The sequence below is a fragment of the Methanococcoides methylutens genome, from assembly GCF_000765475.1.
Lineage (GTDB): Archaea > Halobacteriota > Methanosarcinia > Methanosarcinales > Methanosarcinaceae > Methanococcoides > Methanococcoides methylutens.
The window spans coordinates 807,403-865,073 of the sequence record NZ_JRHO01000014.1; the positions used below are offsets into that span (position 1 = coordinate 807,403).

55 protein-coding genes (2 of these 55 only partly in view) are annotated in these 57,671 nt (G+C 41.3%); 21 read left to right on the plus strand and 34 right to left on the minus strand.

Annotated features, from left to right (window positions below):
- Both LI82_RS12605 and LI82_RS11165 read right to left on the minus strand, forming a co-directional pair.
- Positions 1-83, minus strand: partial view of a sensor histidine kinase gene (locus tag LI82_RS12605; RefSeq protein WP_052402912.1) — the 5' end (the start) only. Its footprint begins 1,393 nt before the window's first position; only the first 83 of its 1,476 coding nucleotides appear in the window; it begins with the start codon at positions 81-83; the stop codon falls past the left edge of the window.
- 63 nt (positions 84-146) lie between these two features.
- A complete protein-coding gene (locus LI82_RS11165; RefSeq protein ID WP_048195787.1) occupies positions 147-905 on the minus strand; it encodes a PAS domain S-box protein in 759 nt (252 codons plus the stop codon).
- A gap of 126 nt (positions 906-1,031) precedes the next feature.
- Here LI82_RS11165 and LI82_RS11170 point away from each other — a divergent pair, with 126 nt between their 5' ends.
- Positions 1,032-1,655 carry an LbetaH domain-containing protein gene (locus LI82_RS11170; RefSeq protein WP_048195789.1) on the plus strand — a complete coding sequence of 208 codons (624 nt, stop codon included), beginning with the start codon at positions 1,032-1,034 and terminating at the stop codon, positions 1,653-1,655.
- Between the two features lie 8 nt (positions 1,656-1,663).
- On the opposite strand, the gene LI82_RS11175 is transcribed toward LI82_RS11170, so the two are convergent.
- From LI82_RS11175 to LI82_RS11215, 9 genes are all read right to left on the minus strand, one after another.
- Positions 1,664-2,095, minus strand: a complete 432-nt coding sequence (locus LI82_RS11175) for a rhodanese-like domain-containing protein (RefSeq protein WP_135607260.1) — start codon at positions 2,093-2,095, stop codon at positions 1,664-1,666.
- A gap of 2 nt (positions 2,096-2,097) precedes the next feature.
- Positions 2,098-2,340, minus strand: coding sequence for a DUF2769 domain-containing protein (locus tag LI82_RS11180; protein ID WP_048195791.1), 243 nt, complete (start codon positions 2,338-2,340; stop codon positions 2,098-2,100).
- Positions 2,341-2,382: 42 nt separating this feature from the next.
- Positions 2,383-3,069 carry a fibrillarin-like rRNA/tRNA 2'-O-methyltransferase gene (locus tag LI82_RS11185; RefSeq protein WP_048195793.1) on the minus strand — a complete coding sequence of 229 codons (687 nt, stop codon included), beginning with the start codon at positions 3,067-3,069 and terminating at the stop codon, positions 2,383-2,385.
- Positions 3,070-4,098: an NOP5/NOP56 family protein gene (locus LI82_RS11190; RefSeq protein ID WP_048195794.1), complete on the minus strand. Its 1,029-nt coding sequence runs from the start codon at positions 4,096-4,098 to the stop codon at positions 3,070-3,072.
- A 1-nt stretch (position 4,099) separates the two neighbouring features.
- Complete coding sequence (locus tag LI82_RS11195) at positions 4,100-5,059, minus strand: beta-ribofuranosylaminobenzene 5'-phosphate synthase (RefSeq protein ID WP_048195796.1); 960 nt, start codon at positions 5,057-5,059, stop codon at positions 4,100-4,102.
- A 24-nt stretch (positions 5,060-5,083) separates the two neighbouring features.
- Positions 5,084-5,782, minus strand: a complete 699-nt coding sequence (locus LI82_RS12610) for a DUF2953 domain-containing protein (protein WP_052402915.1) — start codon at positions 5,780-5,782, stop codon at positions 5,084-5,086.
- A gap of 41 nt (positions 5,783-5,823) precedes the next feature.
- Entirely contained in the window at positions 5,824-6,228 is a 405-nt protein-coding gene (locus LI82_RS11205; protein WP_048196307.1) for a GerW family sporulation protein, read from the minus strand.
- A 128-nt stretch (positions 6,229-6,356) separates the two neighbouring features.
- Complete coding sequence (locus tag LI82_RS11210; protein ID WP_048195797.1) at positions 6,357-8,537, minus strand: ATP-dependent DNA helicase; 2,181 nt, start codon at positions 8,535-8,537, stop codon at positions 6,357-6,359.
- 45 nt (positions 8,538-8,582) lie between these two features.
- Positions 8,583-9,215, minus strand: a complete 633-nt coding sequence (locus tag LI82_RS11215; protein ID WP_052402917.1) for a type IV pilin N-terminal domain-containing protein — start codon at positions 9,213-9,215, stop codon at positions 8,583-8,585.
- Positions 9,216-9,518: 303 nt separating this feature from the next.
- On the opposite strand from LI82_RS11215, the gene LI82_RS11220 reads away from it, so the two are divergent.
- From LI82_RS11220 to flaJ, 8 genes are all read left to right on the plus strand, one after another.
- On the plus strand, positions 9,519-9,695 hold the full coding sequence (locus tag LI82_RS11220) for a 4Fe-4S binding protein (protein ID WP_048195799.1): 177 nt from the start codon (positions 9,519-9,521) through the stop codon (positions 9,693-9,695).
- A 297-nt stretch (positions 9,696-9,992) separates the two neighbouring features.
- A complete protein-coding gene (gene pyrH / locus LI82_RS11225) occupies positions 9,993-10,697 on the plus strand; it encodes a UMP kinase (RefSeq protein ID WP_048195800.1) in 705 nt (234 codons plus the stop codon).
- A gap of 197 nt (positions 10,698-10,894) precedes the next feature.
- Positions 10,895-12,208 carry a FlaD/FlaE family flagellar protein gene (locus LI82_RS11230; RefSeq protein ID WP_048195802.1) on the plus strand — a complete coding sequence of 438 codons (1,314 nt, stop codon included), beginning with the start codon at positions 10,895-10,897 and terminating at the stop codon, positions 12,206-12,208.
- Complete coding sequence (locus LI82_RS11235; protein ID WP_048195803.1) at positions 12,198-12,638, plus strand: hypothetical protein; 441 nt, start codon at positions 12,198-12,200, stop codon at positions 12,636-12,638. Before LI82_RS11230 ends, LI82_RS11235 begins: the two co-directional genes overlap by 11 nt.
- A 44-nt stretch (positions 12,639-12,682) precedes the next feature.
- Complete coding sequence (locus LI82_RS11240; protein ID WP_048195805.1) at positions 12,683-13,186, plus strand: flagellin; 504 nt, start codon at positions 12,683-12,685, stop codon at positions 13,184-13,186.
- 10 nt (positions 13,187-13,196) lie between these two features.
- The gene (locus LI82_RS11245) at positions 13,197-13,892 is read left to right on the plus strand and encodes an ATPase domain-containing protein (RefSeq protein WP_048195806.1); all 696 of its coding nucleotides are present in this window, start codon (positions 13,197-13,199) and stop codon (positions 13,890-13,892) included.
- A 23-nt stretch (positions 13,893-13,915) separates the two neighbouring features.
- Positions 13,916-15,568: a type II/IV secretion system ATPase subunit gene (locus tag LI82_RS11250; protein WP_048195808.1), complete on the plus strand. Its 1,653-nt coding sequence runs from the start codon at positions 13,916-13,918 to the stop codon at positions 15,566-15,568.
- 10 nt (positions 15,569-15,578) lie between these two features.
- A complete protein-coding gene (gene flaJ, locus LI82_RS11255; RefSeq protein WP_048195810.1) occupies positions 15,579-17,234 on the plus strand; it encodes an archaellar assembly protein FlaJ in 1,656 nt (551 codons plus the stop codon).
- Between the two features lie 130 nt (positions 17,235-17,364).
- Here flaJ and LI82_RS11260 read toward each other — a convergent pair whose 3' ends face one another.
- The 6 genes from LI82_RS11260 to LI82_RS11285 all read right to left on the minus strand — a co-directional run bounded on the left by LI82_RS11260 (position 17,365) and on the right by LI82_RS11285 (position 24,595).
- A complete protein-coding gene (locus tag LI82_RS11260; protein ID WP_048196310.1) occupies positions 17,365-18,366 on the minus strand; it encodes an isocitrate/isopropylmalate family dehydrogenase in 1,002 nt (333 codons plus the stop codon).
- A 15-nt stretch (positions 18,367-18,381) separates the two neighbouring features.
- Entirely contained in the window at positions 18,382-19,242 is an 861-nt protein-coding gene (locus LI82_RS11265) for a DUF7714 family protein (protein WP_048195812.1), read from the minus strand.
- Between the two features lie 8 nt (positions 19,243-19,250).
- Complete coding sequence (locus LI82_RS11270) at positions 19,251-19,742, minus strand: LeuD/DmdB family oxidoreductase small subunit (protein ID WP_048195814.1); 492 nt, start codon at positions 19,740-19,742, stop codon at positions 19,251-19,253.
- A gap of 89 nt (positions 19,743-19,831) precedes the next feature.
- A complete protein-coding gene (gene galU, locus LI82_RS11275; protein ID WP_048195816.1) occupies positions 19,832-20,698 on the minus strand; it encodes a UTP--glucose-1-phosphate uridylyltransferase GalU in 867 nt (288 codons plus the stop codon).
- 133 nt (positions 20,699-20,831) lie between these two features.
- A complete protein-coding gene (locus tag LI82_RS11280; RefSeq protein WP_048195817.1) occupies positions 20,832-23,294 on the minus strand; it encodes an oligosaccharyl transferase, archaeosortase A system-associated in 2,463 nt (820 codons plus the stop codon).
- 146 nt (positions 23,295-23,440) lie between these two features.
- A complete protein-coding gene (locus LI82_RS11285) occupies positions 23,441-24,595 on the minus strand; it encodes a glycosyltransferase (RefSeq protein ID WP_048195818.1) in 1,155 nt (384 codons plus the stop codon).
- A gap of 64 nt (positions 24,596-24,659) precedes the next feature.
- Between LI82_RS11285 and LI82_RS11290 the strand changes: the two genes are divergently transcribed.
- Both LI82_RS11290 and LI82_RS12615 read left to right on the plus strand, forming a co-directional pair.
- Positions 24,660-25,736, plus strand: coding sequence for a glycosyltransferase family 4 protein (locus LI82_RS11290; RefSeq protein WP_048195819.1), 1,077 nt, complete (start codon positions 24,660-24,662; stop codon positions 25,734-25,736).
- A 74-nt stretch (positions 25,737-25,810) separates the two neighbouring features.
- Positions 25,811-26,944 (plus strand): glycosyltransferase family 4 protein, encoded by a 1,134-nt coding sequence (locus LI82_RS12615; RefSeq protein ID WP_052402919.1) that lies wholly within the window; start codon positions 25,811-25,813, stop codon positions 26,942-26,944.
- Between the two features lie 119 nt (positions 26,945-27,063).
- Here the strand turns inward: LI82_RS12615 and LI82_RS11300 are convergent, their stop codons facing one another.
- Positions 27,064-28,464, minus strand: a complete 1,401-nt coding sequence (locus LI82_RS11300) for a hypothetical protein (RefSeq protein WP_048196313.1) — start codon at positions 28,462-28,464, stop codon at positions 27,064-27,066.
- Positions 28,465-28,742: 278 nt separating this feature from the next.
- Between LI82_RS11300 and LI82_RS11305 the strand changes: the two genes are divergently transcribed.
- From LI82_RS11305 to LI82_RS11315, 3 genes are read left to right on the plus strand one after another with little or no spacing between them, the layout of a single operon-like run.
- Positions 28,743-30,425, plus strand: coding sequence for a cytidylyltransferase domain-containing protein (locus LI82_RS11305; protein ID WP_048195820.1), 1,683 nt, complete (start codon positions 28,743-28,745; stop codon positions 30,423-30,425).
- Positions 30,406-31,482: an N-acetylneuraminate synthase family protein gene (locus LI82_RS11310; RefSeq protein WP_167879782.1), complete on the plus strand. Its 1,077-nt coding sequence runs from the start codon at positions 30,406-30,408 to the stop codon at positions 31,480-31,482. Before LI82_RS11305 ends, LI82_RS11310 begins: the two co-directional genes overlap by 20 nt.
- A gap of 25 nt (positions 31,483-31,507) precedes the next feature.
- Positions 31,508-32,632: a polysaccharide pyruvyl transferase family protein gene (locus tag LI82_RS11315; protein ID WP_048195822.1), complete on the plus strand. Its 1,125-nt coding sequence runs from the start codon at positions 31,508-31,510 to the stop codon at positions 32,630-32,632.
- On the opposite strand, the gene LI82_RS11320 is transcribed toward LI82_RS11315, so the two are convergent.
- From LI82_RS11320 to LI82_RS11380, 11 genes are all read right to left on the minus strand, one after another.
- The gene (locus LI82_RS11320; protein WP_048195824.1) at positions 32,633-34,078 is read right to left on the minus strand and encodes a lipopolysaccharide biosynthesis protein; all 1,446 of its coding nucleotides are present in this window, start codon (positions 34,076-34,078) and stop codon (positions 32,633-32,635) included. It lies immediately after the preceding gene.
- A gap of 132 nt (positions 34,079-34,210) precedes the next feature.
- Positions 34,211-36,154, minus strand: coding sequence for a DUF6044 family protein (locus LI82_RS12620; RefSeq protein ID WP_052402924.1), 1,944 nt, complete (start codon positions 36,152-36,154; stop codon positions 34,211-34,213).
- Between the two features lie 597 nt (positions 36,155-36,751).
- Positions 36,752-38,011 (minus strand): flippase, encoded by a 1,260-nt coding sequence (locus LI82_RS11340; RefSeq protein WP_048195828.1) that lies wholly within the window; start codon positions 38,009-38,011, stop codon positions 36,752-36,754.
- A 3-nt stretch (positions 38,012-38,014) separates the two neighbouring features.
- A complete protein-coding gene (locus LI82_RS11345; protein ID WP_048195830.1) occupies positions 38,015-38,842 on the minus strand; it encodes a nitroreductase family protein in 828 nt (275 codons plus the stop codon).
- Positions 38,839-40,008 carry a polysaccharide pyruvyl transferase family protein gene (locus LI82_RS11350; RefSeq protein ID WP_048195832.1) on the minus strand — a complete coding sequence of 390 codons (1,170 nt, stop codon included), beginning with the start codon at positions 40,006-40,008 and terminating at the stop codon, positions 38,839-38,841. Before LI82_RS11350 ends, LI82_RS11345 begins: the two co-directional genes overlap by 4 nt.
- A 153-nt stretch (positions 40,009-40,161) precedes the next feature.
- Positions 40,162-41,286 (minus strand): glycosyltransferase family 4 protein, encoded by a 1,125-nt coding sequence (locus tag LI82_RS11355; RefSeq protein WP_048195835.1) that lies wholly within the window; start codon positions 41,284-41,286, stop codon positions 40,162-40,164.
- A gap of 28 nt (positions 41,287-41,314) precedes the next feature.
- Positions 41,315-42,481: a glycosyltransferase family 4 protein gene (locus LI82_RS11360; RefSeq protein ID WP_048195837.1), complete on the minus strand. Its 1,167-nt coding sequence runs from the start codon at positions 42,479-42,481 to the stop codon at positions 41,315-41,317.
- Positions 42,482-42,489: 8 nt separating this feature from the next.
- On the minus strand, positions 42,490-43,449 hold the full coding sequence (locus LI82_RS11365; RefSeq protein WP_048195839.1) for a glycosyltransferase family 2 protein: 960 nt from the start codon (positions 43,447-43,449) through the stop codon (positions 42,490-42,492).
- A 52-nt stretch (positions 43,450-43,501) separates the two neighbouring features.
- Positions 43,502-44,437 (minus strand): SDR family oxidoreductase, encoded by a 936-nt coding sequence (locus LI82_RS11370; protein WP_048195841.1) that lies wholly within the window; start codon positions 44,435-44,437, stop codon positions 43,502-43,504.
- 143 nt (positions 44,438-44,580) lie between these two features.
- On the minus strand, positions 44,581-45,948 hold the full coding sequence (locus tag LI82_RS11375; RefSeq protein ID WP_048195843.1) for a mannose-1-phosphate guanylyltransferase/mannose-6-phosphate isomerase: 1,368 nt from the start codon (positions 45,946-45,948) through the stop codon (positions 44,581-44,583).
- Positions 45,949-46,177: 229 nt separating this feature from the next.
- Complete coding sequence (locus LI82_RS11380; RefSeq protein ID WP_048195845.1) at positions 46,178-46,573, minus strand: hypothetical protein; 396 nt, start codon at positions 46,571-46,573, stop codon at positions 46,178-46,180.
- Positions 46,574-46,736: 163 nt separating this feature from the next.
- Between LI82_RS11380 and LI82_RS11385 the strand changes: the two genes are divergently transcribed.
- From LI82_RS11385 to LI82_RS11405, 5 genes are all read left to right on the plus strand, one after another.
- Positions 46,737-47,912 carry a M24 family metallopeptidase gene (locus LI82_RS11385; RefSeq protein ID WP_048195847.1) on the plus strand — a complete coding sequence of 392 codons (1,176 nt, stop codon included), beginning with the start codon at positions 46,737-46,739 and terminating at the stop codon, positions 47,910-47,912.
- Positions 47,913-47,954: 42 nt separating this feature from the next.
- Entirely contained in the window at positions 47,955-48,848 is an 894-nt protein-coding gene (map, locus tag LI82_RS11390; protein ID WP_048195848.1) for a type II methionyl aminopeptidase, read from the plus strand.
- A gap of 12 nt (positions 48,849-48,860) precedes the next feature.
- On the plus strand, positions 48,861-49,511 hold the full coding sequence (locus LI82_RS11395; RefSeq protein ID WP_048195849.1) for a hypothetical protein: 651 nt from the start codon (positions 48,861-48,863) through the stop codon (positions 49,509-49,511).
- Positions 49,512-49,583: 72 nt separating this feature from the next.
- The gene (locus tag LI82_RS11400; protein ID WP_048195850.1) at positions 49,584-49,871 is read left to right on the plus strand and encodes a YunC family protein; all 288 of its coding nucleotides are present in this window, start codon (positions 49,584-49,586) and stop codon (positions 49,869-49,871) included.
- Between the two features lie 18 nt (positions 49,872-49,889).
- A complete protein-coding gene (locus LI82_RS11405) occupies positions 49,890-50,930 on the plus strand; it encodes a TRM11 family SAM-dependent methyltransferase (RefSeq protein WP_048195851.1) in 1,041 nt (346 codons plus the stop codon).
- A 79-nt stretch (positions 50,931-51,009) separates the two neighbouring features.
- On the opposite strand, the gene LI82_RS11410 is transcribed toward LI82_RS11405, so the two are convergent.
- Positions 51,010-51,579, minus strand: a complete 570-nt coding sequence (locus tag LI82_RS11410) for a M48 family metallopeptidase (protein WP_048195853.1) — start codon at positions 51,577-51,579, stop codon at positions 51,010-51,012.
- Positions 51,576-52,403, minus strand: coding sequence for a tRNA pseudouridine(38-40) synthase TruA (gene truA / locus LI82_RS11415; RefSeq protein ID WP_048195857.1), 828 nt, complete (start codon positions 52,401-52,403; stop codon positions 51,576-51,578). The genes LI82_RS11410 and truA overlap by 4 nt, the downstream gene beginning before the upstream one ends.
- Positions 52,404-52,594: 191 nt before the next feature.
- On the opposite strand from truA, the gene LI82_RS11420 reads away from it, so the two are divergent.
- Positions 52,595-53,665, plus strand: coding sequence for a formate--phosphoribosylaminoimidazolecarboxamide ligase (locus LI82_RS11420; protein ID WP_048195858.1), 1,071 nt, complete (start codon positions 52,595-52,597; stop codon positions 53,663-53,665).
- A 428-nt stretch (positions 53,666-54,093) separates the two neighbouring features.
- Here the strand turns inward: LI82_RS11420 and LI82_RS11425 are convergent, their stop codons facing one another.
- The 3 genes from LI82_RS11425 to LI82_RS12625 all read right to left on the minus strand — a co-directional run bounded on the left by LI82_RS11425 (position 54,094) and on the right by LI82_RS12625 (position 56,904).
- Positions 54,094-55,578 carry a carbon starvation CstA family protein gene (locus LI82_RS11425; RefSeq protein WP_236622740.1) on the minus strand — a complete coding sequence of 495 codons (1,485 nt, stop codon included), beginning with the start codon at positions 55,576-55,578 and terminating at the stop codon, positions 54,094-54,096.
- A 154-nt stretch (positions 55,579-55,732) separates the two neighbouring features.
- On the minus strand, positions 55,733-56,221 hold the full coding sequence (locus LI82_RS11430; protein ID WP_135607259.1) for a hypothetical protein: 489 nt from the start codon (positions 56,219-56,221) through the stop codon (positions 55,733-55,735).
- A 62-nt stretch (positions 56,222-56,283) separates the two neighbouring features.
- On the minus strand, positions 56,284-56,904 hold the full coding sequence (locus LI82_RS12625) for a diacylglycerol/polyprenol kinase family protein (RefSeq protein ID WP_052402926.1): 621 nt from the start codon (positions 56,902-56,904) through the stop codon (positions 56,284-56,286).
- A gap of 49 nt (positions 56,905-56,953) precedes the next feature.
- Between LI82_RS12625 and LI82_RS11440 the strand changes: the two genes are divergently transcribed.
- On the plus strand, positions 56,954-57,671 hold the 5' portion of the coding sequence (locus LI82_RS11440) for an ATP-binding protein (RefSeq protein ID WP_048195862.1). It continues 566 nt past the right edge of the window; only the first 718 of its 1,284 coding nucleotides appear in the window; it begins with the start codon at positions 56,954-56,956; the stop codon falls past the right edge of the window.

The following is a 57,671-nucleotide window of genomic DNA, read 5'->3' on the forward strand; positions in this document are numbered from 1 at the left end:
TCTGCACGTTCCCGATCGGAGATATCCCTGCATATGCTAAAATAGGCATCTTTTCCATTCCATTTGCCAGGAGTTACTTTCACTTCAACCGGAATGGAAAACCTGTCTTTTGTGAGTATGGGAATTGAAAAGGAAGCATGGTTTTTCTAATGCACTTCCTCAATGGCCTTTATGACCTCACCGTGATATTTTTTGGAATGCAAACCCATAGGACCTAATTTGCAGAACTCTTCCAGCGTATAGCCCAGCCTATCAAGGGTCTTTTTGTTGGCATCGATGATATTACCCTCTATATCTAGCACAAAAAAAAGGTCTTCAATACTTTCGAACAGGGTCTGCAGATCCTTTTGCCTTTTTTCCAGTTTCATTTCGGACCGGATCCTTGCGATGAAACCACCTATCTGTACAGCAATGGCCTCCAGAGAATCCTTGATTTCAGAAGGTAGTATATCATGGCTATGTGAAGCAACGTTCAAACTGGCCACCACTTTACCACCGTATGTTATCGGAAGAATCCCACACCCAAGCATACCTTTTGTGAACGGATCAGAAGGGATCTTATCCGTAAACTCAAAACAAGCCCCATACAAAGGCAAACCTTTTTCGAGGACAGCATGCTGAGGAGAATCTGACCCATAATGGGAATTTCTGCGAATGAATTCCTCTGAAAGGTTCTTCTGCATTACAAGATAGATCTCATCAGTATCCTCATCGACAAAATATATGCCACCACAATCAATAACCCCTATGTTAAGGGTCGTTTCAAGCAAAAGTTCAAGGTTTGTGAGCAGATTGCTACTGGAACACAAGGCAATGCCTATATCTCGCTGGATACGCAGCAACCTATCCGACACAGGAGCATTTACATCAACCCCTTTTACAGGTTCATTTTCAGATTCGTACATGCTAACTCCCAAAAGAAAAACGCAGATATTGAATATTAAGTTACTTGACTGCTTATAAATAAACCTTGATTTCTCCCGAGGGAAATGAATTATTAATAGAAAACCATTATAATTCTCCGTGATACTATGCCAGAAAACGTTGAAGCAAATCCGATAACTTCATGGAATCCGCAAAGCAAGCATCCGAATATCTCTGAAACAGCATACATACACCCACAGGCAATGGTCATCGGGGCAGTTTCCATCGGTGAAAAAGTGATGGTTGCGCCCTACGCATCTGTAAGGGGAGATGAGGGACTGGACATCAGGATCGATGATCACAGTAATGTCCAGGACGCAGTTGTCCTTCACGGTCGTCAGACCATTGACCAGAATGGCAACCCGATAAAGGAGAACCAGGTGGAAGTCGACGGGGAGAACTATTCTATCTACATAGGAAAGCGTGTATCCCTTGCCCACCAGGCACAGGTTCACGGACCAGCTGTTGTTTTCGACGGTGTGTTCATAGGTATGCAGACATTTGTCTTTAAGGCAACAATTGGAAAGAACTCAGTACTTGAACCAAAGGCCTGCGTGATCGGCGCGAATGTCCCGGAGAACAGATACGTCCCTGCAGGAGTTACCATCACATCCCAGGAAGATGCAGACAAACTGCCTGAAATATACGAAGGATACACATTCAAGAACACCAACCGGGAGGTTGTCGAAGTAAACGTAGAGCTGGCAGATGGATACAACCAGAGGAAATAAAATAAGGATCAGGACCCGCTCACGTACGGGTAACCCTCTGCTTTCCATTTGTTGATACCACCCAGCATGTTGTAAACATCGGCATATCCGGCATCAACAAGAATGTTGCTTGCTGTGACACTTCTCGCACCCGTCCGACAGTAGACCAGTATCGTTTCATCCCTTGAGACCTCGTCCAGCCGTGAGCCAAGTTCGTTAACATTAATGTTCACAGCACCTTCGATGTGCTCAGTTTCGAACTCATTGACAGTACGGACATCCAGCAGGAAAACTTCCCCGGAATCTATCATTTTTTTTGCTTCCTGTACCGATACATCCGTGTATCCTGCGGTTCTATCGACCTCGACCACCTGATCTGATGTAGCCGGTTTAGCACAACCTAAAATGAAACAGGAAATTACCAGAATTGCAAGAACCAGTACAATTTTCTCAGAGATCATATTCATTCATCCTCCATTCTGCAAAAATATTCGCCTTCAAGAGCGAACTGGCCATAAACATAGCATTCTTTACAGAGACAGCCCGCTTTTTCAGGAACAGGTAACTTGTTACCCCTTGCACAGAACATATACCCTTCTCCAGGGGATGATGGACAATGTTTACAATTGCAGGCTTTGGAATGATGAAATGAAGGGCATATCCCAAAGTATTTCCCGCCGATCTTTTCTCCTTCAATATCAGACATAATTGATTCCCATAAAATATAGGGAATAACTTCCCTTTATCTTTATCTGAGAACCATTTGTGCGATCAGACCGAGGTGGTCCTCATGGAAAGGTGCAAGATCCTGCTTTTTTATGATCTGGAACTTAGTATCAAATTCCTTTTCAAGCTTCTTTACTTCTTCTTTGAACACCTTTGCGGGATTGGCAACAGTATCAATACTCCTCGCCTTGATAGACAGGAGAAGGTGACCCTCATTCTTCAGAAATTGTCCGCAGTTCACTGACGCGATCTGTGCCTGGTTGGGCTGTGCCACATCCTGGAAGACCACGTCGACCTGTTCAACGATATGTGCATAGGAAGCAGGATGATTAGCATCTGCAAGGATCGGGATTATGTTCGGCCTTGTATCGCATAGCTGTATCAGTTCCCTCATGGTGCGAGGGGAGAATTCCACAGCATAAACCAGACCATCGGTGACAATATCAGAAACGTGGCTCACAGTGGTTCCGGAGGCTGCACCCAGATACAGGACATGGGAATCCCTTTTGATGGGAATGGTCATCTTCTTGAGAACCATGGCAGCAAGCTTGCTCCTGCGTGCATCCCAGATGCGGTACTCGTCCCCTTCCGCCTCTACGAGTCTTTCACCGTAGACAGCTGAACCGGGTACTGCATTCTTTGTACCGATGAACCTCTTGCCACTCTTCTGTACTTCGAAAATACCATCTGAAAGTTCTTTTGCAGCCATTTAACGCCTGCCCCCTGAATTCATGTTCCCTTTAGCCTTACCCCGACCTTTCCCGGAAGGTTTCTCCCTTGCAGGAGGCTTTGGATTGGAACTTTTTATTGAGTTTACCTTCTTCTCAAGACCGACCTTTATAGCAGGACTCAGTTCTCCTGAATACACATCTGTGCGGCAGGCAAGACTGATCTTTGCAGCCAGTGCACGTGCGATCTTACCCCTCTGCCACCAGGGAGAGTTCTTGATGAGTGGATGATTGAATATCAGGCCATGCTTCGGCGAAGGAGCACGGGACCTGAGATGCTTGAAAAGTGCCCGGCTGGCACCCATTACCTGGACCGTGCTGGAGGGGAGTTGTGAGAGTCTCTCAAGACCGCCTGTCATACTGATCAGGCGTGCGCCGATGAGAGGACCTGCAATATTGGTAAGGTTGGGAGCGATCTCTTCCATGTTCCGGAGAATGCTTTCCTCGATACTGTGCCGGTTATCATACATATCACATATGTTCGAAGCGAACTGCTTCACAAGTTCCTCATCAGCAGGAGGAAGTTCGGCACCCATGGAGGATGAAGCCTTTTCGAACATCGCGTCATCAACAGGTATGTTGGAACGTGCACCATGCTCTTTTACGAATCTTGCAAGCTGCTCTGAACTGAATCCCAGTTCCGGGAAATGCAATCCATACCACTCAGACAGGCGCTCGGACAGTGCATTTGCTGCATCATCAATGTCACCCAGTGCTTCAACTGCCTGAATGATACGCATGTCCGGTGTGTTGGTGCGGGAAATACGTAATTTTCCTGCACGTATGCTCACATCGCGAAGCAGGGAATCGTATTCCCGATCATCTTCCACAAAATAGAAGGAGATCGCCGGAGCGCGGATGTCGAACCCTGCTTCGGGGGGGTGTGCACCTGCAACATTCCGTTGAAGCAGACCTTCTGCAAGCTCCTCGACGTCCTTATTGAAAAGTTCGCAATCAACAACAACATTATCCTCAAGGGTTAGGACCCCATACCATGTAATGATCTTCAAATCAATCCTTCCATATTTTTGCACCGGAGTTGTTCGCACGTGTCAGGACAACGTTGCCGCCAACGGTATCATCAAGGAAAAGCTGTGCTTCCTTTCTTATCTGTTCAGCCATACGTCTGTGGTCCACAATACCAAATACCACAGGTCCAAAAGAGCTCATTCCTGCACCTGCTGCCCCAAGGTCCTGCATGAACTCGATAAGGTCCCGCACAGCCGGTGACTGCAAAGCAACCTCTCGTTTCTTGAAACCAACTGACTGCAAATGGTTCAGGGCCATTCCGAAGTTTTCAATATCGCCCTCTATGATAGAAGGCATCATCTGCATCAGCACAACATGACTGACTTCCTGTACTTCCTGAAGAGGAATAGGACACTCTTTTTTGAATATATCCACTTCCTGGGCATCATGTGCCCCTTTGGAATCCGGAAGTGCCAGTATGATGTCCCACTCTGGAAAGTCATGCCTGAAGATCACCGGAGCTGGATCCGCCCTGCTGGCAGATGAAGGGGAAAATGACCCCTTATCACTGAACTTATGCCCGCAATCAACAAGGAAACCGCCATTTTCAAAAGAAGCAACACCTATACCGGAAGTACCACCCCTGCCAACCCTGATGGCAAGTTCGTTGACGCTCAACCCAAGATCGTAAAGTTCGTTAACTGCCGCTGCAGCGCTCAGGGCTATCTGGGTACCTGACCCCAGACCAACATGAGGAGGCATATCTTCTTCCACATGAACCTTTACGCCTTCACCTTCGGGAAGTAAAGCTTCCACAGCAGCATGCACCCGGTCTGAAAGGCTTGATCCACCTGTAATTTCGATCCCATCATGCTTTTCAGCACTCAGTGTGATATTAGGCGAATCAAGGGTTATCCCCACACCGCCATCCACCCTTCCGAGCTCTGCATTCATGTCTATTAAAGACAGATGCAACCTGGATGGAGATCTTATTTTTATCATGCTCGTTTATCAGCGTTCATAATATTAAACACTAACACCCGAACGGGAAGAGCGTTTGTTTTTCACAAACCACCACCCTACCCCCAATACTTTCCTGCTGAACATGAACCTCAGCAGAGGGGGAATAAAAGACCCGATGCGGAACCGGATATCGCCTGACATGTTCACATCTAACCCCTCTTCGGCAAACAGAGGATCAACAGAATAATGGAATTTCCTGCAACCACTGTGAACCACAGATGCCAGGGTGTGAAGATATCCGCAAAGCATCCCTGTATCTGCCGGGTCAGGAAGACCGTAGTCCAGGTCACAGGACAACTCACGAATATGTATGGCTGAAAGGATCCCTTTCAACAGGCTAAAGACAGGATCGCGGATACCATAGACCATACGTCCTTGTGTGTAATAATCATCAAAGGACTCCCGCATGCCAGATCCTTCCTCGAGATCGTTTTCCCCCTTGCCTTCCACTTTGCGTTTTATCCATTCCAGGGTGCCACCTTCATCGGCCTTACCCGAAGGCTTTTCTTTGTTGTCAGGTTCCTTTTCCAGAGTATTCTTCTTCGAGAAATGCGTCGAAAGGATTGTCCACTTCACATATGCCCTGCTATGAACGCCATTCAGATCGGCCCTTACATTGAAAACAACGTCTATCGGAGCTAACAGGACAAGCCCCAGTAAAAGAATAATGCAAAGGCTAAGCGAGTAGATGAGAAGTGACATGTTCAACCGCTTACGATGTTGTCAAAAGAAGTGATAGCGGATTATTCGCCATCATCCTCGGGCACATCGCCCTCAGGTTCTTTTCCTTCACTCTTTTTCATCTTCCCTTTTGCAGATTTAATCTTCTCGAACACTTCCGGGACGGCTTCGATCAGTTTCCCGAAATCGCTCTTTCCGGAAAGGGTCATCAGGCGAACACCTTCTTCCTCGATCACGAGGAAAGCAACAGGCTCGATCTTAGCACCGCCACCGCCACCACCGCCGAATCCGGTTTCAGTTTCACCTTTGGTGCCTTCTCCGCCACCGCTGCCAAAACCAAAGGAAACCTTGGTAACAGGGATGATGGTCTTGCCCCCGGCAACTACTGGTTCTCCGATCACTGTCTTTGCACTGACCATCCGCTCAAGCTCGGTGGTCACTTCTTTTATAACATCTTCGACTCCCATATCGATAACCTCCCAATTATCCGGAAGCTGGATCACAACACCCGGATATGTGCTATATAAAAGAAATTATGGTGGACAACAGTATAAATGTATCCCCACAGGAATACATTTTAAAATTTAAAATGCCGTTACTGCCCCTCGTTGTCCATGAAGAAGTTCATCAGCGAATACTTCACTTTCTCAGGGTCCACATCCACGAACTCTTTACTTTCTGCAGGCGGGAACACATCGAAGACAGCAAACTTGCCGAACCTCTGCTTTGAATCGGTCAGGAACCTGCCATCAAGAAGTATGCGTGCACCGTAATCCTCAGGGGAACGGACAACCCTGCCCATGGCCTGCCGGATCTTGCGTATCGTTGGAACTTGTATGGCATATTCCCATCCTGCACCGTAACCAAAGACATGATCATATGCTGATTCCACTGCATTCATCCTGTCATTGAGGGCCGGATAACCCACCCCTACGATAATAACGGTGCGACCCCTGCCATCACGGTAATCTATACCCTCACTCAGGGTTCCCCAGAGATAGGACATCAGTACGGCCTTGCCACCGGACTCACCTATAGTAAAGAATTCCTGCCTGACTTCCTGGGAAGACACACCGACCTCATCAAGGAAGATAGGGACATCTATTCTGGGTTCAACTTTTGAATAGAACCTCTTTGCCTCAAAGGAGCTCTGGAAAAAGATGATAACATTCCCCTTTGAATGCTCAATTGAATCCAGGAGGACCTGTTCCAGCAACCCGACCGTATGCGGATCATCCCGGTTCTTGGCAAAGAGAGGAGGAATGGACACTGCAATTGAAAGGCGTTTTTCTTCCGGGAAGGAGGTGCCGAAGGATATCTCGCAGGTTTCCCGTGTGATCCCAAGTGTCTTCTTCACCATCTCGAACGGATGAAGTGTCGCTGACATCAGTACACCTGAGAACAGGGAATTGAAGAGCGGTTCTGTAACGTTTTTAGGGATACATGTGAACAGTTCCACGCGACCGTAGATCTCATCGTTCATATCCCTGCGGACATTTAGTATAGGATAATAGTTAGGATTATGGGACAGCTCCAGGTAAGCTGAAAGGAAATCTGCAACATACCGAATGTGGGAGCGCTTCATAACACCAGTTAAACCTTTCTTATACTGGTCACGGTAGGTCTCATCGAGTTTTGCCCCGATCTCGCTTGCCTCTGAGAGAAGTATCTGGATCTCATCCTTGTCACCAAAATCCTCCTTTGCGTTGCGAAGGAACCTTGCACGTACTATGTCGTTGCGGTCATAGGGATCACTGATACGCATATCATACCAGTTCTTCCTGACACGTTCGCGCTCACCGAACTTGAACCTGGAATTGTAGGTTTCGGTAATAACATCCTGGAAGACCTTGAACAGGTTATGGATATTGTCATCTGCCAGAAGGTCGATGTTGGCCTCAAGTTCTGCCCTTGCTTTTTCGATGGAATGCTCGGTCAGGGAGATAGATGAATGGGAACGTGCTGCCGATTCAATGTTATGCGCTTCATCAAAGATAGCGATGACATCCTGGGGTTCCTTTTCAAGCCAGCCCAGTACCGTTGAGAAGATATCCGCATTCAGCACATGATGATAATTGCATATCAGAAGATCCGCATGCTTGAGCTCACGTTTTAGCAGCTCATATCCACACATACCATTTTGAAGAGCATGGTCATTGACCTCTTCAGGAGTGCGTACTTCTTTAAAGAGCCAGTCACGGAACTTTTCACTATCGGACCTAAGCACCTCATAAAGGTCATTGCAGGACCGATCACGCAGGCCTTTGGCCTTCTCTTCCAGGGCATCGAGCTCCTTTGCAAGTTCATCGCGAAGTGCTACAAAGGCCTGGTCATGGGATTTCTTGTAACTTTCTCTTGCGGACCTGAGCTCCTGCCGCTTAAGATGCATTTCCCGCTCGGCTTCCATAAGCTCAAAGGTGTTCTCCCTTTTGACAGAGCACTCCTCATAATCCGCTTCATGGGGACACATTGTGGTCTTCCCTTTCACAATAGCAACCTTGACATCATGCATCTTCTTGATGTCCCGGGCTTCATTGATGAACTGGACCATCTGCTGATGTACATTCGTAGCTATAATGACAGTCTTGTCAAGCTGCTTACCCACGTGAAGTGATGGTGACAAGGCACTCAGCGTCTTGCCGGTTCCGCATGCGCCCTCAAATAGTACGAACTGCTTCTGTAGAAGGGCAGAATGTATTCGGTCCATTGCCTCCTTCTGGTTATTATAACATGAACTCTTGGGAAAATATTTCATATACGCGGGATTGTCACTCATCGCACACCCTATGTATTCACCCTACTTTAATGGTATGATGGATCCTCAGTCCAGAGGTCTTACCGACACAATGTCCTCTGCAATAACACGATCTGTAGTACTATCAAACACCTTAACAGTCATCAGAGTGCCTTGCCTGAAGCCGTAATTATTAGAAGTATCCGAGTAACCCCCTACACTAACACGGACCGTGGAAGCATCCGTACCATTTATACTGTCATCACCATTAAGCACCAGGAACTCACCGGCAGACCACAGACCATCATCGATGCATGGATTATTGCTCTTGTAGGTTGCACATGTACCGGAAGGTGTCAGGTCGTAATATTTTGCAGTTACCTGCCCGTACACCTTGAACCCGCCATGCCCCACTTTACCTACATAGCTGCTTCCATCGCCACTTAGGACCACAAAAGTGGAGTCAAGGTCCAGCGGGTCTCCGCCTTTGTGTTCGAGTATCACATAGTTCTCTTTATACTGTACTGAATTAGGAACGCCGCCAACAGCATCTTTGACCTCTATCATAGCCATGGGCGTAGAAGAGGAAATGCTTCCAAAGATACCATCACCAATTACTGCTGCTGCCACCACACCTCCAAGAAGCACGGTCAGCATGACCAGCAGAAGCGCTCCGATTATTGGTGCTACTGCACCATCGTTTTTTAGGATCGCTAACATAATCTCAACCAACCGGGTAGATTGCAGAGGAATATTAAAGATTTTTGACAGACAGTTGCTATATATAAAACAAGAACTTGAATTGAACCCACTTTTTTAAAAATAGGAGATTCAATTTATTGAAAAGTATACCCTGAAATAGCAATGAATAGCCAGATATATACATAGCCGGTCTTACTAGTTTCTTAAAAGTGAGAAACGTGTTTGGATAATCGATAGCTTTTTATCTAACTTATTTAATGGGTATATTGCAAAATTTGCAACTAATACAAGTTAAACCAACTTGAATAGGAGAAAATAATAATGGTAGCAGTAATTAACAGAGATGAATGTGTAGGATGCGGAACATGTGTAGATGACTGCCCATCCGAAGCAATTTCAATGGACGGCGACAACATCGCTGTAGTAGATGCTGACGAATGTATTGACTGTGGTGCATGTGTGGACTCCTGTCCAACAGATGCGATCACAATGGAATAAGCCTGCTTATTCCATTTATCTTTCTATTTTTCTATTAATTATTTTGTATTGTATCATATTTTTTGTTTTGCATCTTTTGTTTTGCATACTGTTTATTTCAATTGCTGATTTAGATTCAGTCATTTCACATTGATCATTATCAGAAGAGTTACGTTTCAGATCCGAGCGTACATTTAATAGTTAACACGGTTGAGTGAACAATAACTTTTTTACCCGCAACCAAAAATAAAGCTATAGGATGTTGTTCATTGTGGCGATAGATTTAAAGCATTGACAACGTTAGGAGTAAAGATCATCATGTTAGTTGTATTATCAGTAGGTGGATCCATACTCGCAAAGGACCTGGATCCTGAGCATTTTGTTGCTTATGCTTCCGCACTCAGGGAACTGGGACGTGAACATAAGTTAGTGATAGTAACCGGTGGCGGTGTTGCAGCAAGGAATTACATAGACGTTGCAAGAAGTGTCGGAGCAAACGAAGTTGTATGTGATTTTATTGGAATTGACATCACAAGACTCAACGCCCAGCTCCTGATCGCAGCACTTGGAAAAGATGCGTACCCTGAACCACCCACCAGCTACAAGGAAGCTGAATCTGCCCTTGCATCCGGAAAGATAGTGGTAATGGGAGGAGTTATTCCAGGCCAGACCACAGATGCGGTTTCCGCAGTTCTTGCCGAATATCTCAATGCAGACATGATGGTGATCGCAACATCCGTTGACGGTGTATATTCAAGTGATCCAAGAGAAGACCCCAATGCAAAGAAATATGATGTCATGACAGCAAAGGAACTTGTCAGCGTCGTAATTTCAACAGAAATGAAAGCCGGATCCAAATCACCTGTAGACCCTCTTGCTTCCAAGATCATTGAGCGCTGCAACATTGATACCATCGTAATGGATGGAACTGATCCCGAAGATGTACTTCAGGTCGTACTTCAGGAATGTTCAAAAGTAGGAGAGATAACCGGAGTACACCTTGGAACACGTATAATCGGCTGATATAAAGACAAATGCAGGGCTGATAAACGACATTTTTCATTGATGGCAAAATAAACTTGTGATGGAGATTGAATAAAAACCATCACAGGAAAGCATCTTTTTTTGGAATATTTTTATATAATAGCATGATACATCTATATTAATACATATATGTTTGAGGTTAAATCTACAGTCTAATTACAGCATTCCGTGAAAATATGGCTGGGTTCAGTAATAAATTGAAGAATCTTACAAAGGGGATTCTTCGAAAAAATGGGAGCAACGGACAGGAAGGTTCACCTTTCGATTCACAACCGTCTCCGTTTGATTCACCGCAATCCCCTTTTGCAGCAGGCCCCCTTGATTTTGGTGATGCCACTAATTCTCCCGGAGGGTCACCTTCGGGACCACCGGTAGGTTCGCCTTTCGGAGCTGCACCCTCATTCACTTCACCGGCAGGTGCAGGTGGAGAAAACACCAAGGAAACTGAACCTGTTGACAATAAACAGATCAACGAGAATGCTGAAAAGATCAAAGCGCTTGAGTCCAAACTCTCAAAAGTAGATACAGCCATATCTACAGTCCAGAGAGAAAGCCAGAGTGTGAAGACAACAGTGGAAAAGATAGACCAGAGCGTACTGGAACTGCTTTCGCTTTACGAGCTGGTCTCGAACCAGGTAAATCCTTTTGTTGGAGATGAGCTTGGTGGTCGTGCCACCATTGAGCGTTTTGAAAAAGCTGATAAAAGGATAGCTGAAGTTGCTGATTTTGTAATGATGCTCCAAAAAGAGGTAGAAGGACTTAACCAGAGCATACAGATACCAGGACTTCCTGCTGAAACTGAATCAAAGATAGAGAATATAACTACAAAAATGGATGTGTTTGCAGATTCTCTTGTTACACTTCAGGAAAGCGTTACGGAGATCGCATCCCAGGTCAAGGATGCGTACGAAAGGGAAAAGCAACTTGACATGGACATCGTGGATATTGCACAAACAACAAGTACCTTTGCAGGCAGGATAGGCGAACTTGAGAAGATCGACCTTTCCGAGCTACAGGAAAAAGTGGAACAGGCAATTCTAAAACGATCACAGGTGGCCGATGAGGCTATTTCAAACCAGACCGATGAATACGGACAGCCGGTGAATGGGGGAAAGGAAGCAAGCGCAAGAAACCCCATAGTCCGTCTGGAGTCCATTAAGAAGAACCCTATGAGCGTCGTGGTCCTGCTGAACTGGATAGAGTTCCTGATGGAACGTGTCGGCAGAAACAACCTTATGGATGCTCTTGATTATTATGTTGATATTGGCTGGATAAGTGAAGAGGTCAGATCAGAGATCATGGCCTATGCCAGAGGAATAGACTACTATGTGGAAAAACCCACATGGAGGCTTTTACCGGAAGATCACACAAAGTCACTGCTTTTCATCGAAAAACTTTGCGGACGCAAGATTGACAGGAACATGCTCAGCATGATCGACAGGGAGATGGCGAAAGTGAAACATGGGTTGGAGGAGCTTTATGGGATTTGAGACCACTGTTGTTATTTCCATATTCTTTGTCTCGATCCTTGTCCTCGGCACAAATTCCTACGCTGTGATGAGCAATTCAAATGATGTCATAAGCGATGCTGAAAGCATAAGGTATGAAATGCAATATACGAAACTGAACAGTGGAATATCCCTTGATTCAATGACATTGGACGATGAAAACTCCACATTTATGGTCGAGGTGACCAACAGCGGGAATATTGTCCTTGATTCTGATGAAATAAGTATACTTGTAGATGGACATCTCTTAAATTATGATTATTACCCGGAAACTGCAAAATGGTATCCAGGAGAGGAAAAAACATTTGCAGTTGAAGATGTCACCAAACCTGGATACAAAAGAGTGAAAATTATTACCGATAGTGGAGTGTCCGGATATCTTAGCGGTGTTCCGGATAAAATAAAGGATTAATAATTAAACTGAGATTATACTAGTGAATCGTAAAAGGTGTAGATATGGCGTTCCTAAAAAGCTCAGATACCCATTGTTTTATCAAAGACAGGAAGGCTGAGACTGCAATTACCCACATGATATTTTTCATAGCTGCCATTCTTATAGCTATGACCGTTATTGCAGTAATGTCTGCAAATGTCCAGTCACTTACAGGTGCTACTGCATCAAGCAGCAAGGTACTGTCGGAGCAAATAAAGACAGACATCACCATCATCAGCGATCCAAAGATAATACCATACGACAGTACTTCAAAAGAGTATACATTCTATGCAAAAAACACTGGCAGGACTGATCTGGATACCGAATACCTTGACGTGTTCATAGATGGCCTGCATGTTGATCCGGAAAATATAGAGATGGAATTTTTTGATCAGGATGTACTCTGGCGGCCAGGAGATACACTTGTTGTCAATATGAAAGTAACAGATGAAATGACCACAGGTGATCACAGAATACTGATCGCCACAGAAAATGGAAAGTCCGACTCAATGGATTTCAGGATATAAGAGAGGAAATATGCCATCGATTCGTTCTTTCGAGATTCCCAGAGATGAGTTCAATAGAAAACTTGGAGGAGGATTCCCAATGGGATCCCTTGTCGTCATCGAGGGAGGTAGTGGAGGAGGTAAAAGTACCATCTGTCAGCGTATTACCTACGGCCTGATCGAGGGAGACACAAGTGTTACTTTCATCTCCACACAACTCACAACAAAGGGATATATCAACCAGATGTACTCGCTTGACTATCCGATCGCTCCACACCTACTGAAAGGAAGACTACTCTATATCCCGGTAATACCCCTTATACAATCTGCAAAGTCAAGGATCGATTTCATTGAAAGATTAATGGGTGCAGAAGAACTATTCGAGAAGGATGTCATTGTAATAGACACAATATCTGCACTCATAAAGTACAGTGCAAACACTGAAAAAAGTCTGGAACTGATATCGTTCTTCAAAAAGCTTAATGGAATGGGAAAGGTCATAATCCTGACAATAGAAGCCAGTGAACTGGGAAATGAACTTGCATCGATGTTCCGCTCATCCTGTGATATTTATATGACACTGCAGTCAAAGGCAATGGCTTCTGAGGTAAAACGTACAGTTATTGTGAATAAGTTCACTGGGGCAAAAGGCCCTGTGGGGCAGATGATAGGTTTCAGGATCGAGCCAAAGGTAGGACTGGTCGTTGAAATAGCATCCGTCGTATAAAAAAACAAGCTGAGGAATATTAAGTGGAAGCTGAGTATCAAAAAACATTACAAAGAAACCCCCATCTGGGAGTTTACATCAAGGACTTTGTAAAAAGGACCGGCAATAACCCTGAGTTCGTAACCAGCCTCTCAAAAGATATACAGGACGATGGATACATCAACCTGATACTCCCTGTGGGAGATCCCGTTTTCATTCATCTGTACGGAACCCCCGAAATGGGAGAGATCGGATATTATACAATAGAACCTCCCCTTAATAATCTTGAAAAGGCGAAATACGATGCCATTATGAACATAATCCTTGAAAGGTCTGCAAACGAACCTGTCCCAAAGAATGAAGATAAATTGAAGGAACTCATTGGGAAACTTTTGACCGAAGTAGTGGATATCGGAGTAGGTGGCCAGATCGCCACTGACAATAAGTTGAGTTTAATAGAGAAACTCATCGCAAGACAAAAGAAAATTCCTGTTACCCAGCAGGAATTCAACAATCTGCAGTACCATATTGAAAGAAATATCATTGGTTCAGGGCCCATAGAACCAATAATCAGGGACCCCCACCTTGAGGACATACACAGCATAGGAATATCCGGAGTCTTTATCGTCCACAGGATACTGGGTATGATGAAAACAGACCTTTCTTTTGGAAATGAGGAAGGCCTTGACCACTGGCTCAGGAGCATGAGTGAAAGGATCGGCAGACCTGTAAGTGATGCCAGACCTATCGCCGATGGTGCACTTCCGGACGGATCGCGTATCAATATCGTTTACAGTCATGATGTAAGCAGGCGCGGAAGCAGTTTTACCATGCGTAAGTTCAGTGAGGTTCCGGTAAGTATTATCGAACTGATCATGTGGGGAGCTATCAGTTGTGAGATAGCCGCATACATGTGGATCTGCCTTGAGAATGGGATGAGTATATTCTTCAGCGGAGAAACTGCAAGTGGTAAGACCACCATGCTCAACGCGTGCCTTGCATTTGTTAACCCGAAATCCAAGATATTCACAGCAGAAGACACAGCAGAGGTGCAGCCACCACAGCCAGTCTGGCAGCAGCTGATAACCCGTGAGGACGGACCACCGGACTCAAGGGTCGACACTTTTGCACTCCTGAAAGCAGCTCTGCGGTCCAGACCGAACTATATCATTGTGGGTGAAATACGTGGGGAGGAAGGAGCAGTAGCTTTTCAGGGCATGCAAACAGGTCACGCAGTAATGGCAACATTCCACGCATCTGCTGTCACAAAGATGATCCAGCGTCTTACCGGTGACCCGATAAATATTCCCGTTACCTTCATTGATAACCTCAATGTTGCAATGATATTACAAGCAGTATATCGAAACGGAAAAATCATCAGGCGGTGCCTTGCTATTGAAGAGATAGAAGGATACTATGAAGATGCAGGCGGTGTCGTTACAAGAGCCGTTTTCCAGTGGGATCCGGATACCGACACCCATAATTTCAGGGGTATTAATAACAGTTTCATCCTTGAGAATAAGATCGCAACCAAACTCGGATATGAGGACAAGAGGCAGATATACAAGGAACTGATGTTGCGGGCAAGAATACTGGAAGAGATGAAAGAAAGAGAGATCAAGGATTACTACGATGTCCTTGAGATCATTATCAACTTCTACAAGTATGGTGTTGAAGGACTGCCTTTTGCAATATGAGGACAGATAAATGGACTTTCAAAAGGCATTCAACGCACTGGAAATGGAACCTAAAGCTTATGTGAAAAAAATAGCTTTGCCAGTAGTGTCTTTTGGATTTATCTTCTCGATCCTTATCTATGTGTTGTTACCGGGCCTCTTCACTGGAAGCGCTCAGATCATTCCTGCACTTATTCCAGTTATATGCATTATTTTTGCATTCTACTACCCTTTTGCGATACTTGGAAGTAAAGCTGCACAGATCGATAACAACATGCACTACTACATCACACAGATGGGGGCAATATCCACAGCTGAGACACCAAGGCTGGATATAATAAAGATAGTTTCCAAAAATGAGAGTTACAAGTTCCTTGCAAAGGAAAGTGAAAAGATATACAACCTTGTCACAGTATGGAACATGAGCCTTTCCGATGCATGCCGATTTACATCAAAGAGAACTCCCTCTGTCCTTTATGAAGACTTTCTGGACAGGTTTGCACATGGCCTCCAGTCAGGAGAGGATATCAAAGTTTTCCTTGCTGCAGAACAGAATGTCGTAATGAACGAGTATGAATCGATATACAACGGAGCACTCTATGCAATAGAGGTCATCAAGGAACTGTTCGTTTCCCTTATTATGGCACTGATATTCCTTGCTTCTTTTGCAGTGATCATACCTGTCATTACCGGAATGGATGCTGTTCTGCTGATGAGCATAGTTGTTAGTGTTTTCGTAGTAACTGATATTGTGATGATCACTTTTACAAAATCAAAGGTCCCGAAAGACCCTATCTGGCAACAGACAAAAATAACAACAAAAGCCAAGACAAAATTATACCAGTCCATCCCAATTTCATTTGCAGGCTGTATTATCGTCGCCATAGCTGTCATATTATACGGCAAACTGGAACTGCCTATTGCTGTTGCAGCAGTAATGACACCACTGGTATATATAGGCCATGTTGCAAAAACAATTGAAAAAGAGATCAAACGTAAGGATGAGAACTATTCCTCGTTCATCAGGTCCCTTGGAAGTTCTGCAGGTGCAAGAGGAGGACTTATCGACGAGGCACTTAAATCATTGCGTATACATGACTTTGGCCCACTTACTGATGATGTTAATGCACTTTTCAAGAGAATAAACACCCGTGTGGACAAAAGTAAGTCATGGGACTTCTTTTCAGCCAGCACCGGAAGCAACCTCATACACCGGTTTAGCGCCATGTTCGTTGAAGCCACCAAACTCGGTGGACAGCCGGAAGTGATCGGTGATATGATCGCCACAAACTTCCACCGCATCGTAAATCTGAGAAAAAAAAGGTACCAGTCTGCTTCCAATCTTGTAGGAGTACTATACGGACTTACAGCAGGAATCGGTTTTACCCTTTATATCTCACTTGGAGTCGTTGACCTTATGCAGGACATGTTCACGACAATTTCGATGCCAGAAGGGATGGGTATGCGAATGATCCTGAACACGGACATAGGGAGTATAGAACTTCTTTCGGCTATGATATTGTTCATCATGATAGCACATTCACTCATGTCAGCGCTGCTAATCCGATTTGTTGACGGGGGGCATGTCCTCCGTTCAACGACAGATTTTGTGATTATGACATGGATTTCGGCTTTCAGCGCAGTGTTCACAACATCAGGCGTTGCATCCCTGCTTGGGGCCACGTGACAGAAACAGAGAGTTAACCTAAGAGATTCAAATTAATGTAGTCAAATCCGAAAATCGATGGTTTTCAAAATGAGTTGATAAAAACTAAATGAACAAATTATAAAAATAATAAAAAGTCAACCGGATGGGATCATCTATCCAGCATGTCCTTTATGTAATTTGCAATTGCCCTGCCAACCTCAATGGTACTGGCATCCCCACCAAGGTCAGGAGTAGTTATTTTTTCAAGTATGCTTTTGCCTACAGCCTCTTCAACGAGGTCTGCTTCTTTCTGATAACCCATCCATTCCAGCATCATCTTCATACTCAGGATAGCTGCTATCGGGTTTGCAATACCTTTACCTGCAATATCAGGACCGCTACCATGTACCGGCTCAAAGAAAGCATATTTATCCCCTATGTTCGCACTGGGAGCAAGCCCCAGACTGCCAACAAGTGCTGCTGACATATCGCTCAGTATGTCACCAAAGAGATTGGTCGTGACAACAACATCATACCTCTCAGGATATGTCATCAGGCTATATGCCATTGCATCCACCAGCATATCCCTGTGATCAACTCCTTCTGACCTTGCGGTCTCACGGCAGACATCCAGGAATAACGTATCCGACTTCAGTACATTGGATTTATGAACGATCATAAGATCATTCCGTCGCTCTTTGGCTAGCTTGCAGGCACTCTTTGCGATCCGCTCGGATCCTTTCCGGGAAACCACCCTTTTCGTATATGCCACATCATCATGAATCTCTTCGATGGATGAATACATACCTTCGGTATTTTCCCTCACGATCACAAAATCGAAATCACTTTTTCCGGTCACACCTGTTACACCGGGAAGAGGTTTGATCGGACGGATGTTCGCATACATGTCAAGCTCTTTGCGTATTGTGAGGAGCACACTCTTGTAATTGGGATCAGCCGGTGTGGTGATCGCTCCAAAAAGAACACAATCACAGCTTTTCAGCACATCAAGGTCATCGTCATCGATAGCTACCCCACATTTCTCCCACTTTCCATATCCTAATTCAAGCGGAACCTTTTCGATTGGAAGACCAAATACATCAAGGACCTCTACGGCCGCAGGGATGACCTCCTTACCGATACCATCACCTTCAACCACTGCAACTCTCATTTTTTCAGACATGATTCACTTCCTCTTCTCCGCAAGGTCCAGTGCCAGGTCCCTGACAGCTTCTGCCACAAAGAACTCAGATGCGCCCCAGTGGACCACAACGCCTTCGATACCGTTAATGGTAACCCGCCCGGACTTCTCGGAGCGACAGCACCTGGTGATAAAAGGCTTTGTGGGTTCGAAGATATCGGACTTGAAAGGACATATGTTCACCAGTGAATACTCAACATCCGGGAATCTGGTCTCAAAAAGCTTTTTAGATATCTCGCATCCCACGAGCAGAGTGCCATCCTCTGTTATTGTATCGCAATCAAGGAACTTGCCCTTAAGCCCGGAACAGGAACAAGGGAATACCGTCTTAGGACCTTCGAACTGGGAGAGATCTATAACGTTCTCAGTAAAGTGCACTCCGAAGTCCCCGAATATGCCACTTGCCTCAAGCCTTCGTACCACGTGGGAAAGCCATGAGGGTTCCGGAGGGATCACATCGACGATCTCGATGTCTATGATCTCAGACAGTGAGGGTTCATGCACGAACGTCACGTGATTGTCCACACCTGTGAATATGACGGTACTGACACCATCCTTGCAGAGGCCTGCAGCGATTTCAATAAGCTGTGCACGGTCCTTTATGTTCAGTTTTGCGTCATACTTTATGACCTGTTCACCTGATGCAACGAGGTCAAGCTTTTCCACATCACGCAAAAGGTCATCGCCTTGCTTTGTTACATGATAGATGGAATATTCGATATCATCCTCACCAACTTGGTGCTCAACGACCATGTATTCGGAAAGGAAATAGATGATGTTCTCCTCTGTATCATCAGGGTGTATCCCGGTCACACCTACATACTTGTATTCATCTGGAAATATCATGAGCCACTTTATTTGTCCTTTTCTTGTAAAGCCTTGCGATGTGCCACGAGCCCACCATCTGTGAGGATCTCAAGCAGGAAATCCGGAAGTTTGTTGCCCTTGAAATCTTTCCCGTTGACGCTGACGTTTCCTTCAAGCAGGTCAACTTCCACAGTGTCCCCTTCCTGACATTCAATGTCAGCTTCCATTAAGGGAAGTCCGACATTGATGGAATTCCGGAAAAAGATGCGCCCGAATGATTTCGCGACGACACAGGAGACCCCTGCATACTTAAGGGCAAGAGCTGCCTGCTCCCTTGAGGAACCACAGCCAAAGTTGTTCCCGCCGACCACGACGTCGCCCTTCTCGACCTTTTTAGAAAAATCAGGGTCAATGCCTTCCATCGCATGGTTAGCAAATACCTGCATATCAGTGGTTCGGAGATATTTTCCCGGAATGATAACATCCGTGTCAATATCATCGCCAAAAATCCATGCCTTTCCTTTGATCTTACTTTCCAATGTTGTCACCTGTGATGTAGGTTTTACATGATAATATTTGTAAGTAGCGGAAAAAAGAAAAGAATTGTGTGACCGAAATGGTTCAACGGTCACAGGTCCGGAATTGCCTTCAGGTAATCCCTCACCTGAGGACCGAAATCCTCACTGCAAAGTGCAAAATCGATAACTGCCTGTACATATCCCAACTTATCGCCTGTATCGTATCGTTTGCCTGCGAACTTGTGAGCATAGACCTTCTGTGTGTCATTGAGCATACGAATACCATCCGTAAGCTGGATCTCTCCACCTACACCTGTTCCTGCATCCCTGATGCAATCGAATATCTCAGGCGTGAACACATACCTGCCTATGGCACCTATGTTCGATGGAGCTTCTTCAATGGAAGGCTTTTCCACAATGTCCTCGAGAATGCACAGTGACTCTTCCAGTGGCTTACCCTTTATAATACCATAACTGCTGACCTTCTCCATTGGGACCTCTTCAACTGCAATGGTAGAACACCTATATTTCTGGAAGACCTCGATGAGCTGTCGGATACAGGGAGTGTGATTGACAATGATATCATCACCAAGGAGGACTGCAAAAGGATCTCCACTGATGTGCTTCTCTGCGGTCATAATAGCATCTCCAAGCCCCCTTGGCTCTTTCTGCCTGATGTAGTGGATATCCACCATGGAAGAGATATCCTCCACCATTTTCAGAAGTTCGTCCTTATGCTTTTCCTTAAGGTGCATCTCCAGCTCTGGAGAACCATCGAAATAATCTTCAATGGAACGTTTGCTCCTTCCTGTGACAAATATAATGTCGTCGATGCCCGATGCAATAGCCTCCTCCACAACATAATGGATCACCGGCTTATCGATTATTGGAAGCATTTCTTTTGGCATGGACTTTGTCACCGGCAGGAACCGGGTCCCAAGACCTGCAGCGGGAATTACAGCTTTTTTGACATCCATTTACAACATTCCTTATGACGATCAAACACAGATTCTTATCGATCCTTCAATAAACGTTCATTATTAAATTATAAGAGGTTAAACCACCAATAATTAATCCATCATTGGTGGGAAAATGCACAGAAGCTGTGCATCATACCTCTATCACATTTCCATCCAGTACGTCCCTTTCACTGACATCCACTTCTTCCTGAACAGTACCGTAGCTTATCTTGTAAGGTCCAACCGGCATGGTATCGAACTGAGTCTCGCCATCGATCGGACCCTGTGTGGAATATGGTACCGTAAAGGAGTAAGTGCCATCCGAAACGGTTGACTGTGAGTATACGAAGGTCCTGCCAATGTTGGTCAGAATGGTTACCGAAATTGTCACATCCTCACCTTCAGGTGCTTCACCAACGATCTGTGCACCCTCGACATACTCGAATATCTTGACATATCCGGTATTTTCCAGAGCGAGGTTTCCTTCAAAGAGCATATTGTAAATGTTCTTATAGCCAGTCTCAGCGGAATTACCAGCAGGAGATTCGTGCACCATACGGTATTGTTCCATTCCCCTCGCATCGAAGATATGAAGGCGTGATTCCATGGAATTGAAATACCTTGGCCCGGGCACGGTCTGCACTCCCTGATCGGTTTGAACAGGAATGTAATAGTCAGCCGTATCAAGCGTCCATGCGCTCATGGCATAGAACTTACCGGTTGCCATCTCCACATCAGAGACGATGTATCGTGCACCTGCCTTCTCAGGATCAGGATGGACAGCCTCAAGGACCGCTGTGGCCTCTTCTTCGGACTGTGCTGTGAAGAAAGTGGATGCACCGGGCTTGTTCTCTTCCTCGATGCTGTTCCTTCTGCCACCAACTCCCTGCTGGAACGGATTGGCGTTCGGGATACGATGTCCAATGACCTCTATCCAGTGACCATAGTCCCACCAGGACATAACACCATATGCAGTATCAGGATACTGGTAGCTCTCACCCTTTGCCGGAATCTCATAGCTTTCGTAATAATCCAGTCCCGGGTCAGGTGTGTTGGAATTCAGCCACATGGTAGATTCGATCCAGTATCCATTGGGACCACCGGTGTACTGGGACTGCTGCATTGACATGTCATAGCTTGGATACATGAAAACGAGTAAGATCACCAGAACTGAAAGCACATGCCAGATCTTGATGTTCTTAATGTCAAACTTGTCCTTTAATTTGAGATCCTCGAGCAGGTCTTTCCAGCCTGCAAGTTCCAATATCTTGATGCCGACGTAAGCAGAGAGGATCGCAGCGTTTACTGAATAATAGTATGCGAAACGGTTCTGCTGGAGCATGGCCCAGATGATCATGAAGGTCCATACCAGCAGGAATGTCCTTTCAGGAGTGTTGTTCTTCTTGAATGCTTCATAGCCGAGGAAGATTATTGCAATTAGTGAAATGAATCCAAGGGTTGTGAAGTTGCCCCAGAAGGGAGCGATGGAGAACTGGCCGCCTACGGAAAGAAGAGGGGATGCTTCGGCGATTGTTAGGCCGCCCCCGGATGTCAGGAAGAAACCGGATATCCGGGTTATCAGAGAATAAACAGAAGGCAAGAGTAGTTTTGCCATCAAGATCCCTAAAATAGATAACAATAGGATAAAAGCCGGATAGTAATACGCCTTCAAGTCTTTGTTTTTAAATGAAAGAGAGATCCCCGTAAGTATGGGGAATGCAAAAAAACCAGCGAGCAGTCCTTTGATAGGAAGTGATTTTCCATAGCCACCAAGTTGTGGCGTTATTAAAACAGCTACAAAAGCAATAGCAAATATGATCATACCGCCAATTGCCAGATAGTCAGTTGACCTGTCGCTCAGATGGTCAATGATGTGCTGGATGGCAATGTATACTCCTATAATGAAAGCAAAGAAAACTCCGCCTGTCCATGCTGTCATATATGCGCTTAATGCAAGACCTGTAAGAACAAAATAAGGAAGTGTCTTTTTTAATGAAGAAAGTTCATTGTTTTTTATATCCTCGAAACTAAAGGGATTTTGCCTGGCAGTTTTTAGTGCCAAGATCAGGAACATGGCTGTGATAGTGCTTAAAAGGGTTTCCGAGATATGGTGGTCATTGAACCCCATCATTGACCTGGACAGGAACTGACCTGGAGCTATTGCAATGAGAATTGCTGCCATCAAGCCGATCTTACGGTCACCAAAGACCCATTTGGCAGCGAAATAGGTAGGAATTACCACAAAGGCTCCGAGGAATGCAGGGTAATAAACACACACAGTATTGATCAGATCCTGACTTGGTGATCCGAGCCCAAGCATCCAGATGATCGTTGCAAGCGTCATATCAAATAGGGGAGCAAATATCTGCTCAGTGCCATATGGATACTGCGTGTATGCATCGAACCACAGCATATTTGGGAAGTTATGAAGAATGTTCTCCACATTTCTGAGATGATACCAGGGATCATTTCCTCCAAAGCGTACAAAATCGGAGGTAATAAAAACACTTGCATCGGGTATAGTTCGTATATATAATGCTATTATAAAAGCAATAAAGATCCCTGCAAAATAGGGAAGGCTGTTCCTAAATTTCTCATTCATCTCATTAGCCATATATTACACCTGATATGATCACCATGCATTCATAATTTCCATTTAGGCTTCCAGTTTAGTGATAGTATGATATAAGCATTTTGTAATAATTGCCCACACAAATCTAAATTTAACATAAGTTGCAAATAATGCCTCATGCACAACATTTAATCGTTTAAGATCGATCTTTGAAAAAGTTCCATGATCTTATCCCATGTCCTGACTGGTGGGTCGTACTTGTCAGTATTACCAAATTGTCTGAGGATCTGTTCCCTTATATCATCAACATTCTGTGGCCTCACAAAAAAAGTTCCTTTGTAATCAGCCATTGATTCCTTAAGTCCACCTACCTCTGAAACGACCACAGGCTTCCCAAAAGACATTCCGATATGAGCAATCCCACTCTGGGATGCCCGAAGGTATGGCAAGACCAGCACATCTGCTGCACTGAAGTAGGTAGGAATCATGTCATCGGACACGTACTCATCAACTAATGTTATCTTTTCTGAATAAGGGGATCGTTCTATCTGTTCCAGAAGCTCTTTACGGCCTTCCCAAACCTCACCGACAATTAGCAACCTGCTTTTTTGAGCTATTTCCTCAGGCAGCTCTTCAAAGGCCTCTATAAGATAAGGTATGCCTTTGTATTTTCTGATCAGGCCAAACGAGAGGATAACAAACTCTTCTTCTATGGAAAGACTTGCTTTTGCATCCCTGCTTTCCAAAGGTTCCCCGTACTGGTCATAGAGACCATGGGGAATCACATGGATCTTTTCCATGTCGATGTCATATCTTTCAGCAACCAGTTGCTGATCTGACCTTGAATGGGTTATGTATGCATCCAGGTCCTTACGGAGACTTTTTCCCATCAATTTAGAGTATAATCGAATTGGCAGAATGGCTTCTTCAAAGGGATCCACAACTTCGTGAAACTCAATGACCACCTTTGTTTCTTTGCCCAAGCTGGAAAACAGTTTCAGCAAAAGGTGCATATGAGCTACCGAAGATGTCCACCACTGCAATATTACAACATCAGGATCCTGTTTTTTAAAAAAACGATAAGCTTTGAACCAGGTAAACGGATTATTGTAGTCCATCCCGTCAAAGACCTCAACATCGGAATTGAAATCCAGGGTGGAAATATCCTTCCCAACGTGTTCCTTTCCCGGAAACAGGAATGTAGGCAGCAATTGCCTGAAGCAGATAACTGAAACATCATAACGTTCTGACATCGCGTTTGCTAATCTGATCGTATAATAACTGATACCACTGATAAAACGCTTTGAAGGTCCCACAATACATATCTTCTTTTCAGACCGCATCTAACCTAAAATTGCATCATCTTTATATTAAACTAATGCATGAATATCCTAAAGAGGTAAAACATTGAAGATTGCACAGATATGTCCCCGTTATGCTCCAGACATCGGAGGAGTGGAAACTCATGTTAAAGAGATCAGTGAAAGGCTGGCCCAGAAGGGACATTCTGTCGATGTTATCACAACCGACCCCAGTGGCAAACTGCCAAAAGAAGAGATAATCAATGGTGTAAATGTCATCAGATTCAAGTCATTTGCCCCGGGAAATGCCTATTTCCTTGCTCCACAGGTATATTCATATTTAAAATCCCGGGAATATGATGTGGTCCACGCACATAGCTATCATGCATTCCCTGCCTTCTTTGCAGCACTTGCCAAACCCGGAAACAAGTTCGTTTTCACCCCGCATTACCACCGCAGCGGCCACACTTATTTTAGGAACTTGTTGCACAAACCATACAAATTATTTGGCAGGATGATCTTTACCAGAGCCGATACAATAATATGCGTATCCGAATTTGAAAAAGGACTTGTAACTGATGATTTCAATGTCAGTGGTAAGATCGAAAAGATTCCCAACGGAATAAATCTTGCAGAATTTGAGAAACTTAAGCCCCAGAAAGATGAAAGTGATGAAAAGACGCTCCTTTATGTGGGACGCCTGGAAAAATACAAGGGCGTACAGTACATAATTCAGGCTTTGCCAGAACTTACCGGATTCAGATTCAGGATAGTTGGAAAAGGACCCTATGAAGACGAACTTCGCAACCTTGCCGATCAAGTTGGTGTTTCTGATCGCATCGAATGGTTAAAGGGCATCTCAAGGTATGAACTGCTGCAATGCTATGCATCAGCGGATGTTTTTTTGATGCTGTCAAAGCATGAGGCATACGGGATAACTGTGGCGGAGGCTCTGGCTTCTGGAACTCCGTGTATTGTGGCAAGGGGGAGTGCGCTGGATGAGTTTGTGGATGGAGGATATTGTGTCGGTGTAGACATACCAATTTCCAAAGAGAGTTTTAGTGGTGAAATTAAAATGTTAATTTCAAATGTCGACACAAAGAGAGATAGTTCTAAAAAATTAATGGATTGGGATGAAGTTGCAGAAAAAACAGAAGATGTGTATCAGGTAACACAAGTGTGATGATATTTGTGGATGTCCAGTCATATTGAGATTAACACGTTAAATTATGAAGGGTTCATAGAGGTTAGTTGATAATGAAAATTTTAATTTCAGTACAACATTTTGATCCGCCTGGAGGAGGAGCTGAGCTTTCATTAATGAGTATAGCTAAAAAATTGGCGGAAAAGCATGAGATCTATGTCCTTCAATCGGGAAAAAATAATGAGATAAAGTATTCAGATGAAATCAAAATTATTGTTAACAAGGTCCCCGTCTATGACAAGCATTGCTTGTTCCCTATAATTTTACAGGCTAAATATTGGAAAAAAATTCTGGATGAAAAAATCAATGACATTAAACCAGATTTAATTTTAACACAACTTAATTTTGCACCACCCACGATCGATATTGCAGTTAAATATAAGATTCCCTCAATTTTCTTTATCAGGAGCTATGAGCACTTCTGCCCGATAGCATTCATCAATGGAACAAATTGCAACAGACAATGTCAAAATTGTATTCCCCTACAAAACAAGTTACGTTTTCTAAATCTGGATAAATGGTTAGAATGGAATATTGATGCAATAAGACATTCAAATCTTGTGATCGCCAATAGCAAATTCGTTGCAAATGTCACAAAAGAATGGTCTGGTATTGAACCATTTGTTATGTATCCAAGTATTGATATGTCTAAATATGAAAGTGACAAGCAATCTAAAAAATATATAACTATGATTAAACCAACAAAGATCAAAGGTTTAGATATCTTCTTAAAGATTGCAAAATCAATCCCTGAAAAAGAATTTCTTGCTGTAGGTGCCGGGAAAAGACTGTTGTGTACAAAAACCATAAACAACATACACAACGTCAATTCTCTGGGATGGACTAAAAATATGGATGAGGTGTATTCGAACACCAGAATATTGCTTGCTCCTGTCATATGGCCTGAACCATTTGGAAGAACAATTATAGAAGCTGGGATAAATGGAATTCCAAGCATTGCCAGCAATCTGGGCGGCCTTCCTGAAGCTGTCGGAGAAGGCGGTATTTTAATCGATGATGTTTACGACATTGACCAATGGGTAGAAGCAATTTATTCATTAGATGACAGCTCAGTGTATGATGAACTTTCAAAGAAAGCGGAGTTGCATGCACAAAAGTTTGGGTTTGATACAAATTTTAACCTTTTTAAAAATAGTGTAAAGGAATCTTTAAATATTAATTTATGATATGATGCCAGATTTTAATAGCCAATTATAGATATATTATTAAATTTAAAAATATTATTATATTGAAAGAACATCTATTCAATAATTTAAAATTAATATTGAAAACACCCCATAATAGCTCAATTTTTTATTTTTGCCAAGTGGTTTTTTTTCTCAGAGAAAAAATAATCTTCATCATAATATTTAGGTTCAAAGAATTCGATTTGGCACTTTAAATCTTCAACATTAGTTACTTTAGTTACTATTTCCTTTTCAATAAGAGAACTCATGTATTCAATTCCTGGTAAGTCAACTAGCAATGTTTTACATTTGAAAGCTAACCCTTCATAGATAGCAGTAGAAAACACTCCAATTTGATATTCAGATTCAGCAAAATAGTGGTAAAGTTCTTTTTTATTGTCACTAATAACTTCTACATTTTTTAGATGATTTGCTAATACTAGTTCATTGTATTCTTTTTCCCATCGGTCATATTCACCAGGATGCAACTTATATACTATATTATATTCATCCAAAACTTGAGCTGCTTCATATACAAATTTTGCCAGTTCTTTTCCTATTGCACCTTGAGACAAGAACAATATCTGTTTCTTTTTTTTCATTGCTTTGTTATATTTTTCTTTTCTTGTCCTCATGTATGGAAATCCATAACAGATAATGTTTTTTTTACATATAGGAAAATTAACAATATCATTCCAATAAGTCCCAAATGAATAAAAAATATCCGGGAAATACGCTAGCTCTTGATTACAATTTGGGAAATTATAACCTAAATGATAGGGACTAATTGTACCATGCTGTATTTCTATGACCTGAATGTCATTATCTTTGGCTGCAGATATTAGAGGGATGTTATAAGTTCCATATGAAACAACCACAAATATTGTAGAAGGGTTTCTTTTTTGAAGCAACTTCTCGTAGAACTTATAATAGCATTTGAACTGAATTATCCATTCGGAAAAAAAATTTTTAAAATTTAAATCAATATTAAAATGACTGTTTATTTCATATTCTAATGAATCTATCCAATTAAGTTCCTTAGTTGTGAATTTTATATTACTTATTTTTGTATAAAGATAGGATAACAATAACATTCGGTCCAAATATTTGCGGTGCATCTCATTTTTAGAAAAATGTTTACTCAAATACGGACTTTCAATGACTTCATATTGACTTGCTTCCAGATCATCTAGAAGATATTTTGTATAAATGTCTATGTATTCACCATCCACTAATATTTTTCGAGGGTGATCAAATACTAAAACATCTTTTTCATAGTTGCCTGATAAAGGATTTTTTATAATAGCATTGTAGAAATAACTTGGAAAAGCCTTGATATTATCTTTTAAACTATCCTTTGTAGTATGAGGTTTTGTAAAAACTCCTGTTTTTTGAGCAATTTCAGAATATATTAGAAATCTTGAAATCTGCCAGACTTTGACTCCCTGAATGTCTTTGTGCAATAAACCATATTTATCTTCTAACTCCCAGATTTTTTCACAGATTGTTTTTACAGACATCTCATACATTACCGAAACTTCCTTTATTATTTCAATATTTCATAATGCTTCATGTTTTTCTATTTGAATATTCTTGCTGGATAAAAAAACTAATCCCCACTTAAGAATATCCCCTATAGATACAAATTGCACTGAATTTTCCCATATAGTATGAAGAACAAGCTGCATTCATCATAACTTTATCTTGAATCAGATAATAGATAGAGAAAATACTATATAAGATACATATGCATCATTAACAAAAAGTCTTGACATATACAAAATTTAATGGCCATAAAATGAAACCAAAAATCATTGCAATAATTCCGGCTAGAGGCGGAAGCAAAGGTATACCACGGAAAAACATAAAATTATTGGCAGGGAAACCTTTAATATCGTATTCAATTCAAAATGCATTAAACTCAAAGTATATTGAAAAAGTAGTGGTTTCTACAGATGACGATGAAATATCATATGTTTCAGAACTATATGGCGCAGAAGTAATTAAAAGACCAAGAAAACTAGCAGGAGACGACATCACATTAGACCCTGTGATTAATCATGCATTAAATTGCATCGAAAATGTAGAAAAGAAAAAATATGATTTCGCAATTACTCTTCAACCTACATCTCCACTATTAAAAGCCGAAACGATAGATACAGCAATCGAATTAATATTAAATGAAGAATTCGACACTTTGATAAGTGTGAAAGCAGATCACCACCTATGCTGGACTAAAAAAGATGGGCATTTTACACCCCTCTACAAAGAAAGAAAGAACAGACAATACCTTGATCCAATTTATAGAGAAACTGGTTCTTTCTTGATATCTAAGAGGAATTCTATTTCTGAACACAACCGTATTGGAGAAAAGCTCTCATTATTTGAAGTTCCATCCGAAGAAAGCATAGATATAGATACTTATGAAGATTGGATGATCGCAGAAAATTCATTAGAAAGAAAAAAGATCGTGTTTCGAGTAGATGGTGATTCTGAAATTGGTTTGGGCCATGTTTATCGAACTATCACCCTTGCAAGCAGACTTGCTTTCAAAAATGAAGTTCTGTTTTTAATGGATGAGAATAAAAGAGCTGGTGTTGAAAAAGTAAGTTCATCCAACTTTACCATCGTTACTTTTGATAATGATGAAAATCTATTTGAAAAGTTAGAACAAATCAATCCTGATATCATCATTAACGATATATTGGATACAAACACAGACTATGTGACTAAATTGAAAAGTATGGGACACTTCGTTGTCAATTTTGAGGATTTGGGTGAAGGTTCCGAACACGCAAATATTGTTATTAATTCTTTGTATGAACATAGTTACCCTCCTGAGAATCACTATTTCGGTCATAAATATGTATGCCTAAGAGATGAATTCTATCTTGTGCCTACTAAAAAGACAAACGAATCTGTACAAAATATAATGATCACTTTTGGAGGAACTGACCCAAGCAATCTAACCTTGAGAACTCTTAAATCAATAAAATCTCTTAACTTCAAAGATGTGGGTGTAACTGTAATAATGGGTTTGGGATACGGACCAAAGGAAGAACTTTATGCTTATGTAGACCAGCTCTTAAAAGAAGGGTTCCACATTACTGTCAAAGAAAATGTCAACATGATGGCTAAAGAGATATTCAATACAGACATTGTACTCACATCCAATGGAAGGACGATCTATGAAATTACAAGCATTGGCACTCCTTTTATTTCAATATCTCAAAATGAAAGAGAGTCCAGACACCTGTTTGTACATTACCTGAAAGGCATTATGTATCTTGGAATGGAATATGCTGTATCGGAAGCAGATATTGCTTCAGCCATAAAAGAATTGATCGAGAACTATGATTTGCGCAAGAAAATAAACGAGAATCTCCTAAAAGCTGATCTAAAAGGAGGCATGGATCGAACTTTAAGATTGATCTTCGACAAATATAAAGAATGGGATGAAAATGAAAGTATTAAATTTTAACAATATGGAAATATCAGAAACTTCAAAACCATTCATTATCGCAGAGATTGGTGTCAACTATTACGACATTGCAACCAAAGAGGATATAGACACACTCGAAGCAGCTAAACTTATGATAAAAGAAGCTGCTAATGCCGGTGCGGATGCGGTTAAATTCCAGACATATAAAGCAGAAAAACTTGCTTCAAAAAATTCTCCTGCCTATTGGGATCGAAGTGAAGAAGCAACCGGTTCACAATATGAACTATTTAGCAAATTTGATAAATTCGGATTGCAGGAATATAAAGAGCTTGCCGATCACTGCCGCACTCAAGGAATAATATTCCTGTCCACACCTTTTGATTTTGAGTCTGCAGATTACCTATATGATCTAATGCCACTATACAAGATTTCATCCTCTGATCTGACTAATTTAGCATTTATAGAATATATAGCAAAGAAAGGTAAAGCCATATTGTTGGCTACCGGAGCATCCACATTGGGCGAGATAGAGGAAGCTGCAAACACTGTGTTAAAGACAGGTAATAAAGAGCTTTGCTTAATGCATTGTGTGTTGGATTACCCAACAGACTATGAAGATGCCAATTTGAATATGATCAAACATTTAGAAGCAGTGTTCCCAGACCATCTAATCGGCTACTCAGACCATACACGACCCGATGAAACGATGATGACTCTTACTACAGCTTACCTGTATGGTGCAAAAGTAATAGAAAAACACTTTACTCTGGACAAAACACTTCCTGGTAATGACCATTACCATGCAATGGATCCTGATGATCTGAAGATGTTTGTTAATAACATCAATCTGCTTCAAAAAATTAGTGGCCAGTACTATAAACATCCATTGGAATGTGAAAAGGAGTCGAGGAAACAGGCTCGTCGAAGTATTGTAGCTAAAGTCAGTATGAAGAAAGGTGAAATTCTTACTCGAGAGAAAGTTACTTTCAAAAGGCCAGGGACCGGTATTTCTCCTGCTGATCTGGACAAAGTGTTGGGACGAGAAATTACTAAGGATATTTTAGAAGATGACTTGATTTCCTGGCATAAAGTATAATTATTTAATTTTAATGGAGATTTATATGTACATCGTGCTGACTGGTGCCAAAAAAAATATAGGCGATTTTTTAATAACTGAGAGATGCAGTCAATTACTAAAACACCATAAACCTGAACATGAATTAATTCAACTCCCACACTGGAAATCACTGGAAGAACATATCGATTTAGTAAATGAAAGTTCAGGAATAATTATAAATGGTGGGCCTGGTTTTCAACCTCATTTTTATCCAGGGATCTATAAGCTTATGCCCAATCTAAAAGACATTAAGGTCCCTATAATACCAATGGGTTTAGGATGGAAAGGTATCCCAGGGGACTACTTAACTTTAAAGAATTATAGCTTCAACCAACAATCATTGAATGCACTAAGCCGCATCAGCAATGAAGTGGAATTCATTAGTTGCCGTGATTATTTGACAAAAGAAGCTTTAAAGCGCAATGGAATTAACAACGTTTTGATGACAGGTTGCCCTGTATGGTATGATTTAGATTCGATAGGCAAGAATATTGAAAGGCCTAAGGAAATTAAAAAACTTGTATTCACCCCTGCCCAAGATCATATTTATAGGATACAGAATGTTAAAATACTAAAAATGCTAAAAAACTTATTCCCTGATTCGGAATTGTATTGTTCTTTTCACAGAGGAATTGAAGCCGATGAATTTACTTCAAAAGCCGATGAAAAAAATAATATGGCTATTAAAAGAGAAGCTGATGAATTAGGATATAATGTTGTGGATACTTCATATAATCTAGACAAAATTCAATTTTATGATGATTGTGATTTGCACGTGGGATATAGAGTTCATGCCCACCTTTATTTTTTAAGCAAAAGAAAAACATCGATCTTGCTTCACGAGGATGGAAGGGGAAGGGGCGTATCAGAATCCCTTAATGTCAGGGGAATCGATGCGTTTGAACGTACTTCGGTAGGCTATATAGCCGACAGGTTAAATGTTCCAAAAGTTTCAGAGGCATTGAAAACAATGTTTGAAAATATAAGACCTAATAGCTATGCTATCGAAATGCTGGAAGACTATATAACGGAAGAACTAACAACTAACTTTGCTCGATTCGCTGGTGTGGATAAAGTTATAGATGCCCATTATGATGTTATGAAAAAGTTCATCAAAAGTTTGCCCTGATCAGGGATTAAGCATATTTTTGAAAAACATAATTTCATCTTTTTTAAATCCTTTTAGTAATCCAAGTAAAACAAAATAAACAACAACACTTACTGCTATTGTTGCTAATACATCAAATGTTCCAGATGGATTAAATTCAATGATTACAAAGCACATCACGAGTGAAGCAAATAAACATTTAAATATGTACACAAAGTCTATATTGAATTTAAATAATTTAAAAGAAAAATATGAAGTGGAAGCAAAACAAACAGCAAACGCAAATAATGTTGCAACCGCTGCTCCTATAATACCTATATAGGGTATAAGTACAAAATTTAGCCCCAAGTTCAAAGCAGCTGATAAAATCCATATTATACCTGTAATTTTTGTTTTCTTTTCCATGATAATTATTTGGGTAATTATGGAATAAGAACCAGAAAATAGCATACTTACTGCAATAAAAGGCGTTATAAGATATCCTTGCTCTGCGATTTCTGATGTAGATAGGATTGTCAATAGTGGTTTTGATAAAAGTGATATACCAAATACAGCTGGGATTGAAAATGTTAGAAAACATTTAAGAGAATAAGATAGGATTGTTTGCACTTCTCTTAAATTATTATCATCATAGTGTTTAGATAATACCGCAGGAAGTATAAAAGAAAGAGGCGTTACGAACATACGTATCATGTTTCCAAGAGAATATCCTGGTGAATAATATCCAACAAATGCGGCCCCTAGAAATATTCCTATTACATAACGATCACTGGAATTTACCACCCAACTTGATAAGTTTCCAGGAATAGTAGGCAATCCAAATATGAGGAATTCTTTTAAATATATAAATCGTGGATATTTGATCCCAATTTCTAAAACAATACTATAACCGCTAATCAAAAAGATAATAAGTCCTTTTAGCAGTAGACCTATTAATGCGCCAAAGAGACCTGCTCCCATAAATATAAAGAATGCAACCAAAATTAAGAAAAGACAAGTTTGTATGAATAACAAGGAAGAATATTTTTTAATCTGTTGTGTTGCTCTGAAGTAATTAAAAAAAAGATTATTCAAGCATTCAATAAATACAATTAATGAAAGAATTTTTACAATTGCAATGTCTCCATTGAATAAAACTGAGGCCAATGTACTAGAAAATGCATAAATCAGAGTCGTTGCAACCAAACTTGCTATCAATACTAAAAAAAAGATAGAATAAAATATTTCTTGTTTTTCTTCCCTTTCTTTTGCAGAAGGTAAAAATCGAACCATTGTATAAGACAAACCCAACATAACAGTTGCAGGCACTATTCCAATTGTAACTAAAACTTGAGCCCAAGCTCCATAGTCCTCTATAGATATATTCTTAGTTAGAATTGGAAGTAGAATAATTCCACTTAAACCTAAAAGGAGGTTTGTTACACCTACTAATCCGACTCTTTGTGCAAAAAGTTTATGGTTACTCATTTTTTTGGATTGATTAATAGTAATATTTTTAATTGAATTATCACAAGTAAACTTCTTATGCTAATTCTTTTTGTTTTTGCTTAATTAAATGTTTTTATTAATTTGTAGTGACAATATATTTATTATTTTTAATTAAGCTACTTGATAAAGCCATATTTTCCAGGGAGAAGATGTGCTTTCAAATACTTTTAGATACTTTAAATCATTTTCCTGATGATTTTTAATTTCAACTGCTGAAAAGATGTATTCTCCACCCATTTCCTTAAATGCTGTTGTATTTAACTGCAAATTTTCTATTGCGGTTGATTTATCTTTCGTTACCATGAAATCTCCCTCGGTTTCATTGGCAAATATATAGCACCTACCTCCCCAATTATCAAAACAATCCCTATTAGCCTCATTTTTTCCAAGCTCTTTTTCAATTATCGCCCTAAATTTATGTTTATACTCTAAGGGGTAATTGCTTTTATAAAAATCTACGGTGTAAAATCCATTGTGTTGACTAACACTTGGATGAAAACCGATACTAACAACTCTATAGCTCTCCTGAGGCTTTCCAATGTATGTTGAGATACCATTGAAAAGTTCTTCTGAATAGTATTCCTGATAAGTTAGTTGATCACTTCGAATCGCACCTAGACCCGCTACCTGATATGTATCCCCTTCGTCCGAAAGTGTAAATAAATATCCTGCTTGAACCAGAAGCAAAAGCAAAACGATTGTTTTGCCATATTTTAGATTACCATAAATTATCTTTAATGAAAGTGCGAATATCATATACCACAAAAGTGGATGTAAAGCATTGAATCTGCTAAAATTGAATATTGTCAGAACTGTTGAATAACTTTTTATGAGGTCTAATAAATGTGAATTCCACAGACCATAAAATGCAGATATTAAAAGACAAATGGATACAAAACCAAGTAATAGATTATACTCAGAATCTCTAAACTGTTTCCGTAAAATTTCGAGGATTTCTTCAATTCTTCTATCTACAACTCTTGAGAGTAAAGATATGAATATTTTTAATAATATCACTCCAAATATACAGATAATTGTTCCCCACATAGCAAGAATAATAGTATTGGTGAACATTGCTATTATTGGAAATGAAATCGTACTTATGAGTGCCATGTATGAGATAAATGACCAATTCGACTTATATTTTGAATTTGTTTTCATCAGGATAATAAACAAAGATATCAATAGTGCTAATCCAATTCCAAGATGATGGACACTATTTGCATGATACTGACCATATATGAAATTATATCCTGATTTCACTAGGAATTCACTAATACCGGCTGATAGGTCTATGTTCACAAATTTATTAGAGAATTCTACACGTTGTGATGTATAGTTATGGTCAAAAAAGATATTATAGATCAAGTTAGAATTTCTTATTAGAAATATTGTGTTCATTAGTAATAAAGAGTAAAAGAAGCGTGGATTGAAGTCTTTTTTTGTAATTAGATCAACCATCCATAATATCCCAACGAAAGCCAAAAAGAATAAGAAACTATGAGTATAAGGTGCATAAAATGGGATTAAAGATATAATCAACCATTCTTTTTTTGATGAATCTTTGTTTCGAATATTCAGAAATGCATAAAGTGCAAGGGGTAATCCTGCAATTCTTAATCCATTAAGTGGAAAGAATGGAAGCAGGGAAAATGTGAGAGCTACACCAATATTTATAATCTCATCTTTTGACTCAGATAATATATGTCTTGAAAGAAGCAAATACATCCCAAAAAAAGCCACTACATGCACAATAGCGATACTAAACGCATAGGCTGTAAATGGAGAAAAGAAATAGTATAACCACAGATTTGGAGATACTAAACTTACTGGGTTTATTTCTGAAATACTCTCAGTGATTGGTTTTATATCTTCGTCTGTGGATCCAAATACTTGTCCACCATTTACTATTATTTCATTTCTTACCTGTAATGAATCATGGACATCATGGACCAAAATTGGCGATTGTTCGCCTAGAATTACAAAAGAACTTAAATATGCAGACAATATAATTAAAGCAATAAATATATATTTATTAGCTGTTTCATTTCTCATTTGGTGCTATAATTTTCGCAATGTTAAATAAATATATCCCATTATGGCTTTGTAGCCTAACTTTGACAGTCAACATAAGTCAAAGTGTTCTTAGTTGTATCTGAATTGACCAAAATGCAAACCAAACTAAGAGCATACGAAATAGTTCCTAAGACCAATATATCCTTTCCAATTGGAACTATCCTAACCGTTGAAAAACTCTATGATGACCTTGATTTTCTCACTATCTTTGGTAAACACAAAAAACATGGCATTGACATCAACAGACTATTGAAAGGTCTTGTGAACTATAAACTCACAGACAATTTCAGTATCAAAAGTGGTGCATTTCATGATAATTTGAGTAAATTAATTGAAACTTCCAAATAGGATTTCCTGGCAAAAAAAGCAAAAATTGGGATGAAAGAGGAGACATTCTCTTTAGAAAAGGCTCAAAAATGTCAAACTTGGATTGTAGAAAATAGCGGAGAAGAACAACGGCTTGTGACTGCTAACTATTGTATTACTAAAGTAACCCCAACACACTTATCAAGATGATTGCTCCAAAATGTTTAAACAGTATCCGATTCTAAAGAATGATTTCAATAAATCAAGGTATTATTTTAAAAATTTTCTTACCTCAATCCAATTTAAACAAACATAAGGCAAATATGAAATTGATGTTGCTGTTGCAGCCCCAATTGCTCCGTACAGTGGAATTAAGAGGTAATTTAAACCAATGTTTAAGATTACACAAATTAACAAATTAAATGCTCTCTTTTTAGCCAAACCTTGATAATCTAAAAATGTACTTAAAAATATTGAAAAAGAATAACTTATTAAATAAACAGTTAATAATTGTAAGGGCAAAACTGATCCAAGGTATTCAATACCAAAAATTAATGGTATAAAATACCAAGAAAGAAAAATAATCACAAGAGATATCGTTGAAAATATCAAGGCATTAACCTTAAGCAATTTGTAGAACATTTTTTTTAAAGATTCTTTATTATCTTTGTTTAATTTTGCAAACACAGGCATTGATCCCATTGCTATTGCTAAACTTATGTGTGGCAGCTTTATTGTGATCTGTTTTGCAACGGAATAAATTCCAACTTCTGTATCTGTTGCAAGCAAACCAAGCATCAAAGTATCAACTTCTGTTGCAATTAAAAATCCAATACTTATAAAAAACAGTGGAATGCTATATTTAAGAATCTCTTTTGAAAATCCATCTGTTGACTTAGCATTGTTTCTTTTGAAATATTTTATCCATAATAAATAAAATCCAACTGTTGAAGCTACAAAATATGCAATCGTAAATGAGTTTATAATACTAATTACATCCAATGAAAGCTTTAAAGCCAGGAAAACCAATAATAATTTGAGCCCATACTCTATAAAATTTATGATGAAATTATATTTAATTCTATGTAACCCCATGAAGATAGCTTTTAAAAATTCGACCAATCCCGCCAGCAGAATTAATGGTGCACATAACAAAAAAAAGGATGCAAATTCGGGCCTTCCAACAAGTATTGCTAAAGGTCTATGAATAAAAATTATAACAATGCTGAAAAATAAACTGAACATTAGTCTTAATTTTGCTGAACTTTTTAAAATATTATATAACTCAATATCTCTATTATATTGAGCAACGTATTTTCGTGCAGAACTATTGATCCCAAAATAAGAAAATAAAAGAACTATAGTTAGAATTGAATAAAAAAATGACCAAGCACCAAATTTTTCAGCCCCTAAAACCCTAGCAAGATAAATATTTAACAAAAAATATAAGGAGAAAGAAATTCCTTTTGTGGCAAAGCTCCAAAAAGTTTCTTTTAAGAGCTTTTCTCTTAGAGAAAGAACATTAACCATTGCTCATCTCGAAAATATTATCTCATTTGTATCTTTTCTAGCTGGTACAATCGGTGTTCTTTTAGGAACACCTACAGGTATTATACTAATTGGAATATAGGTATTATCTACATTAAATCTAGAACAAAATAATTCATATCTGTTTTGCATATCTGCTTGTATTTTAATACCAATCCAACATGTTCCCAATCCCTTAGCGTGTAATATTAGTAACAAATTCTGAATAATGGCTCCCATATCTAAATAAGCATAATGTTTCTCATCTTTAGAATACTCAGTAATTTTTATAAGAGGGACAATTATAAGAGGAGCCTTATTATAAAATGTTTGTTTTGTAAACATTTTGACAAAATCTTTTTCGTCTTCATTTTCAAGGATTAAGAACTTCCATAGTTGACGATTACAAGAACATGGAACCCACTTTGCAATATCAATAGCATCAATTAAATCATCTTTAGCTACATCTTTTTCAGTCCATGATCGAATACTTCGCCTATTTTTGATTGTATCAAATAGACTAGCACTTTCATCTAATTTATTACATCCTTTTTCTGAAATCAAGTCTTCAACAAATTCATCATGAAATTTTGCTTCATAAATTAAATACCAAGCCCACCTTGTTATTTCATTTGATTGAATTCTTCGTCTGGCGAATTCATTTAGCAACAATTCTACTTCAAAAAGATATGAATCATAATTTTGGTTCTCGGTAAGTGCTTTATCAAGACTATGTCCTCTTTTTGACAATTGAATTTGTAATTTATCATTAGATAAACTTTTAGTCCTAATTATTAAAAATCGATGATATAGAATTGATTTAATTAATTTCATGAGGACTCCACCATTTTAATTTTATTAATAAATTCATGGCTTTTATGCTTCATGTCTTCCAATTTACATTCAATATTATATCCATATTCATCATTCCAAGAATTAGATAGTGCTAAACATTTATTAAGGAAATCATCTAACATAAAATTTTCAGAGGTAATGTTTGTGTAACAATCTAACATCTCAAAATCTTTCAACAATAAATAGATTTTGCTATTTATTATAGAGTCCATAGAATTTGATTCTATACTAACAAAAGGCGTATTATTTTTTAAGCAAAAAATCGTTCCGTGGAAGCGATCAGTTACACAAAATGAAAGATACTTGAATACTTCTGCCCATTCAAATGGATCTAATCGATCTCCCAAATTCAAATCAGCAAAAGGATTATACATACTTAATGCTATAATTTGATATCCAATTGACTTGAAATAGTCCGTTATACTTTTTGAAAAATTATCCCTATTATAAATCAAAATACCGAGAATCGGTTTGTTTAAATCAATACCTTCTTCGATTAATATTTTGTGAACATTTGTTTTTTTGATTTCATATAAAAATGTTGGGTCTGGCATTTTCAAAAAAGGAATTTCTGGATTCACACCTAGACTAGAAACAAAATTATGTGTATAATCATCTCTTACACCAATAAGATTGAAGTTATTTAAAGAATTACTTAATGATTTATTATATTTTTCAACCAATCTTAAATCAGATTTATAGGAACATACTGCATAAGCAACTTTTTTGCTGGCAATCTCATCAGATAACCAATAAATATTTGGAAATTTTGGAAATAATTTGCTATTTGATATTTTCCACACAACATCACTGCCTACAACAAGCAAATCATAATTTTGTTTCATAAAAAAATTTAGAGCCCCTTTATAGGTTCTAAAGTTTGGAAAATCTCTATCTAAAAAAATATTACGATTAACACAAGTTCTAAATTTGAGATACCTCTTTAAGTTATAGAGGGGAGCTTTTTTATAAGTCTTGAATATTTTTAAAATCTCATATAATTCCAGTCTTGGGGATCTATAATCAATTATTTTTACATCAAAATCATCGAAAGATTTCTGCAAAGAATTACATAGAGTGTAAGCCTGAAGAAAAGCACCATTATTTGTTACGTGATGAAAAGTAATTATTCTTATTTTTTTCATGACAATAGCTCCATTCATTCAAAAATGAATCGATCATTTTTCACAGAAAACTTTCTCTAATTGTATAATAATATTAAAGAATCGTTCCACATATGCATTAATCCCTTAAGATCATATGATATCTTGAATATCAAAGCCACACTAAATAGATGTTTACCAAACAGCATTAAATTGAGTAGTATCTGCCAAATTTAGATAGATACCATTTAATTTACCTAAATATTTAGATAAAGAATGATTAGAAGCATTTTCTAGGCCATTTGAAATTAACTTCATACTTAATTGGTTATTTTCTACAATTAAATTAATTTTTTCTACAATTTCATCGTGATTCATTGCTTCAAATGCTATTCCTGTTTCCATATCTTTGACGATCTCATTTAATCCATCAATATTACTTGCCATTACTGGTATTCCACATGATTGCGCTTCTAATGCAGTAATACCAAGCGGTTCCCAATGAGAAGGTATGATGAAACAATCGATACAACTGTAAAATGTTAATATATTATCTATAAAACCAAGATAAAGTACCCGTTCTTCAAGATCATATTTTTGAATCATATGTATCAATTTCTCCCTATCGGGACCATTTCCTACAATAATTAATTTTAGATTTCTATTTTTTAGTTCATTAATAGCTAATATCAATTCTCTCCAGCCCTTCCTTTCGATAGTCCTAGCAGCAAATCCAATCACATAATCAATCATATCTATGCCCAATTTACTTCTTTCATTGTTTTTATCATATGAATTAATACTCTGTAAGTTGAAAGTATCAGTATCTACAAAATTGATGAGTGTATTGCATTTACTAACACATATTTTTGCATCAGTCAATAATTTCTTATTCGTAGCTCCCGATACTGCAATGAACATATCTACTTTTTTTTGAGCTAGATTTAAAAATAATGGATATAGTATCCCATTTCTAAATATTTGTCCGTGTTCATGAAATATTAGAAGTATATCTCTAAAACATAATTTTTTTAATAAATATCCCATAAAAAATGACTTCTGAAGATGGCAGTGCAATATTTTGACATTTTCATTCCGAATTATTTTTTTGAGTTCAAAAAAAGAAAATACATCATATTTATTATTTGATTTTCTATAAAATATATTACCATTCGATTGAATATTAATTGAAGATTTTCTTAAAACATATAGAAGATGTTCAGTATCCCCATCCTTTTCAATAATTCCCTTTACAATATTCTGTGCACCACCAAGACCCATATGATCAATAATATGTAAAACTTTCAATTTATCTACCATAATCAAACTCCTATAATAAATTCAAACATTACATATTGGAATATTTTATAACCTTATTATGAAGCCCCATAAAATCAAAGGTTTTCTCCAGTCCAAGTTCTTCGTACAATCTCAAATATTCCCCACCAACTCTCATCCAATCCATATTTTCAGCAATCTTCCTACTCCTAAGCCCCATCTGTCGACGTCCTTCGGAATCATCAACTAGCCTAATAATAGCATCTGAAATTGCATCCGAATCACCCATGGGCATAAGCACACCATTTCCGTCCAGAAGCTCTGAAGTCCCACCAGTATCCGTGACAATAACCGGTAATCCTGCAGCCAAAGCTTCCAGTAGAGCATTGCTCATGCCTTCATTCAGGGATGGTAGAACAAAAATATCGCTGTTTCGATATATTTCAGCGATTTGATCATGGTCCACATAACCTTTAAAGTCCACCTTGTCAGTGATATTCAGATCATCTACTAATTTCCTCAGTTTACCTTCCTGGTTACCTTCACCAACAAGAATCAATCGTATCTGTTTATCCTTTAATTTATTAACAGCTTCTATTAGGTAATTGATACCTTTCCTCTCGATCAATCTTGAAACACAAACAATCCTTATTTCGTCATCACTTGTACTATCAAAATCCGGCTCAAACTCTGAAACATCGATCCCATTGTAGATCACGCCTATTTCCTGAGATGGTGATGTGTTTAGGGCAAGTTCCTTTAAGCCCTGACTGTTCGCAACCACCGCTACGGCATCAGTCCAGATCTTTTTGATGAGGGGTTTCAAGAAGATGTATTGAAAACCGAACCTTTTGTTGAAGCCTGGAACATCAGAGCCCCTTAAAGAAACAATATAAGGTATCTTTTTTCTGAACAGGTAGGCTACTGCACCACATGGAACACTAAAAAAAGCATGACATATATCATATTCTTTTTCCTTCATCAGCTGATCAATGAACTTTTTTGCTTTCCAGCTGTAGCTCATGATCTCACGTTGTGTCCAGTAGTGAATATCCTTTTTATTAACTGGTAATTTATAAATGGTGACAGTATCACCGATCTTCTCAGTTTCAAATTTGTTGGATGAAGAGGATGTGACTAGATCTACATCAAGACCCTTATTTGCCATTTCTCTTAAAAGGTACTTGCATGCATTGCTACCACCACCTCCCAAAGGCGGATACTCATAGTTCAGCATCAAAACTCTCAATCGACCAGCCTCTCGACCAGATAATTCTTCCTGCCCTCTCCTCCATAGTAAATCTTGAGCATGATATCAGCCAGAATACCGGAAACAATCAACTGTACACCGACCATGATCAACAATATCGCTAGTAGTAATAGAGGACGATCTGAAAGAGCCATCCCAAAGAACAACTTCTGAATACCAAGCCAACCCCCTATCAGGACACCGGCAAAACAGGATATTAATCCTGCACCTCCGAACATGTGAATCGGTCTGACAGAGTATTTCTGCCAGAAACTTATCACTATAAGGTCTAGGAATCCCTTGATTACCCTTTTCCAGTTGTACTTGGTGACACCGTAAGCCCTCTGGTGGTGTTGTACCTTCGTCTCACAGATGAGGTAGCCTTTCCAGAGTAGCATTGCAGGGATGTATCTGTGGGTTTCTCCGTAGAGTTCCAGATCCTTAACACATTCGTTGCGGTATGCTCTAAGGGTACAACCGGAGTCATGAATGAACTCACTGGTTATACTTCTTCTGAGCAGGTTGGCGAACTTAGAAGTGATCGTCTTGGAAAGGGGATCTTTTCGGTCGGCTCGCCAGCCGCAGACCACATCGCAATCTTCGGTTTCGAGCATCTCCACCAATCTTGGGATGTCTGTAGGATCGTTCTGCAGATCACCATCCATGCTGATTACGATATTCCCTTTTGCATGATCGAAACCTGCCTTCATGGATGCACTTTGGCCAAAGTTCTTCCTGAACTTGACTATCTTGATGTTCGGATTTTTCTCATGGGCAGCTTTTAATTCTTTGAAGGTACCGTCAGTACTGCCATCATCAACGAATACAACCTCATAAGTCCTACCATAATTATCAAGAGCACTTTCAAGAGCTAACACAAGGGGTTGTATATTATCTTCCTCATCGAGTAGAGGAATCACGACCGATATATCAATAGGATCCTCCTCAGGATCCATATTATTACTATCATTATATAAATAATCAGTAATTCTTTTCAGTTAGATCACCTCATTGGCCCATGGAATCAATATACCACTGCACGTACCGCTTCAATCCTTCTTCCAAACCGATCTTTGGACTATATCCGAGATCTCTGGAAGCTTTGTTGACATCAGACCATGTGTGTTCAGCATCGCCTTTCATGGAATCACTGTAGATGATCTCAGATTCACTGGCCGTGATGGAGACGATCTTCTCTGCGAGCTCACGGATGCTGATACGCTCTCCACCACCTATGTTATACTCACCTATGCCATTTTTCATTGCACGTATGTTTGCATCGACTACATTATCAATAAATGTAAAATCTCTGGTTTTATTTCCATCTCCAAATATCTCGATGGTTTCATTTTTCAGGGCTTTTTTGGTAAAAATGTTGATCGCCAGATCAGGTCTCATTCTGGGACCAAATACGGTGAAGTACCTGAGGGATATTGTATCAAGGTCATAGAGATCGTTGAAAACACGACAGTAATGCTCAGCAATAAGTTTCGATGCACCATATGGTGATACAGGTCGATTTGGATGGTTCTCATCGAAGGGTAGATATGAAACCTCCCCATAAACTGAAGACGAAGATGCATTGATCACCTTGCGTACTCCGGCCTTCACCGCAGTTTCGAGTATGTTCAATGTGCCTGTAGCATTTGCAGAATGTGATTTGGAAGGATAGTCCACAGAGATCCTTACTCCAGCCTGTGCTGCATTATGGAATACGTAATCCACATCTTCAAAAAGGTCATTTAATAACTGCTTATCAAGTATGCTCCCTTCAACAAGTTCAAAATATGGAGAATCCATGAGTGATTCGATGTTCTTTCTTTTTACTTGTGGATCATAGTATGGATCAAAGTTATCCAGACATACGACCTTACCCATATCCAATAGCTGTTTACACAGATGTGATCCGATAAAGCCAGCTCCTCCAGTCACTACACACCGCATGCCCTTTTAGAAATAGATGATTGTATATAACTGTTTTCAAATTGTGTAAATAGTTAGAAATAATTGCTAATAAAAAATGCAAACCTCTTTACATAGTGAAGGAAACTTAGTTTACTCACACGATGTTAAAAAAACCATAATGGTTATTTTCGCCCATACTCATCATCGAACCGAACAATGTCATCCTCTCCAACGTACTCCCCAAGCTGCACCTCAATAATTTCAAGCGGCAACTTCCCCTGATTCGACAGCCTGTGCCTGATACCAGCCTTGATGAACGTACTCTCGCCCTGTCGTAGGAAATACTTCTCGCCATCATTCTCAACGCAGGCCATTCCTTCAACAACGACCCAGTGTTCGCTCCTGTGGTGATGCATTTGAAGACTCAGTTTCTTGTGTGGAAATACAATTATGTTCTTGATCTTATGCCTTTCCGAATTTTCCAGGATCGTATATGACCCCCAGGGCCTGTATACAGTCTGGTGTAGCTGTACGCGTTCATCCTCCTCGTCCTTGAGAGCAGATACGACCTCTTTCACCTTCTGGCTGCTTTCCCTCGGGCAGACAAGCAGTGCGTCCGGAGTGTCCACAACGACCATGTCTTTGACATCGATCATTGAGACGATCTTTTTGGGTTTTGAATAAACGAGATTATCAGTAGAATTAACCAGCAGTGCATCGCAGTTGTAGATAGCATTGCCATTTTTATCCTTGTCGAACTCATTGTAGATCGCATCGAAGTTACCAAGATCGTTCCATCGGTGATCGATCTTTACAGTAGCCACACGGCCTGACTTTTCCATGATCCCATAATCAATTGATATTGAGGGCACCCTGCCATATATCTCCTGAATATCCTCCGAATTCTCAAATACATCAGACACTTCCGGAGCATGAGCTTTCAGTTCACTAAAGAAAACGTCCGTGTCAAAAAGGAACATACCGCTGTTCCAGAGACATCCTTCCTTGATGTACTTTTCAGCAGCCTCGAGATCGGGTTTTTCCTTGAACTCCGATACCTTATATCCGACTCCAAGAGGTTCACCGGGTTTGATGTACCCATAGCCTGTTTGTGGCGATGTCGGGGAAATGCCAAAGGTTATCAGATACTCAGATGCAAGATTTTCTGCGCTTGCAATGGTTTCCATCGCCCTGGTGTCGAGAACATGATCCGATGAAAAGATGCCAACGACGGACCTTCCGAACTTCTTAGTGATCTCCTGCATCCCATAACATATCGCGGGAAGGGTGTTCTTGCCCCGGGGTTCCAGAAGGAGATTTTCAAGAGGAAGCTCAGAACCCAGTTCTTCGACCTGTCCGATAACGAAGAACTTTTGGGATTCATTTGTCACTACGAATATCTCGGAGATATCGGATACTTCAAGGCATCTGAGGACTGTGTCCTGGAAAAGGGAAGTATCGTTCAACTTTAAGAACTGTTTTGGATATTTTTCGCGGCTTAATGGCCAGAGGCGTGTTCCCGAACCGCCTGCCAGGATGATGGATCTTATGTTCTCAGCTCCGTGATCGAACCATGTTTGATGGAATCGATTTGATTAACATCATAATAGTAAATTTCGTGTTAATTAATAGAATAACACATATTAAGTTCTTTTGTGCTAATCGTCAATTGAGAACAAAAGAATTCAGTCAAAAATGAGAAGAAAACAGATTCTACAACTGAATTAAAAGGATTTCCAGAAATCAAAAAGGTAATACTGGAGTTCACAACGAAACTTGTTACAACGACCCGATCCCCAACAACTGCAGGATCCCGAAGTTCCCCCAGATGACCATCAGATTGTTAACAACAAGGAACACACCAACAAAAGTGATAACTCCCCTGACCATTGGCCACATCTCGGAAACCTTAGAGTCTGAAGAGGACATGATGTCCTTGTAGAACCAGTATACTACAAAGACAAAAGCAAGCTTCAACACAAAGAATGCCCACACCCCGAACTCTGCGATGATCAAAGCCAGGAAACCGTTCTCTTCAACCCCAATATTCAGTGCCTGAGCTGTTGTGATAAAATCACCAAGTACGTAGAATAGCAGAATATATCTGATATCGTAAAGGAAGCTATTGAACTCCCTGAGAGAATACCAGTTCTGTGTGGAAAACTCCTGCTGCATAAATAATAATATCTGTGTACATTGTTATGTATGAAATGTCCACATAAATTCGTTTCATGTACACATATAACCTCAAGCCGTCTGTTGGCAACGAGATACAGGAACATCACTCAAAAAAGAATTGCCATGTAAACTTATGTAGTAGAATAACAAATCCAATTACATGGAACAAGACAAGAACACGATCGACATTACCTCATCACTTTCTGATAACAACTGTGATGCATACCTGATGATAGGGAACTCGAACAATGCAGACATATACTACTCAACACATTTTCTTGCAGGCGACCCTTTTACATATATCCAGACAAAACAGGGAGAGGAGATCCTCATAGTATCCACCATGGAGCTGAACAGGGCGAAGATGGAATCCCGGGTAGCCAATGTACAAACCATGCAGGAATACGGCTATATGGAAAAACTGAAAGCAAGGAAGGACGGGGAGCTTGCATACTGTGACTGTCTTGCCGAGATATTCCAGAAAAAAGGGGTTAAGCACATAATGGTGCCACATGATTTCCCGCTTTTCACCGCACAGACGCTGAAGGAAGAGGGATTCACAGTGATCCCTGCGAAAAGCCCTTTCAAGGAAATGAGAAAAAGGAAGGCTTCTGATGAGATCGAGAATATCAGGGCATCACAGCAGGCCTGTGAGAAAGCAATGGAAGATGCCATTGGACTAATCGCTGATGCAACCGTGAAGAACGATGTCCTGTACTCCGGCGATGAAGCCCTCACCTCGGAAGCCATCCGTGCGGCAATAGAGCATACCCTTCTTGACCATGGATGTGAGGCTGAAAGCACCATCGTGGCCTGTGGATTAAAGTCATCGAACCCTCACTGGGAGGGAGAGGGAGAAATTACCGTCGACCAGCCGATTGTCATCGACATATTCCCGCGCAGTAAGAGGAGCAGGTACTTTGCAGACATGACAAGGACAGTGCTTAAAGGGGATGCTTCGAAGGAACTTATGAATATGTATGAGGCAGTGCATGCTGCACAGGAAGCAGCTTTTGCAGTACTGAAACCCGGAGCGCTCTATAGCGAGGTCCATAATGCTGTCTGCGATGAGTTCGAAAAGCGAGGTTATGACACCATCAGGAACAACTCTGAAGTTGGGTTTATTCACTCCACCGGGCATGGCGTGGGGCTGGACATCCATGAGCAACCTTCTGTGGCCACGCAGGATGGAGAGGTCGAGGTCGGGCATGTGGTCACCATTGAACCAGGATTATACTACCCCGAACATGGGGGCATACGCCTTGAGGACATGGTCGTGATCACAGAGGACGGGTTTGAGAATTTAACAAAAATGGAAAAGGAATTTGTAGTTTAAGTCTACTAAGACCAATCATATATCAAAAGCTGGTGCAGACATATGGAAAATAAACTTCATGAGATCGAGGAGATAATCGGAAAGTACAGGAAAGCCGGAGAGATCCTCTCTACAGTTAGAAGTGAGGCGAAGGATAAGATCAAGGTCGGAGCAAGCCTTCTGGAAGTTGCAGATCATGTGGAGCAGAGGACAATCGAACTTGGAGGATTCCCTGCATTCCCATGCAACATTTCAAGAAATGACGAAGCTGCGCATGCAACACCACTTGCAGGCGATGGAACTGTCTTCGCTGAGGATGTCGTTAAACTTGACCTTGGAGTTCATGTTGACGGTTATATTGCAGATTCTGCCCTTACAGTGGACCTTACGAATCAGAATGGAAATCTTGTAAAGGCATCAGAGGCCGCATTATATGCAGCTATCGACACGGTCAGAAGTGGTGTGAACACCGCAGAGCTTGGAGCTGTCATTGAAGACACCATCCACGAACATGGATTCAAGCCGATAGTCAATCTCACCGGCCACGGGGTCGGACAATACCTGGCACATGTACCACCCAGCATCCCGAACAGGCATATCAACCACGGGGCAGTACTTGAGACCGGAGACATCATTGCCATTGAGCCTTTTGCCACAGACGGAGCAGGCATAATCTCTGACGGGGCACTGACTGAGATCTTCTCACTTGTCGGGAAAAAGCCAATACGCTTACCTGCGGCAAGGAAAGTGCTGAAAGAGATCGAACCTTACAGGACGCTTCCTTTCGCAAGAAGGTGGCTCACTTCAGATAAACTGGACTATTCCCTTATGCAGCTTGAGAAGGCAGGGATCATCACATCATACCCTGTGCTCAAGGAAATTGAGGGCGGTCTGGTCTCCCAGGCAGAACATACCGTCATTGTCACCGATGACGGCTGTGAGATAACCACTAAATGAAGGACTGGTAAAATGAGATCTGCACTGATACTGGTATTGGCAATTGTATGCATCATGGCCGTTGTACCTACCTCATCCGCATATTCATGGACCAATGAGATCGTCCTGGAAGAGGACGGAATGTCATGGGACTACACAGAAGGCTACACTGACCAGGTGGCTACATCATACAGAAGCTTTATCGATTCCGAGGTTGGGAATGACGATGACCATGTCAGTGCATGGGAACTCATGAAAGTAGATCATATCACAAGGAACCGGCTCAAGACATCCCTTATGGAAGAATTGGATATCACATTTGACAGCAGCTCAGAGGACGTACATGTTACAGATGTGGATGCGGAGATCTCACTGGACGTCCTGGGAAGCACATCCAAGACAGACGGCATCACCAACATTTATTTTGTGACTTACAGTTTTGACAGGAACTTCTTTGACATGGGCAGTAGTATGGCCTTTGATGGAGAACCGGAAACAGAGGTCTCCATCACCCTGCCGGCAGATGCAAAACTGCTTTCATACGATGGCATCAAGATCAAAACAATTGATACAAAGGACAACAGGACAGTTATCAATGGTTTCTTTGAAGAAGAGGGAAAGGTCACCATCGATTTTACCAGGGACGAAGTTGAAGCTGAAAACGAGGTTGAAACGAAGCTGTAACTGAAGTCGATGAAGCAGCCGAATGAGAAAGTCCTGAAAACATTAATATAAAGTGAAAGATTCCTTTTGTTCATGATAATAGAACAGATACCACTTGAAAATGGCACTGCTATTGGACTGAAGCTTGAGATGCAGAACGCACCCCTTCTCGTCATAAGAGCTGACAAGGGGTTTGTCATGTGCGGTTACCTCGATACCGAGATGGCAAATAAGCTAGGCGATGTTGCAGCAAAGGTCAGAGGAGTGAATGATCTCGAGGATGTGCTCCACGCTGAAGTGCTGGATGTCTCAAACCACGCAAAAGCCCTTGGTGTCAAAGCCGGCATGAAGGGACATGAAGCACTTGAAATGATGTTCTGAGAACATCTTATTTTTAACATGTTATACGCATTTGAACTGTCAGGTGAGCATGAAGACCTGCCACGAGCAGAAGTTCTTGCCTGCCTTGACCTTGTAGAACTTGAATATGAAGAGAGTGACTACTTTGACCAGTGTCTTGTTGTGGACATTGAAGGCGACCCACAGGAAGTGAGAAGGAAACTCGATTACGTCGCCGAACGTGTTGCAATGGCACACCACATCCTGAAGGTCATTGAGGTCGGCCTTGCTGATGTGGATACCATTCTTGAAGTTGCCGAAAAGGCTGATGTATCCGATCACATCAATCAGGACCAGAAATATGTAGTACGTGCAAAGCGCATCAAGCACAATTCCACCATTGTCTGCGCAGACATGGAAAGAAGTGTTGGCGGTGCCATCTATAGGAAAGGCTTCAATGCGAACCTGAAAGAACCCGATGTAGAGTTCAGGCTTATCCTTTCCGAAAAATGCGTCTTTGGTTCTGTCATCGCATCCGTGGACCGCAGTGCCTACGAAGCACGTGCGCCCCACAAAAAACCATTCTTCTACCCCGGCGTGCTCCGGCCCCGTGTGGCGCGTGCGCTTGTGAACATGGCCATGGTAAAAGAAAAGGACATTGTGTTCGATCCGTTCTGTGGCACTGCCGGAATACTTGTGGAAGCAGGTATTGTTGGTGCGAGAGTTATCGGACTGGAGGTTCGCTACAAGATCGCTGTCGGCGCACATATGAACCTGCAGCACTTTAATACCGACCACACCATGATGCTTGGAGATGCCTGCAGAGTGCCTCTTGTGGACGCGTCGGTCGATGCTGTCATCGCAGACCCGCCTTACGGGCGCTCAGCAAGGATCGAGGCAGAATCACTTCACCACCTCTACAAGGTCTCTTTTGCTGAGATGTACCGGGTACTGAAACCAGGCGGCACAACCATAATCGTCTCAGAGATAGATATTGCCGAGTTTGTAGAGGATGCAGGCTTCGTCACTAAAGCTCAGTATTTACAAAGGGTGCACAAGAGCCTGACTCGAAAGATCACTGTACTTCAAAAACCCGAATGATCGATGAATGGGCATTATGCAAACCAAATGATTTCGTGCAAAAATCATTTTCATACAAATGATCAATTGCCGTGCACCCTCATTTCTGCACAGAATTCTGTATCAGGTGCCAGTAAGCTGAAAGCTCCTTATCATAGTGGCTTCGTTCCCCGAACCTGGAATCGATCATCTGCCAGAAGCGTGGGCTGTGCCTTAATTCTATAAGATGTGCCATTTCGTGGAACACCACATACTCGACAAGATCTTCAGGCAGGTGCATCAAATGCCTGTTGAAGTTCAGCCGGCCAGCGGAACTGCAACTACCCCATTTTGTCTTCATTTTCCGGAAAGTCACTTTCTCAGGGCTAACTCCAAGCTCATCGGCGATCTTAGTGGTGAAAGAAAGAACAAGTTCCCTAAACTCAGCATCATACCTCCCCACAAGTTTTTTGGAAGCAGCATTCTCAATGGTTGCCAGTGAATCCGTGTAACGCCTGTATACCCACAGCCTGTGCCGCAGGATAAGTTGTTCATGGTCCGGAAAGCTTTTTGGAACTACGACATTCAGCCGGCCAGCCCTAAATTCCAGTCTTGCCCGCTTAACCTTGCGATGGCTAAGGGTGTAAGGGACATCAATTCCATTGATACCGATGTGATGGTCTGAGTTCATAACTCATCGGAAGGCGGAATTATTGGAAGGAGATGCTCCAGTACATCGGCCATGACCCTGTAGCGTACAAGATGGTCGTGCACACGCTCATGAGCCCTGCGTATGGCATAACCGTCCTCCATCCAGTCAATGGCTATCGGATAGTGCACATCCATGAAAACAAGGCCGTACGCATGTGCAGGTTCCAGGCCTTCCTCATAGGAATCAGGGTCAAGCATCTGTTCCAGCCACTCTTCGTCGCGAACTCCGCTTCCCACCATCATTAAGGCAGTTACTATCTTGCGGACCATGTTCCACAGGAAACTGTTCGCCTCAACATCGATGCGTGTCAGGTTACCACTTACCCTCACATCTATACGTTCAACTTTCCTAACAGTGGTCCTACCTGGAGCGGTAGTACAGAAATTAGCAAAATCATGACTTCCGATCAGAAGCTTTGAAGCAGAACGGATCTTTGAGATGTCATATTGCTCCCCGCACATGATGTAACGGTAGCTTCGACTTACAGCATGCCTGCGAGGATCGAAATTATCAGGCACCAGTGAATGTGCCCATGCCCAGATGGTTCCCGGGAGCTTTGAGTTGATCACACGGGGTATCGCCAGATTGGGCACATCAGTGTCAAAGGCAACTACCTGCCCCATGGCATGCACCCCGGCATCCGTGCGTCCGGAACTGATAAAATTAGCTGACTTTGGATCTTTTATGATCTCCAGCTCTATCAATGTTTTGAAAAGCTCACCCTCTATGGTTGGAACGTGTGGCTGGACCTGAGATCCCCTGTAGTTTGATCCGACATATGCAATTTTAAGCGCAACCCTCATTGAATCACTGATGCAACATATAGACCTCTATCTATAATATGATTACCATAATTCAACACATATTCGAGTACATAGAATAACAATCTGAATATATTTTTTTGCTTTTTATAAAAAGAGAAATACTTTAATCTTCATGCCACAAGTTTAAATACCAGATAATACAATCTAATCTAAATTTTTGAGGCGAAACTATGATATCAAAACAACAGATCTCTGAGATAATAAGCAAGTACGATCAAGAGGATCTTGCTATTGCAACCGTCTGCTCACACTCAAGCCTCCAGATCTTTGATGGAGCCCGTAAAGAGGGATTAAAGACAATCGGGATCTGTGTAGGCCAGCCTCCGCGTTTTTATGATGCTTTTCCAAAAGCAAAGCCTGACGAATATATCGTTGTTGAGAGCTATTCCGACATTCCAAATATCGCACAGGAACTTGTCGATAAAAATGCGATCATAATCCCACACGGTTCTTTTGTAGAATACATGGGCGGCAAGAACTTCGCAGAGCTTCCGGTCCCAACCTTTGGTAACCGCGCGGTCCTTGAGTGGGAATCCGACAGGGAAAAAGAGAGGGAATGGCTTGAGGGTGCAGGCATTCACATGCCAAAAAATATCCCGGACCCAAAGGATATTGACGGAGCTGTGATGGTAAAGTACTACGGCGCAAAGGGAGGAAGAGGTTTCTTCATCGCCAAGACCTATGAGGAGTTCATGGAGAACATTGACCCCAATGAGAAATTCACCATACAGGAATTCATACTGGGAACAAGATACTATCTGCACTACTTCTATTCACCACTTGAGAACGAGGGTTACAAGTTGAGTGAGGGAACCCTGGAGATGTTGAGCATGGACAGAAGAGTCGAGTCAAATGCAGATGAAATCTTCAGGCTTGGCTCACCAAGAGAACTTGAAGAAGCTGGCATACACCCCACATACGTGGTTACCGGAAACGTACCACTCGTTGCCAGGGAATCTCTGCTGCCACTGATATTCTCTCTTGGAGAACAAGTGGTCGAAGAATCCATCAAGCTCTTTGGCGGCATGATCGGTCCATTCTGTCTTGAGACAGTTTTCACAGACAAACTCGAAATAAAGGTGTTCGAGATATCCGCACGTATCGTTGCCGGAACAAACTTCTACATATCAGGTTCACCATATGCAGACCTTGTAGAATCCGGACTCTCCACTGGCAAAAGGATAGCTCAGGAGATCAAACAGGCAAAGGCCGCGGGTCAGCTGGATAAGATCTTATCTTGAACAAGGCTGAAAACCATAGAATTGCATCGAAATACATGAGATGCACCTGTGGTGACATACAATCAGAAGAGAAATAGACCACTACGATGTGGTCATCCTGGGTGCCGGAGATTTCCCGGCTCCAACGCTTTTCTAGACATCTCGGAAGCTGCATGAAGTGGAACTTGGGACGGAACAGACATGTTCATTCGATGCCAGGATATTCCAGAAAAAGAACCATTGTAACCAATCTATTTGCAACAGAAAACGACAACTGGATTTCAAGGGATAGCGTAAACGTCTCTACCACTGGAATACATACTGGAAGACCGGCAAAGGAATATTAGGGACTACCAGAGAATGCTGCTCTGACCTTTCAATCGAGACCCATTACGAAAGAAAAGCCCTCGCACAAACCATAGAACAGGAATGTTGTGGTCAAATGATGGTCAAACGGCTTCAAAAACTGCTTCAGGGACCACTGCAATAGAGCGCTTCTTTATCAGGAAGATCATAAGGCAAAGTAAGGATGACATCACACCTATGATAGTCGAGACTCCCAGCGGCAAGCCGAAACCAATCCCTGCATAGGAGATGTACGTCATGACAACCGCAGTCATAAAGAGTGCAGGAGCCGTTGCGATCCAGTGGAACTTGCTGTGTTTTGCCAGGTAAGCCGCTGCAGACCAGAGGACGATGGATGCCATGGTCTGGTTAGCCCAACCGAAGTAACGCCAGATGATCTCGAAGTCAACCCGGGAAATAAGAAATCCGAGGACGAAGAGAGGGATGGCCAGAGACAAGCGCTTGAGGAACTCTTTCTGAGAGAGGTTAATGATGTCAGCGATGATCAGGCGAGCACTTCGAAAGGCGGTGTCACCCGAAGAGATAGGCAGGATGATAACCCCGATGATGGCCAGGAGACCACCGAGAGGACCAAGCAAGGTGGTGGATATTTCGTTCACCACGTAAGCAGGACCGCCTTGCCCCAGAGCTGCATTCAAAGCGCTGGAGCCGTTGTAGAAGGACATGCCCAGAGTAGCCCAGATCAGGGCGATGATTCCTTCGCCTATCATTGAGCCGTAGAACAGAGGATACCCGTATTTTTCATTGGTGACACAGCGGGCCATCAAGGGCGATTGAGTTGCATGAAAACCACTGATGGCGCCACATGCAATGGTGATGAACATCAGAGGCCACATGGGCAGATCTTTCGGGTGTAAGTTCGACAGGGTCAGTTCGGGGAAGAAACTGTAACCTTTAAAGATCAGGGCGGTGATTAGCCCAATGCCCATAAAGATCAGGACAGCACCGAACAGGGGATAGATGCGGCCTATGATTTTGTCCACAGGCAAAATCGTGGCCAGAAAGTAGTAGCAGAAAATGATTGTCACCCAAGCTGAAACAGCCAGACCTGTCAGATTGCCAAGTAACTCGGCGGGACCGAGGACGAAGACCACACCGACCAGAAGCAGCAGAACAATGGAGAACAGGCGCATAAAATGCTTGAAACCGTTGCCCAGTTCATAGCCAACCACATCCGGGATGCTGCGCCCATCGGAACGTATCGAGAGCATTCCGGAAAAATAATCATGGACCGCACCACCAAAAATGGAGCCTATGACAATCCAGATCAGTGCCGATGGCCCATACAGGGCACCGAGGATCGGGCCGAAAATTGGACCGAGGCCTGCGATGTTCAGTAGCTGAACAAGAAATATCTTTTTAGGAGACATCCCCACGTAGTCAACCCCGTCCGCCAGTGTTGTGGCAGGGGTAAGACGGCTAGGTTCAGGTCCAAAGATGCGATCAACTGCCTTTCCGTAGAAGAAATATCCGCCTACAAGAAGAGCGACGCACGTAAAAAAATATAGCATATTACCTCGATCGACAGTTGATATAGCCATGTTAGATAAAATATTTGATTGTGTCATGAGAGGGCTTCATGCCCCTCATTTTTAACAATAATCGATCTTTTTGATATTGCGGGAATAATCCGTGAGATTTCCCCAATTAATCTGACAAAGCATCTGCAGGATACGTTCCTCCCATGTATTGCTACCAGTGGTGTACGGATTTGGAACCCATTCAGGAGGCCTGCTCCGCCATATAGGAGACATCATTGATCAGTTCAGAGGTCTCATTCATAAGCTCAATGGTCCTTTCGATAGCTTCGAAATCAATTTCCTGAGAATTGGTTTCCACGAACTCACCAAATTCGTACGAACGCTGCAGGAAATCTGCATACGTTGTTGCAACAGACTCGACCGAAGGAGACAACGAAAACCCTTCAAGTTCCTCAAGATACCTTTCGGAATCTTCCCTGAGCTTTATCCCGCCTTCCTCCAGCATGACACCATCCCTTTCAGAAGATGCAACCTTGATAGCTTCATAGTCATCAAGCAGGACCTCAGCAGAATCCGCAGTCCAGCGCAGGAAATCAATGTCTTCCATTGTCTGTGATATCGAGCCTTCGATCCCATTTACACCGTTCTCAATATCTTCGCAGCCTGCAACTGACAATGAGAAGAATACCATTAGCAATACGAGAAGGTTCCGATAAAAAGTTAGTTTCATGATCTGTTTTCCATCAATTCAATAAATGTACACCATAAAAGAGGTGAATTACAGCAATATATTCAGGCAGTTATCGATATATAAGTATTGACCAGAAATTGCATAATAAGCATACCCAGAAGAGCTGCAAATGGAACAGCCAGATTGTCAGAACTACCCGATCTTGCCTCCACATACATACCCGCAACACCACCTGCGATCGCCAGGGTACCTGCAAATGGATAGCTACACAGGACTGCGCCGAGAAGGCCACCAGCAGTCCCCTCAATTGTCTTTGATGAGTTCCCATAACACTTCTTGCCATGAATGCCTATGATCGTGGCAAGACCATCACCCACTGCAAGCACAACGATGGAAGCATAGCATATACCCTCATCCAGCCTGTAGGATAACAACAGAAGTACCAGTATTGAGATCAAATAAAGTAAAGGTGCTGAAGCAAATTCGTTGTACTCATTCTTTCTCCAGAGGATCCTGAAAAGTGAATCCGACCTTATTTTTGGTTTTATCAGCTCAATACCCAGAAAGAGAAAAGTGAGGAACGCCACAATCCCTACTGCGAGCTCCTTTCCGAAATAGACCGCTATCACCGGAAAAAGAGCACCGGAAATGTGTATCACTTTTCTTAATGGCAGATAGGAGAGGGAGCGTGGGACCGTACATGCAAAGTTTTTCAGCACCATTTGTTCACCGGTGAAAAATCATATATGCATAGTTATTGATTAGAACTAAATGATAAACCTAAAGGATGATGTTCAAGCCGGCGTGGTCAAAAAACGCTATATACTCGGCAGAAGGGACGAGAACGAAGAGGGAGTGCTTCATATTGGCAGATACCTTGCGCTTGACAGGTCTTCAGGCTCACATGTCGCCATTGATGCATTAAAACCACATGCCATCCTGATATGCGGGAAAAGAGGGTATGGTAAATCCTATACCATGGGAACCCTCATTGAAGAGATCACACTTTTGCCCCGGGAGATCCGGCAGAATGTCGCATCCCTTGTCATCGACACAATGGGAATATTCTGGACACTTGGAAGAGGCAATGATCCCCAGGCAGAACTGCTGCAAGAATGGAACATGGAACCGACAGGCTTCGATGCAGAGGTCTTTGTGCCTGCAGGCCATGTTGATGAATATAAAGAAAGGCATATCGAAGTGAAGCCTTTCTCGATACCTGTGGCTCATTTACATGGTTATGACTGGTGTGAACTTTTCAACATAGAAGTAACATCTCCACTGGGAGTGCTACTGGTCAGGATAATAGAGGACATGCGGGAAAATGAAGGGAACTTTTCTTTCGGAGATATCATTACCAGGATCAACACGGACGACAGGTCCGATGATGTTACGAAAATGGCTGCTGAGAACTATCTCAGGACCGCTTCCTCATGGGGAGTCTTTGAGAAGGATGCCTGTGGCATTTCCGAACTTATCAAAAATGGGT

Bases quoted from the DNA above. Each gene is read 5' to 3' on its own strand.
- LI82_RS11165 (WP_048195787.1), bottom strand. From the start codon at position 905: ATGTACGAATCTGAAAATGAACCTGTAAAAGGGGTTGATGTAAATGCT.
- LI82_RS11170 (WP_048195789.1), top strand. From the start codon at position 1,032: ATGCCAGAAAACGTTGAAGCAAATCCGATAACTTCATGGAATCCGCAA.
- LI82_RS11175 (WP_135607260.1), bottom strand. From the start codon at position 2,095: ATGATCTCTGAGAAAATTGTACTGGTTCTTGCAATTCTGGTAATTTCC.
- LI82_RS11180 (WP_048195791.1), bottom strand. From the start codon at position 2,340: ATGTCTGATATTGAAGGAGAAAAGATCGGCGGGAAATACTTTGGGATA.
- LI82_RS11185 (WP_048195793.1), bottom strand. From the start codon at position 3,069: ATGGCTGCAAAAGAACTTTCAGATGGTATTTTCGAAGTACAGAAGAGT.
- LI82_RS11195 (WP_048195796.1), bottom strand. From the start codon at position 5,059: ATGATAAAAATAAGATCTCCATCCAGGTTGCATCTGTCTTTAATAGAC.
- LI82_RS12610 (WP_052402915.1), bottom strand. From the start codon at position 5,782: ATGTCACTTCTCATCTACTCGCTTAGCCTTTGCATTATTCTTTTACTG.
- LI82_RS11205 (WP_048196307.1), bottom strand. From the start codon at position 6,228: ATGGGAGTCGAAGATGTTATAAAAGAAGTGACCACCGAGCTTGAGCGG.
- LI82_RS11210 (WP_048195797.1), bottom strand. From the start codon at position 8,537: ATGAGTGACAATCCCGCGTATATGAAATATTTTCCCAAGAGTTCATGT.
- LI82_RS11215 (WP_052402917.1), bottom strand. From the start codon at position 9,215: ATGTTAGCGATCCTAAAAAACGATGGTGCAGTAGCACCAATAATCGGA.
- LI82_RS11220 (WP_048195799.1), top strand. From the start codon at position 9,519: ATGGTAGCAGTAATTAACAGAGATGAATGTGTAGGATGCGGAACATGT.
- pyrH (WP_048195800.1), top strand. From the start codon at position 9,993: ATGTTAGTTGTATTATCAGTAGGTGGATCCATACTCGCAAAGGACCTG.
- LI82_RS11230 (WP_048195802.1), top strand. From the start codon at position 10,895: ATGGCTGGGTTCAGTAATAAATTGAAGAATCTTACAAAGGGGATTCTT.
- LI82_RS11235 (WP_048195803.1), top strand. From the start codon at position 12,198: ATGGGATTTGAGACCACTGTTGTTATTTCCATATTCTTTGTCTCGATC.
- LI82_RS11240 (WP_048195805.1), top strand. From the start codon at position 12,683: ATGGCGTTCCTAAAAAGCTCAGATACCCATTGTTTTATCAAAGACAGG.
- LI82_RS11245 (WP_048195806.1), top strand. From the start codon at position 13,197: ATGCCATCGATTCGTTCTTTCGAGATTCCCAGAGATGAGTTCAATAGA.
- flaJ (WP_048195810.1), top strand. From the start codon at position 15,579: ATGGACTTTCAAAAGGCATTCAACGCACTGGAAATGGAACCTAAAGCT.
- LI82_RS11260 (WP_048196310.1), bottom strand. From the start codon at position 18,366: ATGAGAGTTGCAGTGGTTGAAGGTGATGGTATCGGTAAGGAGGTCATC.
- LI82_RS11265 (WP_048195812.1), bottom strand. From the start codon at position 19,242: ATGATATTTCCAGATGAATACAAGTATGTAGGTGTGACCGGGATACAC.
- galU (WP_048195816.1), bottom strand. From the start codon at position 20,698: ATGGATGTCAAAAAAGCTGTAATTCCCGCTGCAGGTCTTGGGACCCGG.
- LI82_RS11280 (WP_048195817.1), bottom strand. From the start codon at position 23,294: ATGGCTAATGAGATGAATGAGAAATTTAGGAACAGCCTTCCCTATTTT.
- LI82_RS11285 (WP_048195818.1), bottom strand. From the start codon at position 24,595: ATGCGGTCTGAAAAGAAGATATGTATTGTGGGACCTTCAAAGCGTTTT.
- LI82_RS12615 (WP_052402919.1), top strand. From the start codon at position 25,811: ATGAAAATTTTAATTTCAGTACAACATTTTGATCCGCCTGGAGGAGGA.
- LI82_RS11300 (WP_048196313.1), bottom strand. From the start codon at position 28,464: ATGTCTGTAAAAACAATCTGTGAAAAAATCTGGGAGTTAGAAGATAAA.
- LI82_RS11305 (WP_048195820.1), top strand. From the start codon at position 28,743: ATGAAACCAAAAATCATTGCAATAATTCCGGCTAGAGGCGGAAGCAAA.
- LI82_RS11310 (WP_167879782.1), top strand. From the start codon at position 30,406: ATGAAAGTATTAAATTTTAACAATATGGAAATATCAGAAACTTCAAAA.
- LI82_RS11315 (WP_048195822.1), top strand. From the start codon at position 31,508: ATGTACATCGTGCTGACTGGTGCCAAAAAAAATATAGGCGATTTTTTA.
- LI82_RS11320 (WP_048195824.1), bottom strand. From the start codon at position 34,078: ATGAGTAACCATAAACTTTTTGCACAAAGAGTCGGATTAGTAGGTGTA.
- LI82_RS12620 (WP_052402924.1), bottom strand. From the start codon at position 36,154: ATGAGAAATGAAACAGCTAATAAATATATATTTATTGCTTTAATTATA.
- LI82_RS11340 (WP_048195828.1), bottom strand. From the start codon at position 38,011: ATGGTTAATGTTCTTTCTCTAAGAGAAAAGCTCTTAAAAGAAACTTTT.
- LI82_RS11345 (WP_048195830.1), bottom strand. From the start codon at position 38,842: ATGAAATTAATTAAATCAATTCTATATCATCGATTTTTAATAATTAGG.
- LI82_RS11350 (WP_048195832.1), bottom strand. From the start codon at position 40,008: ATGAAAAAAATAAGAATAATTACTTTTCATCACGTAACAAATAATGGT.
- LI82_RS11355 (WP_048195835.1), bottom strand. From the start codon at position 41,286: ATGGTAGATAAATTGAAAGTTTTACATATTATTGATCATATGGGTCTT.
- LI82_RS11360 (WP_048195837.1), bottom strand. From the start codon at position 42,481: ATGCTGAACTATGAGTATCCGCCTTTGGGAGGTGGTGGTAGCAATGCA.
- LI82_RS11365 (WP_048195839.1), bottom strand. From the start codon at position 43,449: ATGGATCCTGAGGAGGATCCTATTGATATATCGGTCGTGATTCCTCTA.
- LI82_RS11370 (WP_048195841.1), bottom strand. From the start codon at position 44,437: ATGCGGTGTGTAGTGACTGGAGGAGCTGGCTTTATCGGATCACATCTG.
- LI82_RS11380 (WP_048195845.1), bottom strand. From the start codon at position 46,573: ATGCAGCAGGAGTTTTCCACACAGAACTGGTATTCTCTCAGGGAGTTC.
- LI82_RS11385 (WP_048195847.1), top strand. From the start codon at position 46,737: ATGGAACAAGACAAGAACACGATCGACATTACCTCATCACTTTCTGAT.
- map (WP_048195848.1), top strand. From the start codon at position 47,955: ATGGAAAATAAACTTCATGAGATCGAGGAGATAATCGGAAAGTACAGG.
- LI82_RS11395 (WP_048195849.1), top strand. From the start codon at position 48,861: ATGAGATCTGCACTGATACTGGTATTGGCAATTGTATGCATCATGGCC.
- LI82_RS11400 (WP_048195850.1), top strand. From the start codon at position 49,584: ATGATAATAGAACAGATACCACTTGAAAATGGCACTGCTATTGGACTG.
- LI82_RS11405 (WP_048195851.1), top strand. From the start codon at position 49,890: ATGTTATACGCATTTGAACTGTCAGGTGAGCATGAAGACCTGCCACGA.
- LI82_RS11410 (WP_048195853.1), bottom strand. From the start codon at position 51,579: ATGAACTCAGACCATCACATCGGTATCAATGGAATTGATGTCCCTTAC.
- truA (WP_048195857.1), bottom strand. From the start codon at position 52,403: ATGAGGGTTGCGCTTAAAATTGCATATGTCGGATCAAACTACAGGGGA.
- LI82_RS11420 (WP_048195858.1), top strand. From the start codon at position 52,595: ATGATATCAAAACAACAGATCTCTGAGATAATAAGCAAGTACGATCAA.
- LI82_RS11425 (WP_236622740.1), bottom strand. From the start codon at position 55,578: ATGACACAATCAAATATTTTATCTAACATGGCTATATCAACTGTCGAT.
- LI82_RS11430 (WP_135607259.1), bottom strand. From the start codon at position 56,221: ATGAAACTAACTTTTTATCGGAACCTTCTCGTATTGCTAATGGTATTC.
- LI82_RS12625 (WP_052402926.1), bottom strand. From the start codon at position 56,904: ATGGTGCTGAAAAACTTTGCATGTACGGTCCCACGCTCCCTCTCCTAT.